The following is a 57671-nucleotide window of genomic DNA, read 5'->3' as shown; positions in this document are numbered from 1 at the left end:
GGCATGCTGGAAGCCGATCCGCAAACCGAAATCATTGCGCTTATCTCTAAACCACCTGCCCCAGCGGTGGCGCGCAAGGTGCTGGAACGTGCGCGCGCCTGCCAAAAGCCAGTCGTGGTGTGCTTCCTCGGACGCGAAGCCGCGCCTGCGGATGAAAAAGGTCTGCAGTTTGCACGCGGTACCAAAGAGGCGGCGCTGAAAGCGGTGCTGCTGACCGGCGTGAAAAAAGAGAGCCTGCATCTCCATCCGCTCAACTGGCCGCTGATTGAAGAGGTCCGCGCCCGCCTGACCCCGCAGCAAAAGTACATCCGTGGCTTATTCTGTGGCGGCACGTTGTGTGATGAGGCGATGTTTGCCGCCATGGAAAAACACGCGCAGGTTTACAGCAACATTCATCCGGATCCGGCGTTTCGCCTGAAAGATCTCAACCGCAGCGTGGCGCATACCTTCCTTGATTTCGGTGATGACGATTTTACCAACGGTAAACCACACCCGATGATCGATCCCACCAACCGTATCAGTCGTCTGTTGCAGGAGGCGCGCGATCCTGAAGTGGGCGTGATCGTGATGGACTTCGTGCTTGGATTTGGATCGCATGAAGATCCGGTCGGGGTGATGCTGGACGCGATCGTTGAAGCCAAAGCGATCGCCGCCGCAGAGGGGCGTCCACTGGAAATCCTCGGCTATGTGCTGGGAACCGATCTCGATACGCCATCGCTGGAAAAACAGTGCCAGATGCTGACCGACGCCGGGGTTATCTGGGCGAGCAGTAGTACCAACACCGGGTTGCTGGCGCGTGAATTTATCTGTAAAGGGGAGGAAGCCTGATGAGCCAGACACTGTTTAACCAGCCGCTGAACGTGATTAATGTCGGCATCGCGATGTTCAGCGATGACCTGAAAAAGCAAAACGTACCCGTGACTCAACTCGACTGGACGCCGCCGGGCCAGGGCAACATGCAGGTCGTGGCCGCGCTGGATGATATTGCTGATTCGCCGCTGGCGGACAAAATCGCGGCCGCTAACCAGCAGGCGTTGGAGCGCATCATCCAGTCGCATCCGGTGCTGATTGGCTATGACCAGGCGATCAACGTCGTACCGGGCATGACCCGTAACACCATCCTGCACGCCGGGCCGCCAATCCGCTGGGAAAAAATGTGCGGCGCAATGAAGGGCGCGGTAACCGGTGCGCTGGTGTTTGAAGGGCTGGCGAAAGATCTGGATGAAGCCGCCGAACTGGCCGCCTCGGGGGAAATCATCTTCTCTCCGTGCCACGAGCATGACTGTGTTGGCTCGATGGCGGGCGTGACGTCGGCGTCGATGTTTATGCACATCGTGGAGAACAAAACCTACGGCAACCGCGCATATACCAATATGAGCGAGCAGATGGCGAAGATCCTGCGTATGGGGGCGAACGATCAGAGCGTTATCGATCGCCTGAACTGGATGCGCGATGTGATGGGACCGATGCTGCGTGACGCCATGAAGCTGGCGGGTGAAATCGATCTGCGTCTGATGCTGGCGCAGGCGTTGCACATGGGCGATGAGTGCCATAACCGTAACAACGCCGGGACGGCGTTGCTGATTCAGGCGCTGACGCCGTGGATTATTCAGACCGGTTATCCGGTAGAGCAGCAGCGCGAGGTATTCGAGTTCGTCCTCAGCAGTGATTACTTCTCCGGGCCGACCTGGATGGCGATGTGTAAAGCCGCGATGGACGCCGCACACGGCATTGAATACAGCACCGTGGTCACGACGATGGCGCGTAACGGCGTCGAGTTCGGTCTGCGCGTCAGCGGGTTGCCGGGGCAATGGTTTACCGGTCCTGCGCAGCAGGTGATTGGCCCAATGTTCGCGGGCTATAAGCCGGAAGATTCCGGGCGTGATATCGGCGATAGCGCGATTACCGAAACCTATGGCATTGGCGGTTTTGCCATGGCGACGGCGCCTGCCATTGTGGCGCTGGTCGGCGGTACGGTCGAGGAGGCGGTCGATTTCTCTCGCCAGATGCGCGAAATCACCCTCGGTGAAAACCCCAACGTTACCATTCCGCTGCTCGGTTTTATGGGGGTACCGACCGCTATCGACATTACGCGCGTGGGCAGCACCGGCATTTTGCCAGTGATCAACACCGCCATTGCGCACAAAAATGCGGGGATCGGCATGATCGGCGCCGGAATCGTTCACCCGCCATTCGCCTGTTTTGAAAAGGCGATCCTCAACTGGCGTGACCGCTACTGCTAATAACAACAACCGGGGCTAACGGCGTTAGCCCCACAGTAGCAAAGCGTTAAACGTTGCTTACCTGCAGGGCTGGGCGATCTCCGCGATCGCAAACGATGCTTAACCTGTTAAGGATATTCCATGAACAGCATAAAACTAGAATGGAAACGTGGTGACTGGGCGGCTTACTTCGGGCTGATGACCAACAACCTGACGAACCTGCTGACAATGATGGGGCTGCTCATTTTTGTCGTCGGGATCCCTACCGAAATTGTCTATGGTCGCATTGCGCCTGCCTTTGGTCTGGCGGTGCTGGTGGCCAGCGTCTGCTACGCCTGGTTTGGCCTGCAAATGGCAAAACACACCGGACGTAATGACGTAACGGCGCTGCCGTCCGGTCCCAGCGCACCGTCGATCTTTACCGTGACCTTCCTGGTGCTGATGCCGGTTTATCAGCAAACCAAAGATGCCAACTTCGCCATCCAGATAGCGCTGGTGTGGTGCTTTGTGGAAGCATTAATCCTGGTGGGCGGCTCCTTCCTTGGCGAGACCATCCGCAAGATGATCCCACGAACGGTACTGCTCTCTTGTTTATCCGGCCTGGGCCTGCTGCTGTTGGCGATGAACCCAATGCTGCAGGCATTTGAAGCGCCAACCGTTTCTTTCATCGTCCTGCTGCTGATCTTTATTAACTGGTTCGGTAAGAAGCCGATTTTTGCCCGTATTCCTACCGGTTTGCTGCTGCTGATTGCCGGGACGGCCCTGGCGTGGATCTCGGGTTTGCAAAGCCCGGAAGCGATTAAAGCGTCGATGTCTTCTTTTGGCTTTAACCCACCGGAAATTCATGTCGACAGCTTCCTGCAAGGTTTGCCGCACGCGCTGCCGTATCTGGCTTCTGCGGTTCCTCTGGGTCTGGCGAACTACATTTTCGACCTCGAGAACATTGAAAGTGCGCATGCCGCGGGCGATGAGTACAACACCCGTAAGGTCATGATGGCGAACGGTTTTGCTTCCATGCTCGGCTGCATGCTGGGCAACCCGTTCCCGGTGACTGTGTATGTCGGCCATGCGGGCTGGAAAGCGATGGGCGCCAGCATCGGCTATACCCTCGCTTCGGGGATCACTATGTTCCTGGTGCCGCTGTTTGGTCTGGGGGCGTTTATGCTCGCCATTATTCCGATGACTGCGATAGTGCCAATTTTGGTGTTTATCGGCGTGGTGACCGCCAACCAGGTGGTGCGAGAAACGCCCAAAGTCGAGGTTCCCGTTATCTTCATCTGCCTGTTCCCGTGGATCGCTAACTGGGCGCTAACCATCGTTAATAGCGTGATGGGCGCGGCCGGTACGTCAGCCGGTAAGCTCGGTAGCGACCTGCTGCACAGCAAAGGCGTCTATTACGACGGGCTGGTGCATCTGGGAAGCGGCGCGCCGCTGGCCAGCATGTTGTGGGGCTGTGTCGCCATCTTCGCCATTATGAATAAGCCGTTGCGTGGGGCGATTGCCGCTGCCTTTGGCGCCCTGCTGTCGCTGTTTGGTGTGATCCACTCCCCGGCGGTCGGCTTTGCAGAGGGCAGTTCGATGATGTTTGTGCTGGCCTACCTGATGATGAGCGGCATGTTTGTCCTCAAGCACGTGCTCGACAGTCGTGAAGTGGTGACTGCGCCTGAGCAACAACCGACGAAATCCACCTGAATCGTCTGCAAGCGGAAGATAACACTATGAAAGAACTTGTGGTCGTTGCCATTGGAGGCAACAGCATTATCAAAGATAACGCCAGCCAGTCGATTGAGCACCAGGCTGAAGCGGTGAAAGCGGTTGCGGACACGGTGCTGGAAATGTTGGCATCGGACTACAACATTGTGCTGACGCACGGTAACGGACCGCAGGTGGGACTGGATCTGCGGCGGGCGGAAATCGCACACGAGCGTGAAGGGTTGCCACTCACCCCGCTGGCAAACTGCGTTGCCGATACGCAGGGCGGTATTGGTTATCTGATCCAACAGGCGCTGAATAACCGTCTGGCGCGGCGCGGTGAGCAGAAGGCAGTTACGGTGGTCACGCAGGTGGAGGTCGACAAAAACGATCCGGGCTTCGCGAATCCAACCAAACCTATCGGCGCGTTCTTTAGTGCAGCCCAGCGCGATGAACTGCTGCGGGTCAATCCGGGCTGGCGTTTTGTGGAGGATTCCGGGCGCGGCTACCGTCGGGTGGTCGCTTCGCCAGAGCCGAAGCGCATCGTCGAAGCGGAGGCGATTAAGGCGCTAACCCGGCAAGGCTTTGTGGTGATTGGCGCGGGCGGCGGCGGGATCCCGGTGGTGCGTGGTGAGCAAGGTGATTACCAGAGCGTGGACGCGGTGATTGACAAAGATCTTTCCACTGCGCTGCTGGCCCAGGAGATTCACGCCGACATTCTGGTGATCACCACCGGCGTTGAGAAAGTGTGTATTCACTTTGGCAAACCTGAGCAGCAGGCGCTGGATACGGTGGATGTCGCCACGATGACCCGCTACATGCAGGAAGGACATTTCCCGCCGGGCAGCATGCTGCCGAAGATCGTTGCCAGTCTGGCGTTCCTGGCGCGCGGAGGTAAGCGGGTAATCATCACCACGCCGGAATGTCTGCCCGCCGCAATCCGCGGTGAAACGGGTACCCACATTGTCCATTCCTGAGAGGAGATGCGAATGAAAGAAAGTAACAGCCGCCGCGAATTTTTAAGCCAGAGCGGAAAAATGGTGACCGCTGCCGCGCTGTTTGGCGCAGTGGCTCCGGTCGCGTATGCTGCTAATCCTGTCGGGAACATCTGTGACACGAAGAGCACGATGACAATTAACGATAAACACTATTACCTGGACAACGTTCTGCTGGAAGCAGGGTTTGATTACGAAAACGCGGTGGTGGTACATACCCGTACCGCACTGCAAACCGTTGAAATCCAGGACGGGAAAATTGTTGCGCTGCGTGAGAATAAGCTGCATCCGGATGCGACGCTGCCGCACTACGATGCGGGTGGCAAGCTGATGCTGCCCGCCATGCGCGATATGCACATCCATCTGGATAAAACCTTTTATGGCGGTCCGTGGCGCTCACTGAACCGTCCGGCTGGCACCACTATTCAGGATATGATCCGCCTGGAACAAAAGCTGCTGCCTGAACTCCAGCCTTACACCCAGGAGCGCGCGGAAAAGCTTATCGATTTGCTGCAATCTAAAGGTACCTCGATTGCCCGCAGCCACTGCAACATAGAACCGGTTTCCGGGCTGAAAAACCTGGAAAACCTGCAGGCGGTGTTGGCGCGTCGCCAGCCGGGTTTTGCCTGTGAAATTGTGGCGTTTCCACAGCATGGCCTGCTGTTATCAAAATCTGAACCGCTGATGCGTGAAGCTATGCAGGCGGGGGCGCATTACGTCGGTGGTCTGGACCCAACCAGCGTCGACGGGGCGATGGAAAAATCCCTCGACACCATGTTCCAGATCGCGCTGGATTACGATAAAGGCGTGGATATTCATCTGCACGAAACCAGCCCGGCGGGCGTGGCGGCGGTGAATTACATGGTGGAAACGGTAGAGAAAACGCCGCAGTTGAAGGGCAAACTGACCATCAGTCACGCTTTCGCGCTGGCAACGCTGAACGAGCAGCAGGTTGACGCGCTGGCGACCCGTATGGCGGCGCAGCAGATTACCATTGCCTCGACGGTGCCGATTGGCACATTGCATATGCCGCTCAAACAGCTGCGTGACAAAGGCGTGGAGGTGATTACCGGGACCGACAGCGTGATTGACCACTGGTCGCCGTACGGGCTGGGAGACATGCTGGAGAAGGCGAATCTGTACGCGCAGCTCTATATTCGCCCCAACGAGCTTAACCTGTCGCGCGCGCTGTTTCTTGCCACCGGCGATGTGCTGCCGCTAAACGATAAAGGTGAACGCGTGTGGCCGAAAGCGAAGGATGAAGCCAGCTTTGTGCTGGTGGATGCCTCCTGTTCGGCGGAAGCGGTTGCCCGCATCTCCCCTCGCACCGCGACCTTCCATAAAGGGCAACTGGTGTGGGGGAATGTCGCCAGCTAATCTGGATTTACGCGCAGCGGCAATCGCTGCTGCGCGCTCCGCTCGTTAACCGACGATCCCCATATAGCCGTGAATCCCCATATATAAGCCGACCATGGCGATGAGCGCGCTGGAAAAATAGGGCGCTTTGCGTGCCAGCGTATTAAATCCACTCCAGCGTTTGGCCGCCTGCTGTACGCTGATTGCTGCACCCACTCCCACCGTCACCAACGTCAACGCCAGTCCGAGGCTGAAGCACAGCACCATAGTCGCGCCCAGCGTGAAGGCTTTGAGCTGGATGCAAATCAGCAGCACCGTAATGGCGGCAGGGCAGGGGATTAACCCGCCGGTCAGACCAAACAGTAATATTTGGCCGTTAGTGACCTCTTTACCGGCAAAGCGGCGCTGAATGTCGGTGGCATGCGCCCGTTCGTGGGCATCCTGATACTCTTTTGAACCCTCGCTCAGCCCTGCCAGCGCGGCATGGTCATGATCGTGGTGATGGTGGTGGTGCTCGCCGTCGTGATCGTGATGATGATCGTGGTGGTGATGATCATGATGTTGGTGTTCGTGGCCATGATCGTGATGCGTCTGGGCCAGCCAGCTCTGCTCTCCCTGCCGGGTTCGCCAGAACATCCAGAATGCGGTGCCGAGAATGATAATCGCCGAGACAAACTGCAGCCAAGGCTCAACGGCCTGAGCGGTAAACGCTTTGCTGATATACATCCCGCCGAGCGCGATCAACCACACCACTGCGGTATGCGACAGCGTTGCCGCCAACCCCAGCATCACTGCCTGTTTGATGGTGCCTTTAATGGCAATAATAAAAGCCGCCATCATCGTTTTCGAATGCCCCGGTTCCAGACCATGTAACACACCCAATAAAATCGCGCTGGGAATGAAAAACCAGGCGTTGCCTTGCTGAAGAAGCGTAGAAAACTCACCCATGAGAATGATTCTTAGTTGTTTAATTTCGCCCAATTCTACTCCCCCCCAGTATTAAATACTACCCCCCAGTAGAATGTCGATGGTATTGTCGCTACAGCCAGACGTTAAATAGGTAAAGTTATGTCACATACGATCCGCGACAAACAAAAGCTGAAAGCCCGAACCAGCAAGATTCAGGGGCAGGTAGCGGCGTTGAAAACCATGCTGGATGAACCGCATGAATGCGCGGCGGTATTGCAGCAAATAGCGGCGATCCGCGGTGCGGTAAACGGGTTAATGCGTGAGGTGATTAAAGGTCATCTGACCGAGCACATCGTGCATCAGGGCGATGAAATAAAGCGCGAAGAAGATTTGGACGTGGTGTTGAAAGTACTGGATTCGTACATCAAATAAGTCAGTTTAACGGCTCATCCACATACAGGAATGAGCCGTTAACTACACGTTCTAGCCAAAAAACATCACAGATACACACAGCAACCCGACAATCAAAGTGATCAGATTACCCACTGAACGGTACGGCTTCAGCGCCGGGATCAGATAGGTAGATAATGTCGGCATGATAAACAAAATCATGGCAATCAATGGCCCGCTTATCGCGTAAATCATTGAAATCGCATTAGGATTAATGCAGCAGATGATAAACGTAATGGCCGACACTAACATGATGGACAGGGCGCGGTTAAAGGCCCGGCTTTTCTTCACGCCCACCTGATGCAGCGACGTTTTTACCACTTCCGTTGCCCCTTCAATCACGCCAAAGTAGGTGCCGAGGAACGATTTTGACATCGCCACGACGGCGACGATAATCCCGGAAATTGACAGCCATGCCGGTGCGTTTGGCATCATCGATAACGCTGACAGAATGGTCACGCCTTCATTTTTCGCGTCTTCGATATAGTTTGTCGGAATCGAAAGCAAACAGCTGAAGACGAAAAACAGTACGCTCAGGCAGATGATGATGTAGGCGACCTTCATGATTTTTTTGCATTTACCCATGGCCTGCTCGCCATATTTCTCACGTCGGTCAATAGCGAACGTAGAGATAATTGGCGTATGGCTAAAAGCGAAAACCATCACGGGAATAGAGATCCAAACCTGATGAAGCGTGTGCTGATCGAAAGACATCTGGCCGGTGAGTAGCGTTGGCTGCCAGCTTCCGGTCAGGTAAAGCGAAAGGAACAAAAAGTAAGCAATCAGTGGGAATACCAGAAAGCCCATAACCCGAATGGTGGCTTGTCGGCCCATCAGAAAAATCAGGTTCAGCACCAGCACCACACCGAGACTGACCAGCATACGAACACGCAAATCGATAGTGATATGTTTTGCCAACTGTTCAGTGAGTGAATTGGTTATCGCTACGGCGTAGATCAGCACGACGACAAAGAAGGCAATAAAATAGAGGGTGGTGATCAGGTTGCCAATCTTCTTGCCGTAGTAATGGGTGACTGCACCGGTGATGCCTTCGCCAGCAGACGTTTTTGACGACAGGATAAACTGGCACAGCGCCTTGTGTGGCCAGTAGGTTAAAGGCCAGGCCACGAGGGCGGTGATAAACAGCACTACCGCGCCTGCTGAACCCAGCTGTATGGGGAGGAAGAGGGTTCCTGCACCGACGGCAGTCCCATATAGTGCGAAGCTCCAGAGAGTCTCTTCTTTTGACCAAATTTTCGACATTATTTGAACGTATCAACTATAAAATAAACAAAAAGAAGCGCAATTTACCACAAATGAGAGGGGCTGGGGGAAGTGTGAACAAGTGGGCTGGTGAATGGATGAATAGTCGGAATCAAGATAATTCCGACTATTTATTGAATTATCAGGCAGTAACACGCTGCTGGCGGCGCTTCATGACGCGCTCGCGTAATGTGTCATACGCCCAGTTATAGAACATGGTATACGGCAGGAAGAACAGGAAGAAACCTATTTCCAACGTGAATGCCTGAAGCAGGCTGACGTTCAACACATAGGCCACGATGCTCACCCCGATCACAATAAAGCCGCTCTCGAAGCCTAAGGCGTGAAAGGCGCGAACTTTCGCCGTACGTTTTACCCGATGCGACGGCCATAAGCGGTCAAACAGGGCGTTATAAATGATATTCCAGATCATTGCCGTGGTAGCCAGAATAATTGTCAGCCCGCCCATTTCCAGCACCGAGCGCTGCATCAGCCACGCGGTGGTTGGCGCAAGGATTGCGGTGGCAATGCCTTCAAAACAAACGGCGTGAAAAATACGCTCCACTAGTGAGCGGCGCTGGACTGTATCGTGTTGCATAACCTAAAACCTTCTTTGATGCCCGGATAACGGAATGGTGGCAATTTTATCGTTTTATGTGATATCTAAAAGATAGTATCCATCGATAAAGTAGATAGTTCATGCGTTACTCTCCTGAAGCATTAACGGCATTTGTAGAGACCGTTTCCTGCGGCTCATTTTCTGCCGCGGCCCGACGACTGCGTAAAAGCCAGTCCACCATCAGTACGGCTATTGCGCATCTGGAAGCCGATCTTGGTTTTGCGCTGTTTGACCGATCGTCCCGTCAGCCAACGCTGACCGAAGAAGGTAAGCGGGTGCTGGGCTATGTGCAGGCAATTTTGACGGCCAGCGAACGTCTCGATGAGGCGGCTATCTCGCTGTCGGGTGAAACGGAAGCGCGCCTGACCTTCGTACTTTCGGACACGCTGCACCCGGATGTGCTGGAAGAATTAATGGTGCAGTTTGACCGCAAGTTTCCGCATACCGAGTTTGAATGTCTGATTGGTGAAGATGAAGACGTGATCGATCTGCTGCAAAAAGGGCGCGCGCAGGTCGGGTTGATTGAGGCAAGAGAGGATTATCCGACCGACATGGGCGTGACGCGGCTGCCGATGCAATCCTGGATGGGGTTGTACGTTGCGGACTCGCATCCGCTGGCGTGTCAGGAAAAACTACAATGGGAACAACTCCACACCTGGCGCGAACTGCGTCTGAATACCTACCTGGAAAGCAGTACCAACGTGGTGCGCGGTCCTGTCTGGTCGGCGCCTAACTATTTGCTGTTGTTGAGTATGGCGGTTCAGGGATTCGGCTGGTGCGCGCTCCCTTGTGCACTGGTGGAAGAGTTTGCAGCGGAAAAACCGCTGGTTCAACTACATGTGCCCGGCTGGCCAAAGGCTATCTCTATCGATCTGTTGTGGAATAAGAAATCACCGCCAGGCGTGGCGGGAAGTTGGCTGCGCGATCATTTACAGCAGAGTGGCGTTCAGATGACCAATAAATGATACGAAATTCCTTTGTGATAAAAATCACCATTTTTAAACAACTTTGATAACTACTTTTAACAATCATCTACTATTGCGGTGTTATTTTGCGCTGAGGTAGTGATGAAAGAGGTTGTGATAGTCGGGGCGTTAAGGACACCGATCGGCTGTTTCCAGGGAACGCTGGCTCGCCACTCTGCCGTTGAGTTAGGCAGCATGGTGGTCAAGGCGTTGCTGGAACGCACGGGCGTGGATGTTCACGCCGTGGATGAAGTGATCCTTGGGCAGGTGCTTACCGCAGGTGCCGGGCAGAACCCGGCCCGTCAGTCCGCCATCAATGGTGGGCTACCTAATACCGTTTCCGCCATCACCATTAACGATGTTTGTGGTTCGGGGCTGAAAGCGCTGCATCTGGCGACCCAGGCTATTCAATGCGGCGAAGCCGACATTGTGATTGCCGGTGGACAGGAGAATATGAGCCGTGCGCCGCATGTCCTTACCGATAGCCGCACTGGCGCACAACTGGGGAACAGTCAACTGGTCGACAGCCTGGTGCATGATGGTCTGTGGGATGCTTTCAACGATTATCATATGGGCGTCACTGCAGAAAACCTCGCGCGGGAATACGGCATTAGCCGTGAATTACAGGATGCCTACGCGCTGCACTCGCAGCACAAGGCACGAATGGCCATCGATGCCGGACGATTTAAAGATGAAATCGTGCCGGTGGTGACCCAGCGTAATGGCCAATCATTCGTAGTGGATACCGATGAGCAACCGCGTACCGATGCCAGTGCGGAAGGGTTGGCGCGTCTGGATCCTACCTTTGATCGGCTCGGTTCGGTCACCGCGGGGAACGCCTCATCCATTAACGATGGCGCCGCCGCGGTGATGATGATGAGCGAGGCCAAAGCGCAGGAGCTGAATTTGCCGGTGCTGGCCCGCATTCGCGCGTTCGCCAGCGTCGGGGTCGATCCCGCGCTGATGGGGATTGCGCCAGTGTATGCGACGCGCCGCTGCCTTGAGCGTGTGGGCTGGCAACTGGCTGATGTTGATCTGATCGAAGCCAACGAAGCCTTCGCCGCGCAGGCCTTGTCCGTTGGGAAAATGCTGGAGTGGGATGAACGGCGGGTAAATGTGAACGGCGGCGCTATCGCGCTTGGCCATCCGATTGGCGCATCGGGTTGTCGTATACTGGTTTCGCTGGTGCATGAAATGGTGAAGCGTCGGGCGCACAAAGGGCTGGCAACGCTGTGTATCGGTGGTGGTCAAGGGGTGGCGCTCGCTATCGAACGAGACTAACGATCTTAGATTTCCCTTCTTAAACGCCTTTTTTGTGTGTTACCCCGGCATCTATAAAAAAGCCCTCCAACAGGAGGGCAAGGCCAGTTACAGAAACATACACTCTAAACGCCGTCAATATATCAAAACATTGTTTCATTTCATGTGATTGACTGCGCACTTTGTCAGCAAAGGTGTGCGAACATCGTATGTGCCCGGCTGTATTTTCAATGTCTTATCCCTGCCACTAATGATTATCTCTTTTGTGTTTTAATCTATCTAATTGTTTTAAATCATTTTATTTGAAATATTCCCACGATTTATATGCCCGAGCGTGATCGCAACTACACTTTTGATAATAAGATGCGGAAAAAGTGAAACAACGTTTCAGTTGTAATTGAAAACCCTATCCGGGAGGGATATCATGAGCGCATTAGATAAAACGGAACAGCGTTTTGCTATTCGTTAAAGCATTCACGGTCAATTTATCACTGGAGGTAAATGTGGACGTAAGACAAAGCATCCATAGTGCGCATGCCAAAACCCTCGACACTCAGGGGCTGCGTAATGAGTTTTTGGTCGAAGAAGTATTTGTCGCAGATGAATACACCATGGTTTACAGCCACATCGACCGTATTATTGTTGGCGGCATTATGCCGGTGGCCAAAACTGTCTCTGTAGGTGGCGAAGTCGGTAAACAACTGGGCGTAACCTATTTTCTTGAACGCCGTGAGCTGGGTGTGATTAACATCGGTGGTCCGGGCACGATTACCGTTGACGGTCAGTGCTATGAAATTGGTCATCGTGATGCGCTGTACGTCGGCAAAGGGGCAAAAGAAGTTGTGTTTGCCAGCGTTGATACGGCGAAACCGGCGAAGTTTTACTACAACTGCGCACCGGCCCACACGACTTATCCAACCAAAAAAGTCACGCCTGCTGACGTTGCGCCAGTGACGCTGGGCGATAACCTCACCAGTAATCGTCGCACCATCAACAAATATTTTGTACCGGATGTGCTGGAAACCTGCCAGCTGAGCATGGGCCTGACTGAGCTGGCGCCGGGCAACCTGTGGAACACCATGCCGTGCCATACCCATGAACGTCGTATGGAAGTCTACTTCTACTTCAACATGGAAGAAGATACCTGCGTCTTCCACATGATGGGACAGCCTCAGGAAACGCGTCATATTGTGATGCACAACGAGCAGGCGGTGATTTCCCCGAGCTGGTCTATTCACTCAGGCGTTGGCACAAAAGCTTATACGTTCATTTGGGGCATGGTTGGTGAAAACCAGGTCTTTGATGATATGGACCATGTCGCCGTCAAAGATCTGCGCTAGTTGCGGGCGACAGCCGTGCCTGCCTGCGGCAGGCATTATAAAAAATTAAGGATTTACAATGATTTTGAATGCATTCTCTCTTGAAGGTAAAGTCGCCGTTGTGACCGGTTGCGACACTGGCCTGGGTCAGGGTATGGCGCTGGGTCTGGCGGAAGCGGGTTGCGATATTGTCGGTATCAACATTGTTGAACCGACGGAAACCATCGAACGCGTGACCGCACTGGGTCGCCGTTTTTTAAGTCTGACCGCCGACCTGCGCCAAATTGATGGTATTCCAGCGCTGCTGGAGCGCGCAGTGGCAGAATTCGGCCATATCGATATTCTGGTCAACAATGCGGGCCTTATCCGTCGTGACGATGCGATCGACTTCAGCGAAAAAGACTGGGATGACGTGATGAACCTGAACATTAAGAGCGTATTCTTTATGTCTCAGGCTGCGGCGAAGCACTTTATCGCTCAGGGTAACGGCGGCAAAATTATCAATATCGCCTCTATGCTCTCTTTCCAGGGCGGTATTCGCGTTCCGTCTTACACCGCGTCTAAAAGCGGCGTAATGGGCGTCACCCGTCTGATGGCGAACGAGTGGGCAAAACATAACATCAACGTCAACGCGATTGCGCCGGGTTATATGGCGACCAACAACACTCAGCAGCTGCGTGCTGATGAGCAGCGTAGCGCAGAAATCCTCGATCGTATTCCGGCAGGACGTTGGGGACTGCCGAGCGACCTGATGGGGCCTGTCGTGTTCCTGGCGTCCAGCGCGTCTGACTATATTAACGGCTATACCGTTGCGGTAGACGGCGGCTGGCTGGCACGTTAATACATTTTTTGAATAACAAACCCTGTCATCTGGCAGGGTTTTTTTTGGTTTTAAGTTATTTTAATCCATATTCTGTCTATAAATTAATCCATACATAATTATATATGTATGAATTTGTAATGTTTAATCCTCTTTAATATCAATAAATTAAATTTAATTGAGTGGTTGTTGATAAATTTTAAAATTGGAATATCCATCACATAACGAGGTGGTGTAGCTATTTAATCCATGTTTTTGCCGTTTCCCGCCTGACGCTTCATGTAAGGGATCCCTTACTTTCAGGGACATGGTTTACTCTGTATCTGGCAGGAAAAAATGGTCTCAATAAATAATGATGCTGCTTTAGCGCCGCGCCCTGTGCGCGATACGCGACGTATGAATATGTTTGTCTCTATCTCTGCGGCTGTCGCAGGATTGTTATTCGGCCTGGATATTGGCGTGATAGCGGGCGCGTTGCCTTTCATTACCGATCACTTTGTCCTGACCAGCCGCCTGCAGGAGTGGGTGGTGAGCAGCATGATGCTGGGTGCGGCAATTGGCGCACTGTTTAATGGTTGGCTGTCATTCCGCCTGGGACGTAAATACAGTCTGATGGCGGGCGCGATCCTTTTTGTCGTCGGTTCTCTGGGATCGGCGTTGGCATCCAGCGTTGAAATGCTCATTTTTGCCCGCGTGGTGCTGGGCGTTGCTGTGGGTATCGCGTCTTACACCGCGCCGCTGTATCTCTCAGAAATGGCCAGTGAGAATGTGCGCGGTAAGATGATCAGTATGTACCAGCTGATGGTTACGCTGGGCATTGTGCTGGCCTTCTTATCCGATACGGCATTCAGCTACAGCGGTAACTGGCGCGCGATGCTGGGGGTGCTGGCGCTCCCGGCGGTGTTACTGATTATCCTGGTGGTTTTCCTGCCGAACAGTCCGCGCTGGCTGGCGGAAAAAGGTCGCCATATCGAAGCTGAAGAAGTATTGCGTATGCTGCGCGATACGTCAGAAAAAGCCCGCGATGAGCTGAACGAAATCCGTGAAAGCCTGAAGCTGAAGCAGGGCGGCTGGGCGCTATTTAAAATTAACCGTAACGTGCGTCGCGCGGTTTTCCTCGGAATGTTGTTGCAGGCGATGCAGCAGTTCACCGGGATGAATATCATCATGTACTACGCGCCGCGCATTTTTAAAATGGCGGGCTTTACCACCACCGAACAGCAGATGATTGCCACGCTGGTGGTTGGCTTAACGTTCATGTTCGCCACCTTTATTGCCGTTTTCACGGTCGACAAAGCGGGGCGTAAACCGGCGCTTAAAATTGGTTTCAGCGTGATGGCCATTGGGACGCTGGTACTCGGCTATTGCCTGATGCAGTTTGATAACGGCACGGCTTCCAGTGGCCTTTCCTGGCTGTCAGTCGGTATGACCATGATGTGCATTGCAGGTTACGCGATGAGCGCCGCGCCAGTGGTGTGGATCCTGTGTTCGGAAATTCAGCCGCTGAAATGCCGTGATTTTGGTATTACCTGCTCGACCACCACCAACTGGGTGTCGAACATGATCATTGGCGCCACGTTCCTGACGCTGCTCGACAGCATTGGCGCGGCGGGTACGTTCTGGCTGTATACCGCGTTGAACGTCGCTTTTATCGGTATTACATTCTGGCTTATCCCAGAAACCAAAAACGTCACGCTGGAACACATCGAGCGCAAGCTGATGTCGGGTGAGAAGCTAAGAAATATTGGGGTGTAAGCCAGACATACGTGCCGGATGCGGCTCTGCCTTATCCGGCCTACGAATTAAGTCTCGTTCTGGCCGGGTAAGCGCAAGCGTTACTCGGCATTTTTTTTGAACACATTACCCGTGCAGAAAATCGTCGCGCATCGGGGTGAACGTATCGAGTAATGTTCCTGCTTTTAAGCAGACGCAGCCATGCATAATGTTAGGCTGTTTATACAGGGTGTCGCCTGCAGAAACGACATGCTTTTCTTCCCCAATCGTAAATTCAAACTCACCGGATAAAACGTAAGTCAGCTGTTCATGCGGATGGTTGTGCAGCGGACCAATCGCTCCCTGCTCGAAGTTCACCTCAACCGCCATCATTTTACCGTCGTGAGCCAGAATGCGACGGGTAACGCCATTGCCCAGATCTTCAAGCGTGGTCTCTTTATGAAAAATAAACATCCGGCATTCCTGTAAGTTAATGAAACACTGTTTCATTAAATTTATACCAGCAAAGTATAAAAACAAATGCACACCAACAAATGTGGAAAGTTGATCACATCTTTGGTTCACTGGAGAGATAACAACGAATGAGGGGAAGCGATGAAGACGATCGGTCTGTTAGGCGGTATGAGCTGGGAATCCACCATTCCTTATTATCGACTCATTAATGAAGGGGTAAAACAGCGTCTGGGTGGCCTGCATTCAGCACAGATTCTGTTGCACAGCGTAGATTTTCATGAGATTGAAGCCTGTCAGTCCAGCGGCGACTGGCTGCGGGCCGGGCAGATCCTCGCGCAGGCCGCCAGAGGGCTACAGGAGGCGGGTGCTGAGGGAATCGTGTTGTGTACCAACACGATGCACAAGGTTGCTGAGGCGATTGCAACCGCCTGTGATGTACCGTTCCTGCATATTGCTGATGCCACTGGCCGCGCCATACAAAAGCAGCAGATGAGCAACGTGGCGCTGCTGGGTACGCGCTACACCATGGAGCAGGATTTTTACCGTGGGCGCTTACAGGCTGAATTTGGCATTAGTACACTTATTCCTGACGTTAACGACCGGCAAAAAATAAACCAGATTATTTTCGATGAGCTGTGCCTCGGCGAATTCAATGAAACGTCCCGCGATTATTATCTCAGTGTGATTGCTCAACTGGCTAAGCAGGGCGCGCAAGGGGTAATTTTTGGCTGTACCGAGATTGGTCTGTTGGTGCCAGCCGAGCTAAGCCCACTACCGGTTTTCGACACTGCGGCTATCCATGCGCAAGATGCGGTGGAGTTTATGCTTTCGTCTGTGGATGCAAAATAGCGTTCAGCGGATCGATAAGCCTCGGGAGATGGGTTTGCAGATGCGCACTAAAAGCATCGACCAACGCCGAGGCGGGGCGATGAAGCGGGTGAATCAGGCTGACCGTAAACGGTACCGAAATACTGAAGCGGCGGATAACGATCCCGCTACTGGCGTAATCCAGCGCCGTTAAGGGATTGACCACCGAGATCCCTACGCCCGCCCGTATCATTGCACAAATTGAAGCGGCGCTATGGGTTTCTATTACCATGCGACGTTTCACCTGATGCTCATTAAACAGGGTATCCAGAAGCTGACGGTAACTGTCGGTCCGCGACAGGCTGATGTAGTTTTCGCCCTGAAAATCCTGGGGGGTGAGCACGGATTTCTCGGCCAGCGGATGTCCCTGTGGCAGCACGCATACTTCATCCAGCGCCAGCAATTCTGTACGTTTAGTGCCGGCGGGAGTATGCAGGGTTTCTGTGATCCCCAGATCGTGGCGCTGCGCCGACAGCCACTCTTCCAGCAACGGTGACTCTTGCGGCACTATCTGAATATTGACCTGCGGGTAGCGTGCGAGGAATGGCTGCAGCAACGGTGGTAAAAAAGACTGTGAGAACACCGGCAGGCAGACAATCGATAATTCGCCCTGACGAAATTCGCGCAGGCTTTCAGCGGCGCTCACAATCCTGTCCAGGCCATACCAGGAACGTTGCACTTCTTCAAACAGACGTAACCCTTGCACGGTCGGATGCAATCTGCCACGCGAACGTTCGAACAGCGTTAATCCCAGCACTTTCTCGAATCGGGCCAGTTCCCGACTGACGGTCGGCTGCGAGGTATGTAGCATCCGCGCGGCTTCCGTCAGATTACCTGCGGTCATGATGGCATGAAAAATTTCAATATGGCGCAGGTTAACGGCGGGCATGAGTAATCCTCGAATGATGTAAGCCATATCATTTTTGCATAGACTCACGATAAAACGATATTTTTTATTCTTTCTGGCCTGTGGCGTAATCATAAAAAAGCCAATACCGGAGCACATCATGCCACGCCCACTCAACAGCACTGATACCGATCTCACCGCCGCCAACCTGCTACGCCTGCCCGCTGAATTTGGCTGCCCGGTGTGGGTGTATGATGCACAGATTATCCGCGCGCAGATTGCCAAACTGAGCCAGTTTGACGTGGTGCGTTTTGCCCAGAAGGCATGCTCAAATATTCATATTCTGCGCCTGATGCGCGAGCAGGGCGTGAAGGTCGATTCCGTCTCGCTGGGCGAAATTGAACGCGCGCTGGCGGCGGGCTTTGAGCCGGGACAAGATGAGATAGTCTTTACCGCCGATATGATCGATGACGCGACGCTCGCCCGGGTGCATGAATTGAGCATTCCGGTAAATGCTGGATCGGTGGATATGCTGGAACAACTGGGTCAGCTTTCGCCGGGCCATCGCGTGTGGCTGCGCGTGAATCCTGGTTTTGGTCATGGACACAGTCAAAAAACCAACACCGGCGGCGAGAACAGCAAGCACGGTATCTGGTACAGCGATCTACCGGCGGCGCTGGAAGTGATCCAGCGCTATCAGTTGAAGTTGGTGGGTATTCATATGCATATTGGATCCGGCGTGGACTACGGCCATCTGGAACAGGTATGCGGCGCGATGGTGCGTCAGGTTGTCGAGTTTGGTCAGGATCTGGAGGCGATCTCCGCGGGCGGCGGGCTGTCGATCCCGTATCGTGAGGGCGAAGAGGCGATCGATACCGATCATTACTTTGGGTTATGGAACGCCGCGCGCGATCAAATTGCGCGTCATCTGGGTCACGCTGTCAAACTGGAGATCGAACCGGGCCGTTTTCTGGTCGCGGAAGCTGGCGTGCTGGTGGCGCAGGTGCGCAGCGTAAAAGCGATGGGCAGCCGTCACTTTGTGCTGATTGACGTAGGCTTCAACGATTTGATGCGCCCGGCGATGTACGGTAGCTATCACCATATTTCCGCGCTGGCGGGAGATGGTCGTTCGCTGGAGCAAGCCGTGCAAATAGAAACCGTAGTGGCCGGGCCGCTGTGTGAGTCCGGCGACGTCTTTACCCAGCAGGAAGGCGGAAATGTGGAAACCCGTCTGTTGCCAGCGGTAGTGCCGGGGGATTATCTGGTGCTGCACGACACCGGGGCGTACGGCGCGTCAATGTCGTCAAATTACAATAGCCGTCCGCTGCTGCCGGAGGTGTTGTTTGATAATGGTGTGGCGCGACTGATCCGTCGTCGCCAGACGATTGATGAGCTACTGGCGCTGGAGTTAATCTGAATATAGCGTTGTGAAACGGCGGATGGCGCTTGCGCCATCCGGCACTATTCGTAATACGGACCCGTTGTCACCGATTCCCGCAACACTAGTTTGCCGGTAAACGGTGGGATCGGCTCTACGCTCTCACCGTTGGCCAGACGGATAGCCTGGTCAATTGCCGTTGTTATCATGGCGTCAATCGGCAGATAAACGGTAGAAAGCCCCGGTTCCAGCCATTTGGCGCTGGGCGCATCATCAAAACCAAACAGCGAGACGTCCGTTGGGATCTTCAGGCCAGCCTGATGCAACGCTTTTGATGCACCTAATGCCATGTCATCGTTACAGGCGAACAGGGCGCTGAATGTCACCCCTTCCTCCAGCAGTTCACGGCAGGCTTCATAGCCTCGCGTCATTGTGGAGTCGCCGTATTTGACCTTGTCGGGATCCCAGGGAATACCGTTTTTTTCCAGCGCCTTACGATATCCCATCAAACGTGATTTACCGGTAGGGGTATGGCCCGGCACGGTGATGCAGGCAATATCGTTATGCCCCTGGGAGATCAGATAATTGACCGCCTGGAACGCGGCTTCTTCCTGTTCAAAGAAAATCGCGCGATCGCGGGCCTGACTGACATCACGGTTAATGACCAGCAACGGCATAGCAATGCTGTTCATTAGCGACATAATCGCCTGTTCACTCATATAACGGGTATAGAGAATAATGGCATCACACTGCCTGTCGGCCAGCATTTGCACGGCTTCCTGTTCACGCTCCGGCGTGTCGTGGCCGTCGGTGACGATCAACTGCTTACCGTGAGATTCCGTCTGGCGCGAAGCCTGTTGCAGCAGGCGTCCAAAGTAGAATCCATCAAACGTGGAAACCACCAGGCCAATGCTGTTGCTGGTACGGTTCGCCAAAGAGCGCGCTAAAAAATTGGGTCGATAATCAAGTGCCTGCATGGCCTTAAACACTTTCTGGCGCGTACTCTCTTTTACCTGACCCGTACCATTCAGCACGCGCGAAACGGTCGCTTTTGAGACGCCAGCGTGTCGTGAAACGTCCAACATCGTGGTCATGACGCTATCCTGGTTAATCGTTTGACGAAGAATTGCCCGGCTCTGTCAGCGTCGAAACGGAATGGCGGCGCACCAGAGTTGGGTTAAATACGTGGGTGATTTCAGGCGTGGGTCGCTTTTCCGCCAGCGCCAGCGCCAGTTCAGCGGCCTGGGTTGCCATCGTCACTATCGGATAGCGTACCGTGGTCAGACGTGGACGCACATAGCGGGAAACCAGCACATCATCGAAGCCGATCAGGGAAATTTCGCCTGGTACATCAATGCCGTTATCATTTAACACGCCCATCGCGCCAGCCGCCATGGAGTCGTTATAGCAGGCTACTGCCGTGAAGTTTTTGCCACGGCCAAGCAACTCGGTCATGGCCTGCTCACCGCCGCTCTCATCTGGTTCGCCAAAGGTCACCAGCCGATCGTTAATCGGTATATTGCTCTCCGTCAGCGCATCGTAATAGCCTTGCAGGCGATCCTCCGCATCTGAAATAGTGTGATTGGAGCACAGATAACCGATACGCGTATGGCCCTGCTGAATAAGGTGTCGGGTAGCCAACCACGCGCCGAAGCGGTCATCAAGGGCAACACAGCGTTGTTCGAATCCCGGCAGAATTCGGTTGATCAATACCATGCCGGGGATTTGCTTCATTAATGAAGCGAGGTCTGCATCCGGGATGATTTTGGCGTGGACAACAAGCGCAGCGCAGCGGTGGCGAATGAGCTGTTCAATCGCCTGACGTTCCTTCTGTTCATTATGGTAGCCGTTGCCGATCAGTAAAAAATTACCGGTGTTATAGGCCACCTGCTCGACAGCTTTAACCATTGCCCCAAAAAATGGATCTGACACATCACCAACCACCAGTCCGATGGTTTCGGTAGATTGTTGCGCCAGCGCACGCGCGTTGGCGTTGGGGTGGTAGCTGAGTGATTCCATTGCACTCGTTACGGCCAGACGCGATGCTTCGCTGGCTTTGGGGGAGTCATTAATCACTCGAGAAACGGTGGCGACTGATACACCAGCTAGTCGGGCTACATCCTTTATGGTCGCCATGATAGTACCTGTTGTGGGTAAACGCTTACATTGTGTCAGTGTTACGGAAAATGGCTGGCTGTTCAAGCAGATTGCCTGTCAGGACGTCGCAAATGTGAGCGCGCACGAGCGAAGTAAGACAAAAAATAGAAAACGCTAATTTTTACTTACACTTTGCGATGTGCTGTTGCGATTGTTCGCTGGTGAGGGCACTGAGCAGATTGCTAGAGTTGGGATCCCAGAGGTATTGATAGGTGAAATCAACTTTCGGGTTGATCACTAGAATTACACCAGCCTGCGCAGATGCGCAGGTTTTTTTTTGTCTTCGGCCTATCTGTAACAGTAACCGATAATTTACACAACTCGTTGCATTTGGGTTCATTCCTTTGCGTTTTCGCACTGGCGTATCTGGCTGCTGACGACCACAATCAAGATCCCAGAGGTATTGATTGGTGAGATTATTCGGTACGCACTTCGTACCTGTCTCTTGCACCGACCTGCGCGGATGCGCAGGTTTTTTTTCGGATTGTATTCACCAGTTACCTGTCGCGCCCACTCTCCAACTCGTATACTCTCCCAACATTAATGTTTATGTAATTAATGGCACAGGGAGTTGAGATGCTATTTGGCTTTTTTCGTAATCTGTTTCGCGTGCTTTTCCGCGTTCGCGTCACGGGCGATATCAGCGCGCTACAGGGAGAACGCGTTCTAATTACTCCCAACCATGTCTCATTTATCGACGGCATCCTGCTGGCGCTTTTTTTACCGATCCGCCCCGTTTTTGCTGTTTACACCTCTATTAGTCAGCAATGGTACATGCGCTGGCTGACTCCGCTGATTGATTTCGTGCCGTTAGACCCGACCAAACCGATGTCGATTAAACATCTGGTTCGCCTGGTCGAGCAGGGGCGTCCGGTGGTTATTTTCCCGGAAGGGCGTATTTCGACCACCGGTTCATTGATGAAAATCTATGACGGCGCCGGGTTTGTCGCGGCAAAGTCAGGGGCCACGGTGGTTCCTGTGCGCATCGAAGGCGCGGAGTTGTCACGCTTTAGTCGCCTGAAAGGTCTGGTTAAACAGCGATTCTTCCCGCGTATTCGCTTGCACATCCTTCCGCCGACCCACATGCCGATGCCGGAAGCACCGCGTGCTCGCGATCGCCGCAAAATCGCGGGTGAAATGCTGCATCAAATTATGATGGAAGCGCGCATGGCGGTACGTCCGCGTGAAACACTTTACGAATCTCTGCTGGCGGCGAAATATCGCTTTGGCGCAGGCAAAAACTGCATTGAAGATGTTAACTTTACGCCGGACAGCTACCGTAAACTGCTGACTAAGACGCTGTTTGTGGCCCGTATCCTGGAAAAATATACCGCCGAGGGTGAAAAAATAGGCCTGATGCTGCCAAACGCGGGGATCAGCGCGGCGGTCATTTTTGGCGCTATTGCGCGTCGACGTATTCCGGCGATGATGAACTATACAGCAGGTGTAAAAGGGCTAACCAGCGCCATTACTGCTTCAGAAGTCAAAACTATCTTCACTTCCCGACAGTTTCTCGATAAAGGCAAACTTTGGCATTTACCGGAACAGCTCACCCAGGTGCGCTGGGTTTACCTGGAAGATCTGAAAGCCGATGTGACGTTTAGCGATAAGCTGTGGATTTTCTCGCATCTGCTGGCACCGCATCTGGCGCAGGTGAAACAGCAGCCGGAAGAGGCTGCGGTGATCCTCTTTACCTCTGGCTCGGAAGGTCATCCTAAAGGTGTGGTACACAGCCACAAGAGCATTCTGGCGAACGTCGAGCAGATTAAAACCATCGCTGATTTCACCGCCGACGACCGCTTTATGTCTGCGTTGCCGCTATTCCACTCCTTTGGTCTGACGGTGGGATTATTCACGCCGCTGCTGACCGGCGCAGAAGTGTTTCTTTATCCCAGCCCGCTGCATTACCGCATTGTGCCGGAACTGGTCTACGACCGGAACTGCACCGTACTGTTTGGTACGTCAACGTTCCTTGGCAACTATGCTCGTTTCGCGCATCCCTATGATTTTCACCGTCTGCGCTATGTGGTGGCGGGAGCGGAAAAACTGCAAGACACCACAAAACAGCTGTGGCAGGAGAAATTTGGTCTGCGCGTCCTTGAAGGCTATGGCGTGACGGAATGTGCGCCGGTGGTGTCGATCAACGTACCGATGGCTGCGAAATCAGGAACGGTAGGGCGCATCTTACCCGGTATGGATGCCCGACTGTTAGCTGTTCCTGGCATTGAGGACGGAGGGCGTTTACAGCTGAAGGGCCCTAATATTATGAGCGGCTATTTGCGTGTCGAAAAACCCGGCGTGCTGGAAGTGCCGACGGCAGAAAATGCACAGGGTGAGATTGAGCACGGCTGGTATGACACCGGAGACATCGTGCGCTTTGATGAAAACGGCTTTGTGCAGATCCAGGGACGCGCCAAGCGTTTTGCTAAAATTGCCGGAGAGATGGTCTCGCTGGAAATGGTTGAGCAACTGGCGCTGGCGGTATCTGCAGACAAAATGCACGCCACGGCGATCAAAAGCGATGCCAGCAAAGGCGAGGCGCTGGTGCTGTTCACCACCGACAGTGAACTGACGCGCGAAAAACTGCAGCAGTATGCGCGAGCGCATGGCGTGCCTGAACTTGCCGTGCCGCGTGATATTCGCCATCTGAAACAACTCCCATTACTCGGCAGCGGTAAGCCGGATTTTGTTACGCTGAAAAGCTGGGTCGATGAGCCGGAAAAACAACATGAGTGAGTCAGTGTACACTAACACTTCTATCTGGTCCAAAGGGATGATGTCCGTTATCGCCGCGCAGTTCCTGTCGGCGTTTGGCGATAACGCCTTACTGTTCGCCACGCTGGCTTTGCTTAAGGAACAATTTTATCCGGACTGGAGTCAGCCGATCCTGCAAATGGTGTTTGTGGGCGCTTACATCCTGTTTGCGCCCTTTGTCGGGCAGGTGGCAGACAGCTTTGCCAAAGGCCGGGTGATGATGTTCGCTAATGGCATGAAGCTGCTGGGCGCGGCGAGTATTTGTTTCGGCGTGAATCCATTTCTCGGCTATACGCTGGTGGGGATCGGAGCGGCGGCATATTCACCAGCCAAGTATGGCATTCTCGGTGAACTGACCACTGGCGACAAACTGGTGAAAGCTAACGGCCTGATGGAAGCCTCCACCATTGCCGCGATTTTGCTCGGTTCTGTGGCAGGCGGCGTGCTGGCCGATTGGCACGTGATTGCTGCGCTTTCTGCCTGTGCGCTGGCCTATGCGGGCGCCGTGGTGGCTAACCTGTTTATCCCCTGGCTGGCCGCGGCTCGCCCTGGCCAGTCCTGGCATTTGGGGAAAATGACCCGCAGTTTTTTCTGTGCGGCCACTTCGCTGTGGCGTAACGGTGAAACGCGTTTCTCATTGGTAGGAACCAGCCTCTTTTGGGGCGCTGGCGTCACGCTGCGTTTTCTGTTGGTGCTGTGGGTGCCGGTGGCGCTGGGCATCACTGATAACGCCACACCTACTTACCTGAATGCCATGGTGGCAATCGGGATTGTGGTCGGCGCGGGTGCGGCGGCGAAGCTGGTGACGCTGGAAACCGTGTCGCGCTGTATGCCTGCGGGGATCCTGATTGGCGTCGTGGTGCTGATCTTCTCGCTGCAACATGCGCTGCTTCCGGCTTACGCGTTGTTAATGCTTATCGGCGTGTCAGGCGGGTTCTTTGTGGTGCCGCTGAATGCGTTGTTACAGGAGCGGGGCAAGAAAAGCGTCGGTGCGGGTAATGCGATTGCGGTGCAAAACCTGGGTGAAAACAGCGCGATGCTGCTGATGCTGGGTATTTACTCGCTGGCAGTGCTGGTAGGGATCCCGGCGGTAGCGATTGGTATTGGATTTGGCGCGCTGTTTGCGCTGGCGATTGCGGCGCTATGGATTTGGCAGCGCCGCCATTAGTCTGTGACGTGTAGTTGCCTTATCCGGCCTACAGGGAATGCTTTCTGTAGGCCTGATAAGCGTAGCGCCATCAGGCACTAACCGCTATGGTGCAGGATAGGTATACACCTGATGCACCGCTTCAATCTCGGCCAGAACTTCTTCGCTCAACTCCAGATGCAGGCTTTCAACGTTTGTTTTTAACTGCTCCATCGTCGTTGCTCCCAGCAGGGTGCTGGCGACAAACGGCTGACGACGCACGAATGCCAGCGCCATTTGCGCAGGATCCAGATTATGGCGTTTCGCGATATCCACATAGGCTGCAACGGCCTTTTGCGTTTGCTCACCGCTGTAGCGCGTGAAACGGCTAAACAACGTATTACGTGCGCCGGCAGGCTTCGCGCCGTTCAGATACTTACCGGTGAGCGTACCGAAGCCCAGGCAAGAATAGGCCAGTAGTTCAACCCCTTCGTACTGGCTGACTTCTGCCAGTCCAACTTCATAGCTACGGTTCAGCAGGCTGTAGGGATTCTGGATAGTGGCGATGCGCGGCAGATCGTGTTTGTCCGCCAGATGCAGATAACGCATCACTCCAAACGCGGTTTCATTGGAAACGCCGATGTAGCGAATTTTCCCCGCGCGTTGGAATTCAGCCAGCGCGTCCAGCGTATCCAGCAGGGAGACGACCGGCGCGGAGTCCGTCCAGCTGTAGCCTAACTTACCAAAGCAGTTAGTGGGGCGCTGCGGCCAGTGAACCTGATACAGATCCAGGTAATCGGTTTGCAGTCTTTTCAGACTGTCGTGCAGCGCTTCACGGATATTTTTACGGTCTAGCGCCTGATTCGGTCTAATGCCGCTGTCGTTGTTACGTGATGGTCCACTGACCTTCGACGCCACGATTAGCTTTTCGCGGCTACCGTGTTTGGCGAGCCAGTTGCCCACGTAAGTTTCGGTGAGCCCCTGGGTTTCAGGACGCGGCGGTACCGGATACATCTCGGCAACGTCGATCAAATTTATGCCTTGTGCCACGGCATAATCGAGCTGTGCATGGGCGTCGGCTTCGCTGTTTTGTTCACCAAACGTCATTGTGCCCAGCCCCAGTGTACTGACTTCCAGCGAGCTGTGGGGTATACGGTGATATTGCATAGCCGTTTCCTTTTTATAATCACAACATAAGGATTATAAAAATGGCTGAGGGAAGGGAAAAAGGGAAGTAAAATTGTTAAGGCCAGCCTGTTGCTGACCTCAACCATCAGCGTTCAATGATTTGAGATACATCGTCGCGGTTGATCTGCATCGCGTTGCCTTGCTGATCGTGGTAGCTCACCAGACCGGTATCGTCATCAATTTCTGGTTTTCCGTCGGTCAGGATCATTCGACCATCTTTTGTCGCCATTACATAATCGCTGCTGCACCCAGAAACTACAAAAGCCAGTCCTACGGCGGAAATTAAAACTGCCCATTTTTTCATCTGCTTATCCTCACATGGCCTGCGTCTGACAATAGTTTAGTAATAACGCGAAGTTATGCATGACGAAAGCAGTAAAATCTTAAACTGTGAGAAGAGGTAGGTACGGCGGGGTATTCGCTCCCCTTGCAGGGAGCGACAGATTTCATCAGAGCGGATTTTTTTTATTGCGCCACAGATTCAAAGTCTCTACCGCGATAGAGAAGAACATGGCGAAATAGATGTATCCTTTCGGAACGTGGACGTCGAAACTTTCCAGAATCAGCGTAAAACCGACCAGAATCAGGAAAGAGAGCGCCAGCATTTTCACTGAAGGGTGACGATCGACAAACTCACCAATTGGGCGAGCAGCAAACATCATCACGCCTACGGCAATCACCACCGCCGCCATCATGATAAACAGATGGTCAGACAAGCCTACCGCTGTAATCACGGAATCCAGACTGAAGATAATGTCTAACAACATGATCTGCACAATCGCGCCCAGGAACGAAGAGACGCGGGTTTTCAGTCCCTCTTCCTCACCTTCAATGGATTCGTGGATCTCTTTGCTGGCTTTCCAGATCAGGAACAACCCGCCGAGCAGAAGGATCAGATCACGCGCGGATATCGCCTCGCCAAACACCTCGAACAACGGGTTTGTCAGTCGCGTGACCCAGGCGATAGAGGCCAGCAGCGCCAGACGCATAATCATTGCTGCCGCCAGCCCAATACGTCGGGCATGATTGCGTTGCGCTGTCGGAAGTTTGGCTACAACCAGAGAGAGGAAAATAATATTGTCGATCCCAAGAACGATCTCCAGCAGCGTCAGCGTACCGAGCGCAAGCCAGGCGTTAGGATCGGTTATCCATGCAAATAACATCGAGCAAAGTCCTGCCAAAAAAAAGAAGCGGTAATTATAGGCCCGTAACGCGGCGGGTGAAAGGCCGGGCAGTGCCTATTGCGGCTGGAATAAGAAATGCCGCTCAAGCAATGCGCGCGTGAAGTTCTTTTTCAGATAAAATCCGCGTGGCAGGGTCAGGATGGGTTCGCCATTGGCGCCAATCGCTTCGGTCAGCGCCCGGGCATTGGCGGCTTTGGGACGCAGCTGTAACACTTCCCCATGGCGAGCGGTGATGCGTTCGACGTGGCCTAGTACAATCATGTCCATTAGTTCTTCCCAGTCCAGCCGTAATTGCTGCTCTTCTTCGTCGTTCGGGCTCCAGAGCAAGGGCGAGCCGACGCGACGTTCGGCCAGTGGAATGCTGCGTTCACCCTCTACCGGGATCCACAGTACGCGTTTAAGTTTGTGCCGCACATGGCTGGTTTCCCAGGTGACGCCAGTATTGCCAGTTAACGGCGCCACGCACACGAAGGTGGTTTCCAGCGGTCTGCCAAGACTATCCACAGGGATCGTTTTCAGCTCTACGCCCAGCGCCGCAAAATCCTGCTCCGGCTTGCTGCCTGCGCTGGCGCCCAGCCAAATCTCCAGCAGGACGCCAATCCAGCCTTTATCACGCTTGAGATCCTTGGGTGTGACGAGTCCCGCCATGGTCGCCAATTCTCCCAACGAGTAGCCCGCAAGCTGCCGCGCCTGGGTCAGCAATTGGACTTCAGAATCAGGCGGAGAAAGTAACGGATGGAGTTCTGGCATCGGGTTAACCCTTAGGTGAAAAAATGAGCAATGATTTTATACCGTGTGGACAGAGTTTATCTTTTTCCACATGCTTTATTCAATTATTTGATTTATATTGGTTTTTATATTCACGCGCGCGTTGTTGCGCAACAGCAATGTAGGTTTTCCAATTCTGGTCACTGACAATGAACAGGATCTTACACCATGTTATCCACAGAAAGATGGGATAACTGTGAAAAACCCCCACTACTGTTTCAATTTACAGCCTTGACGTGCGACGAAAATCGAATTTTTACACAAATTGTGCCTAACTTATTGGCATAATCTGTGGATAAAACCAACGCTGGTCGATCTTTCATCAGCCTGAAGATCGTGCGCGTGATACACATCACATTTATGTGTGTCTGTTGGTGGAGATCGTTTTTAACTTAATGAATAAAGAAGACTATTTTTTATATGTGACGAATGTCTTATTCGGTCTGTTCTGGGTTTTTCCATAGTAATTCCGTACTTCTTCACAACTATATCCACAGAAAAGGTGAATAAAATCGCCCTGAATGCTCTTCTTCTGTTTATAACTCGGGCCTTCGCTGTGAGTTATTCAATTGTTATTAGAATATCGCACCCTTAACAGAGTGGTTTACCGCCTCTCAGTAGTGTGAAACAATCATTTGTATATAAGGTTTATATTGAGGTAGTCCGGTGATTGATGACGATGGCTACCGCCCGAATGTAGGGATAGTAATTTGTAACCGCCAGGGGCAGGTCATGTGGGCCCGGCGATTTGGTCAGCACTCCTGGCAATTCCCTCAAGGTGGGATAAACGCAGGAGAGACAGCAGAGCAGGCGATGTACCGGGAACTCTTTGAAGAAGTGGGTCTCAGCCGTAAAGATGTACGGATCCTTGCTTCTACTCGTAACTGGTTGCGTTACAAGTTACCGAAACGTTTGGTGCGTTGGGACACAAAGCCGGTTTGTATCGGCCAGAAACAAAAATGGTTTCTTCTGCAATTGGTCAGCAGCGATGCTGAAATCAATATGCAAACCAGCAGTACACCTGAGTTCGACGGCTGGCGCTGGGTGAGTTACTGGTATCCGGTTCGACAGGTGGTGTCATTTAAACGCGATGTCTATCGCAGGGTGATGAAAGAATTCGCAAGTGTTGTTATGGCGCTTCAGGAGGCCACTCCTAAACCGCAAAGCGCACCTGCGTACAGACGTAAAAGAGGTTAAGCTACGCAAATTATGCTCACCCGCCTGCGCGAAATAGTCGAAAAGGTGGCCAGTGCTCCGCGTCTTAATGAGGCGCTTAATATACTGGTTACCGACATCTGTCTTGCGATGGATACAGAGGTCTGCTCGGTCTATCTGGCCGATCACGACCGACGTTGTTATTACCTCATGGCGACACGGGGTCTGAAAAAACCCCGTGGTCGCACTGTCGCACTCGCGTTTGATGAAGGTATCGTTGGCCTGGTTGGCAGGCTGGCGGAACCTATCAACCTCGCCGATGCGCAAAAACATCCCAGCTTTAAATACATCCCTTCGGTAAAAGAAGAGCGCTTTCGTGCGTTCTTAGGCGTACCGATTATTCAGCGTCGTCAGCTCTTGGGTGTGCTGGTGGTGCAGCAGCGTGAATTACGTCAGTACGACGAAAGCGAAGAGTCTTTCCTGGTAACGCTCGCCACGCAAATGGCGGCCATACTTTCCCAGTCGCAACTGAATGCGTTGTTCGGCCAATATCGGCAAACGCGTATCCGTGCATTGCCTGCTGCTCCCGGTGTAGCCATTGCCGAAGGCTGGCAGGATGCGACGCTACCGCTGATGGAGCAGGTTTATCAGGCTTCAACGCTGGATCCCGTGCTCGAACGTGAGCGGCTGACCGGCGCGCTGGAAGAAGCGGCGAACGAATTCCGCCGTTACAGCAAGCGTTTTACCGCCGGGGCGCAGAAAGAAACGGCGGCGATCTTTGATCTCTACTCGCACCTGCTTTCCGATACCCGTCTGCGCCGCGAACTGTTTGCGGAAGTGGATAACGGCTCGGTGGCTGAGTGGGCCGTTAAAACGATCATCGAAAAATTTGCCGAACAGTTTGCCGCGCTGAGCGATAACTACCTCAAAGAGCGGGCCGGAGATTTACGCGCGCTGGGCCAGCGTCTGCTATTTCATCTTGACGACTCGATCCAGGGACCGAATGCCTGGCCGGAACGTTTTGTGCTGGTGGCGGATGAGCTTTCCGCGACCACGCTGGCGGAACTTCCCCAGGACCGGTTAGTCGGCGTGGTTGTCCGGGACGGCGCAGCCAACTCTCATGCGGCAATTATGGTGCGTGCGCTGGGTATTCCTACCGTCATGGGGGCAGATATCCAGCCGTCAGTGCTACACCGGCGAACGCTGGTGGTGGATGGTTATCGAGGCGAAGTTCTGGTCGATCCGGAACCGGTATTGGTCCAGGAATACCAGCGTCTTATCAGCGAAGAGATTGAGCTGAGCCGCCTGGCGGAAGATGACGTCAATCAGCCGGCGCAGTTAAAAAGCGGCGAGCGCGTGAAGGTGATGCTCAATGCGGGTCTCAGCCCGGAACATGAAGAGAAGCTGGGCAGCCGGATCGATGGCATTGGTCTGTATCGCACAGAAATACCTTTCATGCTGCAAAGCGGTTTTCCTTCGGAAGAAGAACAGGTTGCGCAGTATCAAGGGATGCTGCAAATGTTTAACGACAAGCCAGTGACTCTGCGGACGCTGGATGTCGGGGCCGATAAACAGCTGCCCTATATGCCGATCAGTGAAGAAAACCCATGCCTTGGCTGGCGAGGGATCCGCATTACGCTCGATCAACCGGAGATCTTTTTGATCCAGGTCCGGGCCATGCTGCGTGCGAACGCGGCAACCGGTAACCTGAGCATTTTGCTGCCGATGGTGACCAGTATTGATGAAGTGGACGAAGCGCGACGCCTGATTGAACGCGCCGGACGTGAAGTGGAAGAGATGATCGGTTACGCAATCCCGAAACCGCGCATCGGCATCATGCTGGAAGTTCCGTCGATGGTGTTTATGCTGCCGCATCTGGCTAACCGGATAGACTTTATCTCGGTCGGAACCAACGATCTTACCCAATACATTCTGGCCGTCGATCGTAACAATACGCGGGTGGCCAGCATTTATGACAGCCTGCATCCGGGGATGCTACGTGCGCTGGCGATGATTGCGCAGGAAGCTGAAAGAAGCGGTATCGACTTGCGCTTATGCGGTGAAATGGCGGGTGACCCGATGTGCGTGGCCATTCTGGTCGGCCTGGGTTTCCGTCATTTGTCAATGAACGGTCGATCCGTGGCCCGCGTGAAATATCTGCTGCGCCATATTGATTTTGGCGAGGCGCAAACGCTGGCCCAGCGCAGCCTGGAAGCGCAGATGGCGGCAGAAGTACGCCATCAGGTGGCGGCCTTTATGGAGCGCCGTGGCATGGGGGGATTGATTCGCGGGGGATTGTAGGCCTGATAAGCGTAACGCTATCAGGCATTATGGGGGTAAAGATTACCTATACAGATCTTTTACATCTTCCCGGCATCCGCTGCGATCCCCTTGTGCTATCATTCGCACCTTTGGAGCGCCTGCATTATGCAGGCGCGCTTATCAATTGCTGTCTGACTTCAGCGAAATAACAAGAACTTGTGGTGACAGATGACCAGTAGCTATCTGCATTTTCCGGATTTCGATCCGGTCATTTTCTCAATCGGACCCGTCGCGCTTCACTGGTACGGCTTGATGTATTTGGTGGGTTTTATTTTCGCGATGTGGCTGGCGACGCGCCGTGCTAATCGGCCGGGTAGTGGCTGGACTAAAAATGAAGTAGAAAACTTACTGTATGCAGGCTTCCTCGGGGTTTTCCTCGGTGGGCGTATTGGTTACGTACTGTTCTATAACTTCCCATTGTTCCTCGATAATCCGCTGTATCTGTTCCGCGTTTGGGATGGCGGCATGTCCTTCCACGGCGGGCTTATCGGTGTGATTCTGGTGATGATTATCTTCGCCAGACGCACCAAGCGTTCGTTCTTCCAGGTTTCTGATTTCATCGCTCCGCTGATCCCGTTTGGTCTGGGAGCAGGGCGTCTGGGCAACTTTATCAACGGTGAACTGTGGGGACGCGTCGACCCGAATTTCAAGTATGCCATGCTATTCCCGGGTTCCCGTACCGAAGATATTTTACTGCTGCAAAGCAACCCGCAGTGGCAGTCTATTTTTGATACCTACGGCTCGCTGCCGCGTCACGCATCTCAGCTTTATGAGATGGCGCTGGAAGGGGTTGTACTGTTTATCATTCTGAACCTGTACATTCGCAAGCCTCGTCCTATGGGGGCTGTGTCCGGTCTTTTCCTGATTGGTTATGGCGCGTTTCGTATTATCGTTGAATTCTTCCGCCAGCCGGATGCACAGTTTACCGGCACCTGGGTGCAGTACATCAGCATGGGACAGATCCTCTCTATCCCGATGATTGTCGCAGGCATTATTATGATGGTTTGGGCGTACCGCCGTAGCCCACAGCAACACGTTTCCTGAGGAACCATGAAACAGTATTTAGAACTGATGCAAAAAGTGCTGGATGAAGGCACACAGAAAAACGACCGTACCGGAACCGGAACGCTTTCCATTTTTGGCCATCAGATGCGTTTTAACCTGCAGGAAGGGTTCCCGCTGGTTACGACCAAACGCTGCCATTTACGCTCGATCATTCATGAGCTGCTGTGGTTCTTGCAGGGTGACACTAACGTTGCCTACCTGCATGAGAACAATGTCTCAATCTGGGATGAATGGGCGGATGAAAACGGTAATTTAGGCCCGGTTTATGGCAAACAGTGGCGCGCGTGGCCAACGCCGGACGGTCGCCATATTGACCAGATCACCACGGTGCTAAACCAGCTGAAAAATGACCCGGATTCTCGCCGCATCATCGTTTCGGCATGGAACGTTGGTGAGCTGGATAAGATGGCGCTGGCGCCGTGCCATGCTTTCTTCCAGTTCTATGTGGCGGATGGCAAGCTCTCTTGCCAGCTGTATCAACGTTCATGTGATGTGTTCCTCGGTCTGCCGTTCAACATTGCCAGCTACGCCTTACTGGTACACATGATGGCGCAGCAGTGCGACCTTGAAGTGGGCGATTTTGTCTGGACCGGCGGCGACACGCACCTGTACAGCAATCATATGGATCAAACGCATCTGCAGCTTAGCCGCGAACCGCGCGCGTTGCCGAAGCTGGTCATCAAACGTAAGCCTGAATCTATCTTTGATTATCGTTTCGAAGATTTCGAAATTGAAGGCTACGATCCGCATCCAGGTATTAAAGCGCCAGTAGCTATCTAACCGAGCTTCATGTTGTCATAACCGACGCCTTCGCGCGTCGGTTTTTTTTGTCTGTCATTTCATTCTTCGGCGCCGGTTCCTGAAATATTGCAACGCTCTGCAACGCGTCAAATATTCCTCGTAGCTCGCCGTAGAAACCGAATTTCCCGCTCGTTATTCATTTTCCTCGCGCCATACTGGCGGCATGAAAAAACAACAAGGCTACACGCTTCTCGAAACCCTGATTGCGATGCTGATTGTCGCGGCGCTTGGCGCGTCCGGGTTGTATGGTTGGCAGTACTGGCAACAACAACAGCGCCTGTGGCAGACCGCCTGTCAGGTGCGGGATTACCTGCTGCAACTACGTGAAGATGCTAACTGGCGTAACCGCGATCACGTCATCAGCGTGATGCGGGATGGTTCATCCTGGTGTCTGGTCAGTTCTGCTGCTTTACAAGACGGGTGTAAACCAACTTCACCCCTGGTGTTTGCACCGCTATGGGACGATGTCGAAATGGCAGAGATAACACCTTCACTGGCCTTTTTTGGGCTGCGCAATACGGCATGGGCTGGACATATTCGCCTGAAAAATGCGACAGGGGAATGGCGCGTGATGGTGTCAGGCTGGGGGCGAATCAGACTTTGCGAACGCGATGAGGCCAGGTCATGTCAGTAAACGAGCGGGGTTTTTCACTGCTGGAGGTGCTCATTGCTATGGCGATCACCAGCATTTTACTGCTTAGCGCTGCGCGATTTTTACCTGCTCTGCAGCGAGATATTCTGTGCAACACGCGCCAGTTAGCGCTGGAAGATGAAATATGGCAGCGGCTCTATACCGTGGCAAAACATCTTCAGCGGGCAGGGTATTGCCGGGGAACCTGTGTCGGAGAGGGACTGGTGATGTCGGCTAAGGGCGACTGTGTCATTGCCCGTTGGGATGCCAACGGTAACGGCGTTTGGGAGAATAGTCCCGCGAAAGAGGCTGATGTCATCGGATTTCGTTTACAGGACAAAGTACTGGAGACCCTGCGGGGAGCAACTGGTTGTAATGGAAAAGGGTGGGAGAAAATGACCGATCCGGCCACCATTCAGATTGAGGCATTTCAGGTTGAGCGCGTGAATATTCGCGGATTTCAACCACTCCTTACGTTGCGTTTGCGTGGAGTGAGCAACGTCGAACCACAAAAAGTCATTGAAGCCTTTTACAGTGTGACAGGTTTCAACCTGTGAATCGTGAGCGAGGTGTTTCATCTCTGGCGATGGTTCTGCTATTGCTGGTGCTCGGCAGCCTGTTACTGCAGGGTGTTAGCCGACAAGAAGCGAGCTTCGCATCGCGTGTTACATCGGAAAGTCGGTCTTTGCAGCGGCAGGCGGTAGTGCAATCGGCCATCGAATGGGGACGCATGCAGTCCTGGGGCTTACAACCGACGGTACAGTGTCGGCGTTATACCGGGCAGGATGCCGCGGTTTGCCTGCGACGACTTACTGAGACTTCCGTGCTGCTTATCGCTCATTATGAAGAGGTATCGCTATGGCGTCAGGGAGAGGTTATCGATGGCAATATCAAATTTTCGCCGCATGGCTGGAGCGATTTTTGTCCGTTAAAGGCGGTAGCGTTATGCCAGATCCCCTGAACAGACAACGTGGTTTTAGCCTGCCGGAAGTGATGTTGGCAATGGTGCTGATGATCATGGTTGTGACCGCACTATCGGGATACCAGCGGGCGTTGATGAACAGTTTTATCGTCAGAAACCAGTATCAGCAACTCTGGCGTCACGCCTGGCAACAAACCCAGCTGTATCCGTTTTCACCACCTGTGAACTGGCAGGTTAACCGAATGCAGACAACGGGAGCAGGATGTGTCAGCATCAGCGTTAAAATTTCTTCACCCCTGGGCAGGCAAGGTCAAATGACACGTCTGCATTGCCCGAACCGTCAGTAGTCAGGAGCCGCTATGTTAAGGGTCTATCACTCCAATCGTCTGGATGTGCTGGAAGCGTTAATGGAGTTTATCGTTGAGCGCGAGCGGTTGGACGACCCCTTTGAACCGGAAATGATCCTGGTGCAAAGTACCGGTATGGCGCAGTGGCTACAGATGACCCTTGCACAGAAATTTGGTATCGCCGCCAACATCGATTTCCCGCTGCCCGCGAGTTTTATCTGGGATATGTTTGTGCGCGTGTTGCCGGATATCCCGAAAGAGAGCGCGTTCAGCAAACAGAGCATGAGTTGGAAGTTAATGACTCTGCTGCCGCAGTTGCTGGATAACGATGACTTCGCACTGCTGCGACACTATCTGACGGACGACACCGATAAACGTAAGCTGTTTCAACTCTCCGCACGCGCGGCGGACCTTTTCGATCAGTATTTAGTTTATCGCCCTGACTGGTTAACTCAGTGGGAAGCGGAGCGCCAGATTGAAGGACTCGGCGAGGCTCAGGCATGGCAGGCACCGTTGTGGAAAGCACTGGTGGAATACACCGCTGAACTGGGCCAACCGCGCTGGCATCGTGCCAATTTATATCAGCGATTTATTCACACCCTGGAAAATGCGTCTGAATGTCCGCAGGGGCTGCCTTCTCGCGTCTTTATTTGCGGAATTTCGGCGCTACCGCCGGTTTACCTGCAGGCATTGCAGGCGTTGGGTAAGCATATTGATATTCATCTGCTATTTACCAACCCTTGTCGCTACTATTGGGGTGACATTAAAGATCCCGCCTGGCTGGCAAAGCTGCTGGCGCGTCAGCGTCGGCACAGTTTTGAAGAACGTCACCTGCCGCTGTTTCGTGATACTCAGAATGCGGCAGGATTGTTTAACAGTGATGGTGAGCAGGACGTAGGCAACCCGATGTTAGCCTCGTGGGGCAAGTTGGGACGTGATTATATTTATCTGCTTTCAGAACTGGAAAACAGCCAGGAGCTGGATGCGTTTGTCGATATAACCCCAGACAATCTTTTGCATAACATTCAGTCGGATATTCTCGAGTTACAAAGCCGGGCCGTGGCGGGCGTTACGCTGGACGAGTATTCCCGGAGCGACAACAAACGGCTGCTTGATGCGAACGACACCAGCGTGACTTTCCATGTCTGCCATAGCCCTCAGCGTGAAGTGGAAATTCTTCATGACCGACTGCTGGCAATGCTGGAAGCAGATCCCACGCTGACGCCGCGCGACATTATCGTGATGGTGGCGGATATCGACAGCTATAGCCCGTTCATTCAGGCGGTTTTTGGCAGCGCGCCAGCCGACCGTTACTTACCCTATGCGATTTCCGACCGTCGGGCACGCCAGTCCCATCCCGTCTTACAGGCCTTTATCAGTCTGCTTTCGCTGCCGGATAGCCGTTTTGTCTCTGAGGATGTGCTGGCATTACTGGATGTACCCGTGCTGGCGGCACGTTTCAATATTGATGAAGAAGGTCTGCGCTATCTTCGTTTGTGGGTCAATGAATCAGGTATTCGCTGGGGAATTGACGACGATAACGTGCGCGAGCTGGAACTGCCGCCAACGGGTCAGCATACCTGGCAATTTGGTTTAACGCGCATGCTGCTCGGCTATGCGATGGAAAGCGCCCAGGGCGAGTGGCAATCGGTATTGCCCTACGATGAGTCGAGCGGTTTGATTGCCGAGCTGGTAGGGCATCTGGCCTCGTTGCTGATGCAGCTTAATCTCTGGCGTCGTGGACTGGCGCAGGAGCGCCCGCTGGAAGAGTGGCTACCCGTTTGTCGGGACATGCTTAATGATTTCTTCCTGCCGGATGCGGATACCGAAGCGGCGATGACGCTGATTGAACAGCAGTGGCAGGCAATTATTAGTGAAGGACTGGGGGCTGAGTATGGTGATGCCGTACCGCTTTCCTTGCTACGTGATGAGCTGGCGCAGCGTCTCGACCAGGAACGCATTAGCCAGCGCTTCCTGGCGGGGCCTGTTAACATTTGTACGCTGATGCCGATGCGCTCCATTCCTTTTAAGGTTGTGTGTCTGCTGGGTATGAACGATGGCGTTTATCCGCGTCAGCTTGCGCCGCTGGGCTTTGATCTGATGAGCCAAAAACCGATGCGGGGCGATCGCAGCCGTCGCGATGATGACCGTTATCTGTTCCTCGAAGCGTTAATTTCGGCGCAGCAAACGCTCTACATCAGCTACATTGGCCGCTCAATTCAGGACAACAGCGAACGCTTTCCGTCGGTATTAGTGCAGGAACTGATGGATTACATCGGGCAAAGCCATTATCTGCCGGGCGATGAATCGTTGACCTGCGATCAAAGCGAGGCCAGGGTAAAAGCGCACATTACCCGTCTGCATACCCGCATGCCTTTTGACGCACAAAACTATCAGCCCGGCGAACAGCAAAGCTACGTCCGGGAGTGGCTGCCTGCGGCGAGCTTGTCAGGAAAAGCGCACACGGATTTTGTGCAGCCTCTCCCCTTTGAAATGCCAGCCACGTTAACGCTGGAAACGCTACAGCGTTTTTGGGCTCATCCGGTACGGGCCTTTTTCCAGATGCGTTTACAGGTCAATTTTCGCTCTGAAGAAAGTGAAATTCCGGAAACGGAACCTTTTGTTCTGGAAGGATTAACTCGCTATCAGCTTAATCAGCAATTGCTTAATACGCTGGTTGAAGAGAACGATGCTGAACAACTGTTTCGCCGTTTTCGTGCGGCAGGTGTGCTGCCCTATGGGCCGTTTGGTGAAATTCTGTGGGATACGCAGCGTCAGGAGATGCAGTCGCTGGCTGAACGCATTATCGCCTGTCGTCAGCCCTGTCAGAGTATGGAGATCGATCTTAACTGTAACGGCGTGCAAATCACCGGTTGGCTGCCGCAGGTGCAAGAGGACGGTTTGTTGCGCTGGCGTCCATCTTTGATAAGCATTGCGCAGGGAGTGCAACTTTGGCTGGAACATCTTGTCTATTGTGCCAGTGGCGGTACGGGAGAGAGCCGGCTGTTCCTGCGTAAAGACGGAGAATGGCGTTTTCCGCCACTGGAGGCAGAACAGGCGCTGTTGTATTTGTCGCAACTCATTGAGGGATATCGGGAAGGCATGTCATCGCCATTGTTGGTATTACCGGAAAGCGGCGGCGCATGGATAAAAACCTGTTATGACGCTGCAAATGATGCCATGTTAGATGACGACGATACGCTGCAAAAAGCGCGCAGTAAGTTTTTGCAGGCTTATGAAGGCAACATGATGGTTCGTGGCGAAGGCGATGATATCTGGTATCAGCGCCTGTGGCGTCAACTGGATGCCGAGACGCTGGAACGCATTGTTTTACAGTCACAGCGCTATCTGTTACCGATTTTTCGCTTTAACCAGTCCTGATGGTTGTATAAAAATTGCGCAATTCGATAGCTTCCACTATGATGCGCATTCTGTCACGGACTGATTCTTACAAAGAGAAGATGCTGACTTGTTCAGCACAAAGTCTTGCCCTGTTCAGGTCACGTATTGATACGTGGTTTGCAGTGAACAGGTGAATACGTTAATGATGAGGTTTGTGAATGCCCCGCAGCACCTGGTTCAGCGCATTATTGTTGTTCGTCGCCCTTTGGGTTCCCGTAAGTCAGGCAGATACCGGTTGGCAGCCTTTAGCTGAAACCATCCGTAAAAGCGATAAAGATACCCGCCAGTATCAGGCCGTGCGCCTTGATAACGGCATGGTCGTGTTACTGGTATCCGATCCGCAGGCCGTGAAATCCCTTTCAGCACTGGTGGTGCCTGTTGGCTCGCTGGAAGATCCGGACGATCATCAGGGGCTGGCGCATTATCTCGAACACATGTGTCTGATGGGCTCGAAAAAATACCCGCAGCCCGACAGCCTGGCTGAATTCCTGAAAATGCATGGCGGCAGCCACAACGCCAGCACAGCACCTTACCGTACGGCTTTTTATCTTGAAGTCGAAAACGACGCGTTGGTGGGGGCGGTGGATCGACTGGCGGACGCGATCGCCGATCCGTTGCTGGATAAAAAATATGCCGATCGCGAGCGTAACGCGGTGAACTCCGAGCTGACGCTGGCGCGTACCCGGGATGGGATGCGTATGGCGCAGGTCAGCGCTGAGACGATCAACCCGGCGCACCCTGGCTCGCGTTTCTCCGGCGGAAATCTGGAGACATTAAGCGATAAACCGGGTAACCCGGTGGTGCTGGCCTTACAAAAATTTCATGAAAAATACTACTCCGCGAACCTAATGAAGGCGGTGATTTATAGCAATAAACCATTGCCAGAGCTGGCGCGGATAGCCGCTGATACTTTCGGCCGCGTACCGAACAGAAATATCGAAAAACCGGAAATCACCGTACCGGTTGTCACCGACGCGCAGAAAGGCATCATCATCCACTATGTGCCGGCGATGCCGCGTAAAGTCCTGCGCGTCGAGTTTCGTATCGATAACAACAGCGCGCAGTTCCGCAGTAAAACGGATGAACTGATAACCTACCTGATTGGCAATCGTAGTCCTGGTACGCTGTCCGACTGGCTGCAAAAACAGGGGCTGGTGGAGGGCATTCGCGCCGATTCCGATCCGGTGGTGAATGGCAACAGCGGGGTGTTAGCCATTTCTGCGACGTTAACCGACAAAGGGTTGGCGAACCGCGATGAAGTTGTTGCGGCCATCTTTAGCTATCTCAATCTGTTACGTGAGAAAGGCGTCGATAAACGCTACTTTAACGAACTGGCGCACGTGCTGGATCTCGATTTCCGTTATCCTTCAATCACTCGTGATATGGACTACGTGGAATGGCTGGCTGATACCATGATCCGCGTTCCCGTCGAGCATACGTTGGATGCGGTGAATATTGCCGACCAATATGATGCGCAAGCCATTGCGCAACGTCTGGCAATGATGACGCCGCAGAATGCGCGTATCTGGTATATCAGCGCGAAAGAACCGCATAATAAAACCGCTTATTTTGTCGATGCGCCTTATCAGGTGGACAAAATCAGCGACAAAACCTTTGCTGACTGGCAGCAAAAAGCACAGGGCATTGCGCTGTCTTTGCCAGAGCTGAACCCCTACATTCCGGATGATTTCACGCTGATCAAAGCGGATAAAAAATACGCTCACCCGGAACTGATCGTCGATGAGCCGGATTTGCGCGTGGTGTATGCGCCGAGCCAGTATTTTGCCAGCGAGCCGAAGGCTGATGTCAGCGTGATCCTGCGTAACCCGAAAGCGATGGACAGCGCGCGCAACCAGGTATTATTCGCCCTGAACGATTACCTGGCGGGAATCGCGCTCGATCAGTTAAGCAACCAGGCATCGGTGGGTGGAATAGGTTTTTCGACCAACGCTAACAATGGTCTGATGCTTAACGCTAATGGCTACACTCAACGTCTGCCGCAGCTTTTTCAGGCTTTATTGAGCGGTTATTTCAGCTACACCTCAACGGATGAACAACTGGCACAGGCGAAATCCTGGTACGCTCAGATGATGGACTCTGCGGAAAAAGGTAAAGCCTACGATCAGGCGATTATGCCGGTGCAAATGCTGTCTCAGGTGCCCTATTTCCCACGCGATGAACGTCGCGCGTTATTGCCATCCATTACGTTGAAAGAGGTGATGTCCTACCGCGATGCTTTAAAAGCGGGGGCGCGGCCTGAATTCCTGGTGGTAGGTAATATGAGCAAAGCTCAGGCTACAACCATGGCGCAGGATATTCAGAAACAGCTTGGCGCGAATGGTTCGCAGTGGTGCCGGAACAAAGAAGTGGTCGTGGACAAGAAGCAGTCCGTCATCTTTGAGAAAGCGGGCAGCAGCACGGATTCTGCGCTGGCGGCGGTATTTGTGCCAACTGGCTATGACGAATACAGCAGTTCAGCCTACAGCGCCATGTTAGGGCAAATTGTTCAGCCGTGGTTTTACAATCAATTGCGTACTGAAGAGCAGTTAGGCTACGCCGTATTTGCTTTCCCGATGAGCGTTGGTCGTCAGTGGGGGATGGGGTTCCTGTTACAAAGCAGTGATAAGCAACCGTCTTACCTCTGGGAGCGTTATAAAGCATTTTTCCCGACGGCGGAAGCGAAGCTGCGGGCAATGAAACCGGAAGAGTTTGCGCAAATTCAGCAGGCGATCATTGCGCAAATGCTACAGGCGCCGCAAACGCTGGGGGAAGAAGCCTCACAGTTAAGCAAAGATTTTGATCGCGGCAATATGCGCTTTGATTCACGTGATAAAATAGTGGCTCAGATTAAACTGCTGACGCCGCAAAAACTTGCCGACTTCTTCCATCAGGCGGTGGTTGAGCCGCAAGGCATGGCGATACTGTCACAGGTTTCCGGCAGTCAGAACGGGAAAGCAGAATACGTGCGCCCGGAAGGCTGGAAAGTGTGGCAGACCGTCAGCGCGTTGCAGCAAACCTTACCCCTGATGAGTGACAAGAATGAATGATGCCGCTGAGTCCCTTGATCCACTGCGCTTGCCCCTGACGGGCGAGCGCCTGATTGAAGCCTCTGCGGGCACCGGTAAAACCTTTACCATCGCCGCCCTGTATTTACGTTTACTGCTTGGACTGGGCGGCTCTGCCGCCTTTCCACGTCCTCTGACCGTCGAAGAACTGCTCGTGGTCACCTTCACCGAGGCGGCCACCGAAGAGCTGCGTGGCCGAATTCGTAGCAACATTCATGAGCTGCGCATTGCCTGTCTGCGCGAAACCACCGACAACCCGCTATATGCTCGTTTGTTAGACGAAATAGCCGATAAAAAACAGGCCGCCCAGTGGCTGCTATTGGCTGAAAGACAGATGGATGAAGCGGCGGTGTTTACCATTCACGGTTTTTGTCAGCGCATGCTCAGCCTCAACGCCTTTGAGTCAGGCATGCTGTTTGAACAGCAACTGATTGAAGACGAATCACTGCTGCGTTATCAGGCGTGCGCGGACTTCTGGCGGCGGCATTGCTATCCGTTGTCCCGCGACATTGCGCAGGTTATTTTTGAAACGTGGAAAGGTCCTCAGGCGCTATTGAGTGATATCAATCGCTATCTGCAGGGTGAAGCGCCGGTAATCAAGGCTCCGCCGCCAGATGACGAAACGCTGGCCTCCCGGCACGAACAAATTCTCGTCCGCATTAACCTGATTAAGCAGCAATGGCGTGATTCCGTTGATGAGCTTGACGGTCTGCTGGAAGCCTCCGGGATCGACCGGCGTAAATTTAATCGCGGTAACCAGGGTAAGTGGATCGAAAAGATCAGCGCATGGGCGCAGGAAGAAACCCAGAGTTACCAGCTTCCTGACGCGCTGGAGAAATTTTCACAGCGTTTTCTGCAAGAGCGCACCAAAGCGGGTGGCGTAACGCCTCGGCACCCGCTTTTCGTCGCCATTGATGAACTGCTTAGCGAACCGTTAACTCTCCGCGATCTGGTGATTACCCGGGCGCTGGCGGAAATCCGCACCGCGGTTGCCGAAGAGAAGCGCCGACGCGGAGAGCTTGGCTTTGACGATATGCTCAGCCGTCTGGATGCGGCGTTGCGCAGTGAAAGCGGCGATGCGCTGGCGGCGGCTATCCGTACCCGTTTCCCGGTCGCGATGATCGATGAATTTCAGGATACCGATCCGCAGCAGTACCGCATATTCCGCCGGATCTGGCAGCATCAGCCAGAGACCGCGCTGCTGCTGATTGGCGATCCCAAACAGGCTATTTATGCGTTTCGCGGCGCGGATATCTTCACCTATATGAAGGCGCGCAGCGAAGTCAGCGCGCATTATACGCTCGACACCAACTGGCGTTCTGCCCCCGGCATGGTCAATAGCGTGAATACGCTTTTCAGCCAGATGGACGACGCCTTTATGTTCCGCGAAATCCCCTTTAGCCCGGTAAAATTTGCAGAGAAAAACCAGTCGCTACGGTTTGTTTTACATGGTGAAACGCAGCCCGCAATGAGTATGTGGCTGATGGAAGGGGAAAGTTGTGGCGTAGGCGACTACCAGAACTACATGGCGCAGGTGTGCGCAACGCAAATTCGCGACTGGCTTAAGGCCGGACACTCTGGTGATGCGCAACTGGTGAGCGGTAAAGCATCCAGGCCGGTACGCGCCTCAGACATTAGCGTACTGGTTCGTAGCCGCCAGGAGGCGGCGCTGGTCCGCGATGCCCTGACGCAACTGGCGATTCCCTCCGTCTACCTTTCCAACCGTGACAGCGTATTTGAAACGCTGGAAGCGCAGGAATTGCTGTGGATGCTGCAAGGGGTGATGACGCCAGAACGGGAAAACACGCTGCGCAGCGCGCTGGCGACCTCAATGATGGGGCTGAATGCGCAGGATATTGAAGCATTAAATAACGACGAGAATGCCTGGGATGCGGTAGTTGAAGAATTCGATGGCTATCGTCAAATCTGGCATAAACGCGGCGTCATGCCGATGCTGCGTGCGCTGATGACAAACCGCCAGATTGCGGAAAATTTACTGGCTACGGCAGGGGGCGAACGCCGCCTGACTGATATTTTACATATCAGCGAACTGCTCCAGGAAGCGGGATCGCAACTGGAAAGCGAGCATGCGCTGGTGCGCTGGTTGTCCCAGCATATTCTTGAACCGGACAGCAATGCGTCCAGCCAGCAGCTCAGACTGGAAAGCGACAAGCATCTGGTACAAATCGTGACTATTCATAAATCGAAAGGGCTGGAATATCCGCTGGTCTGGCTGCCGTTTATCACGAATTTCCGCGTCCAGGATCAAGCGTTCTACCACGATCGCAGCTCCTTTGAAGCGGTACTGGATCTCAGTGACGCCAGGGAGAGCGTTGAGCTGGCAGAGGCTGAACGCCTGGCGGAAGACCTGCGCTTGCTCTACGTTGCGCTAACCCGTTCGGTATGGCACTGCAGCCTTGGCGTTGCGCCGTTGGTACGTCGTCGGGGCGATAAAAAAGGGGATACCGATGTGCATCAGAGCGCCCTTGGCCGTCTGTTGCAAAAAGGTGAGCCAATGGATTCCGTGGGTCTGCGTGGCGCGATTGAAGCGCTGGGTTGCGACGATATTGCCTGCCTGACGCCAGGTCAACCTGACGGTGAGCGCTGGCAGGTTGCACAGCCGGTCAGCGCCACATTGAGTGTGAGAACACTGCAACGTACCCCCGGCGACGGCTGGCGCGTGACCAGTTATTCCGGCCTGCAACAGCGCGGACATGGAATCGCGCAGGATCTGATCCCGCGCCTGGATGTTGATGCCGCAGGCGTTGGCGAGGTCATTGCGGAGTCAGGACTCACCCCGCATCAATTTCCGCGCGGCGCCTCGCCGGGCACGTTTTTGCATAGCCTGTTTGAGGACCTTGATTTTACCCAACCGGTAGATCCATGTTGGGTCGAAGAAAAACTGGCGTTGGGTGGTTATGACGCGCATTGGACGCCGGTTTTGACCGCATGGCTGGACACCATTTTGCAGGCGCCTCTTAACGAAACGGGCGTCAGTTTGAGCCAACTTTCCGCGCGTGAAAAACAGGTGGAGATGGAGTTTTATCTGCCGATTTCGCAGCCGCTGATGGCCAGCCGACTTGATGCGTTAATCCGTAAATACGATCCGCTCTCAGCGGGCTGCCCTGCGTTGGATTTTATGCAGGTACGCGGCATGCTAAAAGGGTTTATTGACCTGGTGTTTCGTCATCAGGGGCGTTATTACCTGCTTGATTACAAATCTAACTGGCTGGGTGAAGACAGCGCAGCCTACACGCAGCAGGCGATGGCCTCAGCTATGCAGGCGCATCGCTACGACCTGCAATATCAACTTTATACCCTGGCGCTGCATCGCTACTTACGCCACCGCATCAGTGATTACGATTATGAACGCCATTTTGGCGGCGTCATCTATCTTTTCCTGCGGGGCGTTGATGGTGAGGATCCGCAGCAGGGTATTTACGCCACCCGACCAGACGGAGAATTGATCGCTTTGATGGATGAGATGTTTGCCGGTGCGGAGCTGGAGGAGATGTCATGACAATCCAGAAACGATTACTGCAAGCCGTTGAGCAAAAACAGCTCCGGCCTCTGGATGCCCAGTTTGCGCTGGCAGTTGCCGGAAATGACAATCCTGCGGTTGCGCTGGCTGCGGCATTGCTCAGCCGCGAAGCGGGAGAAGGGCACGTCTGCTTACCGCTTTCGCGATTATCCTTACGCGAAGATGCTCATCCTCTGTTAAGCGCCTGGCTTGCTGAGATGGGCGAGCCTGAAGACTGGGCTGAATGTTTGCTGGCCTCCGGGGCAGTAAGCCGTGGCGAGCAACCGACCCCGCTGGTGCTGTACGGCGATCGTTTATATCTGAACCGCATGTGGCATAACGAACGCGCGGTGGCACGTTTTTTCAGTGAAGTTAACCACGCTATTGAGGTGGATGAACAACGGCTGACCGACACGCTGGAGGCACTGTTTCCATCATCGGAAGGCGTTAACTGGCAAAAGGTGGCCGCTGCTGTGGCGCTGACCCGCCGTATATCAGTGATCTCCGGCGGACCGGGTACTGGAAAAACGACAACGGTCGCGAGGCTTCTGGCGGCGTTGATCCAGATGGCGGACGGTGAACGCTGCCGTATTCGTCTGGCGGCGCCAACGGGAAAAGCGGCTGCGCGTCTGACCGCCTCGCTGGGGGCGGCGCTGCGAGAACTGCCGCTTACCGATGAGCAAAAGAAACGCATTCCCGATGATGCCAGTACGCTGCATCGGTTATTAGGCGCTCAGCCTGGCAGCCAGCGTCTGCGTCATCACGCGGGGAATCCGCTGCATGTGGATGTGCTGGTGGTGGATGAAGCCTCGATGATTGATTTGCCGATGATGTCGCGCCTTATCGATGCCCTGCCATCGCACGGGCGGGTGATTTTTCTCGGCGATCGTGACCAGCTTGCCTCCGTCGAGGCGGGGGCGGTGCTCGGGGATATTTGTGCTTTTGTCAGCGAAGGATTCACCCCGGAACGTGCCCGGCAGCTTAGTCGCCTGACCGGTAGCGCTATTCCGGCGGGAACGGGTACCCAGGCGGCGGCGTTGCGTGACAGCTTGTGTCTGCTGCAAAAAAGCTACCGTTTTGGCAGTGACTCTGGGATCGGTCAATTGGCTGCTGCGATTAATCGCGGTGACAAAGCTGCGGTAAAAACGGTTTTCCAGCAGGGATTCAGCGATATCGAAAAACGCACGTTACACAGCAGTGAAGATTACGCCGCGATGCTGGATGAGGCGCTGGCCGGTTATGGGCACTACCTGGATTTACTGCACGAGGGCGCCGCGCCGGATGCCATCATTCAGGCCTTCAATGAGTATCAGCTGTTATGCGCTTTGCGGGAAGGCCCGTTTGGCGTTGGCGGTTTGAATGAACGCATTGAGCAGGTGATGACGCAAAAACGTAAAATTCGCCGTTCGACGCACAGTCGTTGGTATGAGGGAAGGCCGGTGATGATTTCGCGCAATGACAGTTCGCTGGGGTTATTTAACGGTGATATTGGCATTGCCCTCGAGCGTGGACAAGGGTTGAGGGTGTGGTTTGCGCTGCCGGACGGTTCGATTAAGTCGGTGCAACCCAGCCGCTTGCCTGAGCATGAAACCACCTGGGCGATGACGGTACATAAATCGCAGGGATCTGAGTTTGACCATGCGGCGTTGATTTTACCCAGCCAGCATTCCCCTGTGGTTACCCGCGAGCTGGTCTATACTGCCGTAACCCGCGCGCGCCGCCGTTTGTCGCTGTATGCCGATGAACGAATATTGGGCGGGGCAATTGTCATGCGTACCGAACGCCGCAGCGGGCTATCAGCATTATTTAATGACGGCCTGATGTAGCTGTAGGCCGGATGAGGCTGTTATGCCGCATCCGGCAACCACGCTTACCCCAAATCCGCCATCAGCACTTTTGAGCGCCGCTGATAGTTGTACATCTCTTTCTTGCTTTCCGGCAGCAGGTCGATATCCACCGGCGTGAAGCCGCGCTCCTGGAACCAGTGGATGCTGCGGGTGGTCAGTACGAACAGCTTACTCAGCCCCATTTGCCGGGCCTGCGCGGCGATCCGCTCCAGCAATACTTCCCCGCGTGACGAACTACGGTAGTCCGGATGTACCGCCACACACGCCATTTCGCCAATCCTCTCTTCCGGGAAAGGGTACAGAGCGGCGCAGGCGATAGTCAGGTTATCGCGCTGAATAATGGTGAATTTGTCGATCTCCATTTCCAGTTGTTCGCGGGAGCGGCGGACCAGAATGCCTTGTTGTTCCAACGGACGGATGAGCTCCAGAATGCCGCCGATATCGTTAATGGTGGCGCGGCGAATTTGCTCGGCGCTTTCCATCACGATTTGCGTACCGATGCCATCGCGGGAGAACAGTTCCTGCAGCAAAGCGCCATCTTCCTGATAGCTGATCAGGTGGCAGCGGCGTACGCCACTGCGACAAGCTTTCACCGCACCGCGCAGGAAGCGCACCGTGCCTGAGCTGTAGTCACCTTTCTCTTCCTGTGACTCGACGCGCGCCTGGGCTTCGTTAGGGAACAATTCGGAAATGATATCGCCATCATCGTTGGTGACCCCCTGGGAGGAGCAAAAACCAATCATTTTCTCCGCTTTCAGTTTGATAGCCAACTGCGTGGCGACCTCTTCTGACGTCAGATTGAAGCTCTCACCGGTAACGGAAACGGCGACTGGTCCCATCAGGACTATCGCGCCACTGTCCAGTTGACGGTGAATGGCCTCTTCATCAATACGACGAATACGCCCGCTATGGCAGTAGTCCACGCCGTCATCAACGCCCAGCGGCTGGGAGATAATAAAATTCCCGCTGACCACATTGATATGCGCACCCTGCAATGGCGTATTATTCAGGCTCATCGACAGGCGAGCTGTAATATCAAGCTGAAGTAATCCCGCAGCCTGTTTGACCAGCTCCAGCGTTTTAGCGTCGGTGACGCGCGTATTTTTGTGGTACACCGGTTCATGATGATGCGCCGCAAGATTGGCATCAATCTGCGGTCGTGCGCCATAGACCACGACAAGGCGGATGCCGAGGCTATGAAGAAGCCCAATGTCATTGACGATACTGGAAAAGTTTTCATGCTCGATGGCTTCGCCGCCCAGCATAATGACAAACGTTTTTCCCCGATGGGTATTGATATAGGGAACAGAATGGCGGAATCCCTGTACCAGTTCGGTTCTACGCTCCTTCACCACGGCACACCCTCATTGCATGATTATTCGTAATTTGTGTATTTTTATTCTGTTTTGGCGCCGTGCGCAAGCGTAATTTTTACTCATGCCGCAGATTTTTTTCAGTAATGCCGTGAATATAAAAAGAATGTTTACCCTTTTATAGATGACAGATTATGCGTCATTCGCTAAAGTTTCCGGTCAATTCGGACGTTTTACGTATTACTTCAATAAAGATTTCTTTTGCTCGGGAGAAGCATGTCGGGATCCAATTCAGCAATCAGTCGCCGTCGTTTACTGCAAGGTGCGGGTGCTATGTGGCTTTTAAGCGTCAGTCAGGTCGGTCTGGCTGCCGTGAGTCAGGTCGTTGCCGTACGTATCTGGCCCGCGTCCAGTTATACCCGCGTCACGGTGGAATCTAACCGTTTGCTGAAATACAAACAGTTTGCCCTGAGTAATCCTGAGCGTGTGGTTGTCGATATTGAAGGCGTTAATTTGAACTCGGTGCTTAAGGGCATCGGCGCGCAGATTCGTCCTGACGATCCCTATATTAAGTCGGCGAGAGTCGGGCAATTTGACCCGCAGACCGTGCGGATGGTGTTCGAGCTGAAACAGAATGTGAAGCCGCAACTCTTTGCCCTGGCTCCCGTAGCCGGTTTTAAAGAGCGTCTGGTCATGGATCTTTATCCTGCCAATGCGCAGGATGTTCAGGATCCGCTGCTGGCGTTGCTGGAAGATTACAACAAGGGCGATCTGGATAAACAGGTGCCGCCTGCGCAAAGTGGTCCGCAGCCGGGTAAAGCGGGGCGCGATCGTCCGATTGTCATTATGCTGGATCCCGGGCACGGTGGAGAAGACTCCGGTGCGGTGGGGAAATACAAGACGCGTGAAAAAGATGTGGTACTGCAAATTGCCCGTCGCCTGCGAGCCCTTATTGAGAAAGAGGGCAACATGAAGGTCTTTATGACGCGTAATGAAGATATATTCATTCCGCTAAAAGTGCGTGTGGCGAAAGCGCAGAAACAGCGTGCGGACCTGTTTGTCTCTATTCACGCCGATGCCTTTACCAGCCGGCAACCCAGCGGATCGTCGGTGTTTGCGCTCTCCACGAAAGGGGCGACCAGTACCGCGGCAAAATATCTGGCCCAAACCCAGAACGCCTCGGATCTCATCGGTGGCGTTAGCAAAAGCGGTGACCGTTATGTCGACCACACCATGTTCGATATGGTGCAATCGCTGACCATCGCCGACAGCCTGAAGTTTGGCAAAGCGGTGCTGAATAAGCTCGGTAAAATTAACAACCTGCATAAGAATCAGGTTGAGCAAGCCGGGTTCGCGGTGCTGAAAGCGCCGGATATTCCCTCTATCCTCGTGGAGACGGCATTTATCAGTAACGTCGAAGAAGAGCGTAAGCTGAAGACGGCAACCTTCCAGCAGGAAGTGGCGGAGTCGATTCTGGCAGGGATTAAAGCCTACTTTGCCGATGGCGCGACGCTGGCGAGAAGGGGATAACAAAAAAGCGCTGAAAAGCGCTTTTTTTTACGAACGACAGATACAAAAAAACACCCGTTAAGGTGTTTAATATGTTGGTTGCGGGGGCCGGATTTGAACCGACGACCTTCGGGTTATGAGCCCGACGAGCTACCAGGCTGCTCCACCCCGCGTCCGTCTTTTTGCTTCGTATTTCAAACCACATCTGCGTTGGCTTTCCTCGTTCACCTCAGTCACTTACTGGAGTAAGCTCCTAAGGATTCACTGCGTCGCCGCCTTGCTGTGATTCGAACTACTTTGCAAAAATATTGCAGCAAATATGATTGGTTGCGGGGGCCGGATTTGAACCGACGACCTTCGGGTTATGAGCCCGACGAGCTACCAGGCTGCTCCACCCCGCGTCCGTCATTACTCTTCCATCGAGTAACGTTACTGCTTCTGATTTTAATTGGTTGCGGGGGCCAGATTTGAACTGACGACCTTCGGGTTATGAGCCCGACGAGCTACCAGGCTGCTCCACCCCGCGTCCGTCATTACTCTTCCATCGAGTAACGTTACTGCTTCTGATTTTAATTGGTTGCGGGGGCCAGATTTGAACTGACGACCTTCGGGTTATGAGCCCGACGAGCTACCAGGCTGCTCCACCCCGCGTCCGTGGATGCGCACTATACTCTGCTCGCATTTTCATGCAACCCTTTTTTCACCTTGATCACGTTTTAAGGGTGAAAATGAACAAAAACAACGTATTCTGGATTATTTTTTGCGCAAAATTTGCGTTCGGGTATGCATACGCATTTCATTAGGTACGGGGGTTTGTTATCTTCGTCTCACATTCAGGCAACATAAGACGAGAATAATGAAAGGACGTTGGGCAAAATATCTTCTGGCGGGAGCTGTCGTTGCGATGCTCGCCGCGTGTTCCTCAAAACCCACCGATCGTGGGCAGCAGTATAAAGACGGGAAATTTACCCAGCCTTTCTCTTTGGTGAACCAACCTGATGCGGTTGGCGCGCCAATCAATGCCGGTGATTTCGCCGAGCAGGTTAATCAAATCCGCAGCGCTTCGCCGCGTTTGTACGGTAACCAGAGCAACGTCTACAACGCTATCCAGCAATGGTTACGTGCGGGCGGTGATACGCGCAGCATGCGTCAGTTTGGTATTGACGCGTGGCAAATGGAAGGGGCGGACAACTACGGTAACGTCCAGTTTACGGGTTATTACACTCCGGTTATTCAGGCGCGCCACACGCGTCAGGGTGAGTTCCAGTATCCTATCTACCGCATGCCGCCAAAACGCGGGCGTTTACCGTCTCGTGCCGAGATCTACGCAGGCGCGCTAAGCGATAGTTACATTCTGGCGTACAGCAACTCCCTGATGGACAACTTTATTATGGATGTTCAGGGCAGTGGATATATCGATTTTGGCGACGGAAGCCCGCTTAACTTCTTTAGCTATGCCGGGAAAAACGGCCATGCCTATCGCAGTATCGGGAAGGTGTTGATCGACCGTGGCGAAGTGAAAAAAGAAGATATGTCGATGCAGGCCATTCGCCACTGGGGAGAAACGCACAGCGAGGCCGAAGTGCGTGAGCTGCTGGAGCAGAACCCATCGTTTGTCTTCTTTAAGCCGCAATCTTTTGCGCCGGTGAAAGGGGCCAGCGCGGTACCGCTGATTGGCCGTGCATCCGTGGCTTCTGATCGCAGTATCATTCCTGCGGGTACCACGTTACTGGCGGAAGTTCCCTTGCTGGATAATAACGGTAAGTTCACCGGTCAGTACGAACTGCGCCTGATGGTGGCGCTGGACGTGGGCGGTGCGATTAAAGGCCAGCACTTTGATATCTATCAGGGCATTGGCGCTGACGCCGGACATCGTGCCGGGTGGTATAATCACTACGGCCGCGTGTGGGTGCTGAAAACAGCAGCCAACGCGGGTAACGTGTTCAGCGGTTAATTGCTTGATGGCGGCAGCGCCATCCGGCAGTCATACTGCTCGGTATTAATGAATTTGAGGTTCTATGTCTGTGGTTATCAGTGACGCCTGGCGTCAGCGTTTTGGCGGCACGGCGCGGCTGTATGGCGAAAACGCGCTGCAGTTATTTGCCGGAGCGCATGTTTGCGTGGTCGGGATTGGCGGTGTGGGATCGTGGGCGGCGGAAGCGCTGGCGCGTACCGGCATTGGCGCGATTACGCTCATTGATATGGATGATGTTTGCGTCACCAATACTAACCGTCAGATCCATGCGCTGCGCGATAACGTTGGTTTAGCGAAAGCTGAGGTGATGGCGGAACGTATCCGCCAGATTAACCCGGAGTGCCGGGTGAACGTGGTCGATGATTTTGTTACGCCAGATAACGTTGCTGAATATATGAATGCGGGATTTTCGTATGTCATCGATGCGATTGACAGCGTGCGCCCGAAAGCGGCGCTCATTGCGTACTGTCGGCGCAATAAGATTCCGCTGGTAACCACCGGCGGTGCGGGCGGGCAGATCGATCCGACGCAGATTCATGTGGTTGATCTGGCAAAAACCATTCAGGATCCGCTGGCGGCCAAGCTGCGTGAGCGACTGAAGAGTGATTTTGGCGTGGTGAAAAACAGTAAAGGCAAGCTGGGCGTGGACTGCGTGTTCTCGACCGAGGCGCTGGTTTACCCGCAGGCAGATGGCTCGGTGTGTGCCATGAAGGCGACGGCGGAAGGGCCGAAACGTATGGATTGCGCCTCAGGGTTCGGCGCCGCCACCATGGTGACGGCTACCTTTGGCTTTGTTGCTGTTTCCCATGCGCTGAAGAAGATGATGGCGAAAGCGGCGCGCCAGAGTTGATTGTGTCGGATGGCGCTATGCTTATCCGACCTACGGTTCGTGCGGTGTTGTAGGCCGGATAATACGCATCAGCCGTTGTTATCCGGCTTGCCGGGCAGCATCAAGAATCGCCTCGTTCAGCGCATGCAGGCCCTGGCTCCGCGAGGCGCTGAGCTGCGCGCTTAACCCTAACTCGTCAAATAACGCCATGGGTGAATGCACCAGCAACTCCGTTGCGGTTTTACCTTCTGTGGCGGTGAGCAATACCGCCAACAGCCCGCGAACAATACGGCCTTCGCTGTCGCCGAAGAAATGCAGAGTGCCATTCTGGTGCAGGGTATATCCCAGCCAGACGCGGTTTTCGCATCCCGCAATCTCTTTTGCCTGCGCCCTTAGCGCCTCCGGCAGCGCCGGAAGCTGCTTGCCCAGCAGAATTAGCTGACGATATTTATCCTCCCACTGGGTGAGCGGGGCAAACGTAGTACGCAACGTATCTTCAGTTACGGTTGTGCCAAACGGGTGTCCGGCGAATAAAGGGCTTGTCATTAATCCACCAATATTTCCAGCGCGCGGTCAACGGCTGCGACCAACGCATCCACATCACTTTGCGTATTATAGGGCGCAAAAGAGGCGCGTAGGGTCCCGGATACGCCCAGCTCCGCCAGCAGTGGTTGTGCGCAGTGTTGCCCTGCGCGCAGCGCAATGCCATATTCGGCCAGCAGCGTCACCATATCACTGTGATGAACGCCAGCGAAATCAAAGGCTAACAGACTAGAGTCCTGACAACGGAAGGAACGAAAACCGGGACGTTTCGCCAGGGCGTCTTCTGCCAGCGTCGCCAGACCCCGGCTCCAGTTTTCGGCCTGCGCAACATCGACATCCGCCAGCCATTCGAGCGCCGCGCTTAACCCGATGACGCCAGCTACGTTAGGCGTACCGGCCTCCAGCTTCCAGGGGGCCGCCTGGGTAGTGAAACCGTCAAAGCTGACTTCGCTAATCATCTTGCCGCCGCCGAGCCACGGTGACATGGCTTCCAGTAATTCTGGCTTACCATACAGTACGCCAATACCGGTAGGGCCATACAACTTGTGGCCCGAGAAGGCATAGAAATCAATATCTAACTGCTGCACGTCGGCGGGGAAATGCACAATTCCCTGCGCGCCATCAACCATTACCACCATGCCAGCCGCATGGGCGAGCGTAATGGCGCGGGCTAAATCCGGACAACCACCGGTAACGTTCGACATCTGCCCCAGCGCCAGAATGCGACTGCGCGGAGTGATGAGTTCAACCAGACGCTCGACGTCCGGTAGCAAATGGGCGTTGAGCGGGAGTTTGACTACTCTGGCTCCCGTTTGCTCAGCCACCATCAGCCACGGAACGAGATTGGCATGATGTTCCGCCACGCTGACGATAATCTCATCGCCCGGCCGTAAGCGCGGACGCGCATAGCTTTGGGCAACCATATTGATAGCTTCCGTCGTGCCACGGGTCCAGACTATCGTTTTCTCATCCGGGGTGTTGATCAGGCGTGCGGCCTTTCCCCGTGCGGCCTCATAGCGCGCGGTCAGGCGTTGCGCTTCGGCAAACTGACTGCGATGCACGTTTCCGGCGCTCAGGCTATAGAATTGCTGGGTCGCCTCAATCACGGCTTGCGGCTTCAGTGCAGTAGCAGCGCTGTCGAGATAGACGCCGGCATCGTTGAGTGCGGGAAATTGCGCACGAAACTGCGCGGGATTAAATGCGTTCATGATCATCCTCAGTTCAATAAACCGATCGTCGCGCAAAACAGGCGCTGACACAAGAGTTGTGCTAACCATCGGAATACTCTGGATATCCTGGCAAAGTCCTCACAGTGTCTTATGCTAAATAGCGTTAGGCGAGCAATTTTGCCTGTTACGGAGTGTGTTTTTAATAGCATAAATCGCTTTAAGGAGAAGAAGATGAAAAAGACTGCCGCAATTATCTCTGCCTGTATGCTGACTTTTGCCCTGAGCGCCTGTTCTGGATCGAATTACGTGATGCACACCAACGATGGTCGATCAATCGTATCTGATGGCAAGCCACAGACTGACAATGAAACGGGAATGATTTCGTATAAAGACGCTAACGGCAACAAACAGCAGATCAACCGTACCGATGTGAAAGAGATGGTAGAACTGGATAACTAACCGGTCGCCATCGACATAAAGTCGGACAAAAAAAAGCACCGCAATTTGGCGGTGCTACATTAATCACTATGGACAGACAGGGTAAATGTACAGGAAGTGAAAAAGGGTAGCTTTGCTACCATGGTCTGAATCGCAGACCAATTGCAAACACAACAACACAACATCACAACCGTAAGCCAAAAGCCCACCAGAACACGCATTCCGATAAAACTTTTCGTTCCGGCTTCAGGAAGTGCCGCCACTATAGGTATTTGCTGGTAGAACCTCAACGGACAATTTATAATGGCTCAGATAAAAAAAACTAATAGGTTACAGCCTGTTAGATAATTGTTAAATTCATTTAACATCAAAGCCTAAAAGTCATGTCAAAACGATTACCACCCCTAAATGCATTGCGTGTTTTTGATGCTGCAGCGCGTCATTTGAGCTTTACCCGCGCAGCGGAAGAGCTTTTTGTGACGCAGGCCGCAGTAAGTCACCAAATCAAGTCACTCGAGGATTTCCTGGGGCTGAAGCTGTTTCGTCGACGCAATCGATCTCTGTTGTTAACAGAAGAAGGTCAAAGCTATTTCCTCGACATCAAAGAGATTTTTTCGCAATTAACTGACGCGACGCGTAAACTTCAGGCACGTAGTGCAAAAGGTGCGCTTACCGTTAGTTTATTGCCCAGTTTCGCGATCCAATGGCTGGTGCCCAGACTCTCTAGCTTTAACTCAGCTTATCCGGGAATCGATGTCAGGATCCAGGCGGTGGACCGTCAGGAAGACAAACTGGCTGATGATGTTGATGTGGCGATTTTCTACGGACGCGGCAACTGGCCGGGTCTGCGCGTTGAAAAATTGTACGCAGAATATTTATTGCCGGTCTGCTCGCCGCTGTTACTCACCGGTGATAAACCACTGAAGACGCCGGATGACCTGGCAAAACACACATTATTGCACGATGCATCGCGGCGTGACTGGCAAGCCTATACGCGCCAGCTTGGCCTGAATCATATCAACGTACAGCAGGGACCTATCTTCAGCCATAGCGCCATGGTGCTACAGGCTGCTATCCATGGACAGGGGATTGCGCTGGCGAATAACGTCATGGCGCAGTCCGAAATTGAAGCCGGACGTCTGGTCTGTCCGTTTAACGATGTTCTGGTCAGCAAAAACGCGTTTTATCTGGTTTGTCATGACAGTCAGGCAGAACTGGGTAAAATAGCCGCCTTCCGTCAGTGGATACTGGCGAAAGCGGCCTCGGAACAAGAAAAATTCCGCTTTCGTTATGAACAATAAATTACGTAGGGTATTAACATGACCAGCCGTTTTATGCTGATTTTTGCCGCCGTAAGTGGTTTTATCTTTGTGGCGTTGGGCGCCTTTGGGGCACATGTTCTGAGTAAAACTCTTGGTGTTGTAGAAATGGGTTGGATCCAGACTGGCCTTGAGTATCAGGCGTTTCATACGCTGGCTATCTTCGGGCTGGCCGTCGCCATGCAGCGACGCATTAGCATTTGGTTTTACTGGAGTAGCGTGTTCCTGGCATTAGGGACTGTGCTGTTTAGCGGCAGCCTGTATTGCCTCGCGCTCTCTCATTTACGCCTGTGGGCGTTTGTTACCCCCGTCGGCGGTTTCAGCTTCCTTGTGGGCTGGGCGCTGATGTTAGTGGGCGCTATTCGATTGAAACGTAAGGGCGTTAGCCATGAATAAGGTTGTATTGTTGTGTCGCCCGGGTTTTGAAAAAGAGTGCGCCGCAGAAATTACGGATAAAGCAGGACGTCGGGAAATCTTCGGTTTCGCCCGCGTTAAAGACAATGCGGGCTATGTGATCTTCGAATGCTATCAGCAGGACGATGCCGAAAAGTTAGTGAAAGAACTGCCGTTTAGCTCGCTGATTTTTGCCCGTCAGATGTTTGTTGTGGGCGAACTGCTGCAATATTTACCGCCGGAAGATCGTATTACGCCAATTGTCGGCATGTTGCAGGGCGTGGTGGAAAAAGGCGGCGATCTGCGGGTCGAAGTCGCCGACACCAATGAAAGCAAAGAGCTGGTTAAGTTCTGCCGTAAATTTACCGTACCGCTGCGCGCGGCGCTGCGTGAAGCGGGCGTACTGGCAAAATATGAAACACCGAAACGTCCGGTGGTTCATGTTTTCTTTATCGCCCCTGGCTGTTGTTATACCGGTTATTCCTGGCCTGACAATAACTCCCCGTTCTACATGGGGATTCCGCGCCTGAAGTTCCCGGCCGATGCGCCGAGCCGCTCAACGCTGAAGCTGGAAGAGGCGCTGCATGTGTTCATTCCAGAAGATGAGTGGGACGAGCGTCTGGCCAACGGCATGTATGCCGTGGATTTAGGCGCATGTCCGGGCGGTTGGACCTATCAACTGGTTAAACGCAACATGTGGGTTTATTCCGTGGATAACGGTCCGATGGCGCAAAGCCTGATGGATACAGGGCAGGTCACCTGGCTGCGCGAAGACGGATT

The 57671-nt window shown here is 53.7% G+C and carries 48 protein-coding genes and 4 tRNA genes (2 of these 52 only partly in view); 34 read left to right on the top strand and 18 right to left on the bottom strand.

What is annotated here, in order from left to right:
• The 5 genes from fdrA to FDX11_RS08220 all read left to right on the top strand — a co-directional run.
• Window positions 1-828: the 3' portion of an acyl-CoA synthetase FdrA gene (fdrA, locus tag FDX11_RS08240; RefSeq protein WP_137397744.1), read on the top strand. The gene continues 720 nt to the left of window position 1, outside the view; the window shows 828 of its 1548 coding nt (coding positions 721-1548); its start codon lies beyond the left edge, outside the window; its stop codon occupies window positions 826-828.
• The gene (locus tag FDX11_RS08235) at window positions 828-2243 is read left to right on the top strand and encodes a DUF1116 domain-containing protein (RefSeq protein ID WP_137397743.1); all 1416 of its coding nucleotides are present in this window, start codon (window positions 828-830) and stop codon (window positions 2241-2243) included. Before fdrA ends, FDX11_RS08235 begins: the two co-directional genes overlap by 1 nt.
• 120 nt (window positions 2244-2363) lie before the next feature.
• Window positions 2364-3914 carry a xanthine permease gene (locus FDX11_RS08230; RefSeq protein ID WP_137397742.1) on the top strand — a complete coding sequence of 517 codons (1551 nt, stop codon included), beginning with the start codon at window positions 2364-2366 and terminating at the stop codon, window positions 3912-3914.
• A 26-nt stretch (window positions 3915-3940) separates the two neighbouring features.
• Complete coding sequence (locus tag FDX11_RS08225) at window positions 3941-4891, top strand: carbamate kinase family protein (RefSeq protein ID WP_137397741.1); 951 nt, start codon at window positions 3941-3943, stop codon at window positions 4889-4891.
• A 12-nt stretch (window positions 4892-4903) separates the two neighbouring features.
• The gene (locus FDX11_RS08220) at window positions 4904-6286 is read left to right on the top strand and encodes an amidohydrolase family protein (protein ID WP_137397740.1); all 1383 of its coding nucleotides are present in this window, start codon (window positions 4904-4906) and stop codon (window positions 6284-6286) included.
• Window positions 6287-6331: 45 nt separating this feature from the next.
• On the opposite strand, the gene FDX11_RS08215 is transcribed toward FDX11_RS08220, so the two are convergent.
• The gene (locus FDX11_RS08215) at window positions 6332-7213 is read right to left on the bottom strand and encodes a nickel/cobalt efflux protein RcnA (protein ID WP_137361281.1); all 882 of its coding nucleotides are present in this window, start codon (window positions 7211-7213) and stop codon (window positions 6332-6334) included.
• 120 nt (window positions 7214-7333) lie between these two features.
• Between FDX11_RS08215 and rcnR the strand changes: the two genes are divergently transcribed.
• Entirely contained in the window at window positions 7334-7606 is a 273-nt protein-coding gene (gene rcnR, locus FDX11_RS08210; RefSeq protein ID WP_003825567.1) for a Ni(II)/Co(II)-binding transcriptional repressor RcnR, read from the top strand.
• 51 nt (window positions 7607-7657) lie between these two features.
• Here rcnR and FDX11_RS08205 read toward each other — a convergent pair whose 3' ends face one another.
• Together FDX11_RS08205 and FDX11_RS08200 are read right to left on the bottom strand one after the other, a co-directional pair.
• Window positions 7658-8887, bottom strand: a complete 1230-nt coding sequence (locus tag FDX11_RS08205) for an amino acid permease (protein ID WP_061382393.1) — start codon at window positions 8885-8887, stop codon at window positions 7658-7660.
• A gap of 142 nt (window positions 8888-9029) precedes the next feature.
• Window positions 9030-9485 carry a multidrug/biocide efflux PACE transporter gene (locus FDX11_RS08200; protein ID WP_006686934.1) on the bottom strand — a complete coding sequence of 152 codons (456 nt, stop codon included), beginning with the start codon at window positions 9483-9485 and terminating at the stop codon, window positions 9030-9032.
• Between the two features lie 101 nt (window positions 9486-9586).
• Here FDX11_RS08200 and FDX11_RS08195 point away from each other — a divergent pair, with 101 nt between their 5' ends.
• The 5 genes from FDX11_RS08195 (at window position 9587) to araE (ending at window position 15625) form a co-directional block, all read left to right on the top strand.
• Window positions 9587-10471, top strand: coding sequence for a LysR family transcriptional regulator (locus FDX11_RS08195; RefSeq protein ID WP_079226043.1), 885 nt, complete (start codon window positions 9587-9589; stop codon window positions 10469-10471).
• Between the two features lie 102 nt (window positions 10472-10573).
• Entirely contained in the window at window positions 10574-11752 is a 1179-nt protein-coding gene (locus FDX11_RS08190) for an acetyl-CoA C-acetyltransferase (protein ID WP_032944867.1), read from the top strand.
• 482 nt (window positions 11753-12234) lie between these two features.
• Complete coding sequence (gene kduI, locus FDX11_RS08185; protein WP_042310807.1) at window positions 12235-13071, top strand: 5-dehydro-4-deoxy-D-glucuronate isomerase; 837 nt, start codon at window positions 12235-12237, stop codon at window positions 13069-13071.
• Between the two features lie 58 nt (window positions 13072-13129).
• The gene (gene kduD, locus FDX11_RS08180; protein WP_003033923.1) at window positions 13130-13891 is read left to right on the top strand and encodes a 2-dehydro-3-deoxy-D-gluconate 5-dehydrogenase KduD; all 762 of its coding nucleotides are present in this window, start codon (window positions 13130-13132) and stop codon (window positions 13889-13891) included.
• A 315-nt stretch (window positions 13892-14206) separates the two neighbouring features.
• Complete coding sequence (gene araE, locus FDX11_RS08175) at window positions 14207-15625, top strand: arabinose-proton symporter AraE (RefSeq protein ID WP_042310805.1); 1419 nt, start codon at window positions 14207-14209, stop codon at window positions 15623-15625.
• Window positions 15626-15730: 105 nt separating this feature from the next.
• Here araE and FDX11_RS08170 read toward each other — a convergent pair whose 3' ends face one another.
• Window positions 15731-16057, bottom strand: a complete 327-nt coding sequence (locus FDX11_RS08170; RefSeq protein WP_038633354.1) for a cupin domain-containing protein — start codon at window positions 16055-16057, stop codon at window positions 15731-15733.
• A 141-nt stretch (window positions 16058-16198) separates the two neighbouring features.
• Between FDX11_RS08170 and FDX11_RS08165 the strand changes: the two genes are divergently transcribed.
• Entirely contained in the window at window positions 16199-16906 is a 708-nt protein-coding gene (locus FDX11_RS08165; RefSeq protein WP_042310799.1) for an aspartate/glutamate racemase, read from the top strand.
• On the opposite strand, the gene FDX11_RS08160 is transcribed toward FDX11_RS08165, so the two are convergent.
• On the bottom strand, window positions 16878-17813 hold the full coding sequence (locus FDX11_RS08160; RefSeq protein WP_137397739.1) for a LysR family transcriptional regulator: 936 nt from the start codon (window positions 17811-17813) through the stop codon (window positions 16878-16880). The genes FDX11_RS08165 and FDX11_RS08160 overlap by 29 nt on opposite strands.
• Before the next feature lie 118 nt (window positions 17814-17931).
• Here FDX11_RS08160 and lysA point away from each other — a divergent pair, with 118 nt between their 5' ends.
• Window positions 17932-19188, top strand: coding sequence for a diaminopimelate decarboxylase (gene lysA, locus FDX11_RS08155; protein ID WP_137397738.1), 1257 nt, complete (start codon window positions 17932-17934; stop codon window positions 19186-19188).
• 44 nt (window positions 19189-19232) lie between these two features.
• On the opposite strand, the gene FDX11_RS08150 is transcribed toward lysA, so the two are convergent.
• Window positions 19233-20243 carry a LacI family DNA-binding transcriptional regulator gene (locus FDX11_RS08150; protein WP_042310796.1) on the bottom strand — a complete coding sequence of 337 codons (1011 nt, stop codon included), beginning with the start codon at window positions 20241-20243 and terminating at the stop codon, window positions 19233-19235.
• Between the two features lie 13 nt (window positions 20244-20256).
• Entirely contained in the window at window positions 20257-21285 is a 1029-nt protein-coding gene (galR, locus tag FDX11_RS08145) for an HTH-type transcriptional regulator GalR (protein WP_042310793.1), read from the bottom strand.
• A gap of 597 nt (window positions 21286-21882) precedes the next feature.
• Between galR and aas the strand changes: the two genes are divergently transcribed.
• Window positions 21883-24042, top strand: a complete 2160-nt coding sequence (gene aas / locus FDX11_RS08135) for a bifunctional acyl-ACP--phospholipid O-acyltransferase/long-chain-fatty-acid--ACP ligase (RefSeq protein ID WP_137397737.1) — start codon at window positions 21883-21885, stop codon at window positions 24040-24042.
• Window positions 24035-25228 carry a lysophospholipid transporter LplT gene (lplT, locus tag FDX11_RS08130; protein ID WP_137397736.1) on the top strand — a complete coding sequence of 398 codons (1194 nt, stop codon included), beginning with the start codon at window positions 24035-24037 and terminating at the stop codon, window positions 25226-25228. The genes aas and lplT overlap by 8 nt, the downstream gene beginning before the upstream one ends.
• An 84-nt stretch (window positions 25229-25312) precedes the next feature.
• On the opposite strand, the gene FDX11_RS08125 is transcribed toward lplT, so the two are convergent.
• From FDX11_RS08125 to mutH, 4 genes are all read right to left on the bottom strand, one after another.
• A complete protein-coding gene (locus FDX11_RS08125) occupies window positions 25313-26353 on the bottom strand; it encodes an NADP(H)-dependent aldo-keto reductase (RefSeq protein WP_042310789.1) in 1041 nt (346 codons plus the stop codon).
• A 106-nt stretch (window positions 26354-26459) separates the two neighbouring features.
• Entirely contained in the window at window positions 26460-26678 is a 219-nt protein-coding gene (gene ygdR / locus FDX11_RS08120; RefSeq protein ID WP_038633333.1) for a lipoprotein YgdR, read from the bottom strand.
• 145 nt (window positions 26679-26823) lie between these two features.
• On the bottom strand, window positions 26824-27537 hold the full coding sequence (locus FDX11_RS08115) for a TerC family protein (RefSeq protein ID WP_038633330.1): 714 nt from the start codon (window positions 27535-27537) through the stop codon (window positions 26824-26826).
• Window positions 27538-27612: 75 nt separating this feature from the next.
• Entirely contained in the window at window positions 27613-28308 is a 696-nt protein-coding gene (mutH, locus tag FDX11_RS08110; protein WP_042310787.1) for a DNA mismatch repair endonuclease MutH, read from the bottom strand.
• A gap of 684 nt (window positions 28309-28992) precedes the next feature.
• Here mutH and rppH point away from each other — a divergent pair.
• The 12 genes from rppH (at window position 28993) to recD (ending at window position 47382) form a co-directional block, all read left to right on the top strand.
• Complete coding sequence (gene rppH, locus FDX11_RS08105) at window positions 28993-29523, top strand: RNA pyrophosphohydrolase (protein WP_042310785.1); 531 nt, start codon at window positions 28993-28995, stop codon at window positions 29521-29523.
• A 12-nt stretch (window positions 29524-29535) separates the two neighbouring features.
• Window positions 29536-31782, top strand: a complete 2247-nt coding sequence (gene ptsP / locus FDX11_RS08100) for a phosphoenolpyruvate--protein phosphotransferase (protein WP_042310784.1) — start codon at window positions 29536-29538, stop codon at window positions 31780-31782.
• Between the two features lie 189 nt (window positions 31783-31971).
• Window positions 31972-32847, top strand: a complete 876-nt coding sequence (lgt, locus tag FDX11_RS08095; protein ID WP_042310782.1) for a prolipoprotein diacylglyceryl transferase — start codon at window positions 31972-31974, stop codon at window positions 32845-32847.
• A 6-nt stretch (window positions 32848-32853) separates the two neighbouring features.
• On the top strand, window positions 32854-33648 hold the full coding sequence (gene thyA / locus FDX11_RS08090) for a thymidylate synthase (protein ID WP_003033990.1): 795 nt from the start codon (window positions 32854-32856) through the stop codon (window positions 33646-33648).
• 184 nt (window positions 33649-33832) lie between these two features.
• On the top strand, window positions 33833-34303 hold the full coding sequence (locus tag FDX11_RS08085) for a prepilin peptidase-dependent protein (RefSeq protein WP_137349449.1): 471 nt from the start codon (window positions 33833-33835) through the stop codon (window positions 34301-34303).
• A complete protein-coding gene (locus FDX11_RS08080; protein WP_137397735.1) occupies window positions 34294-34857 on the top strand; it encodes a prepilin peptidase-dependent protein in 564 nt (187 codons plus the stop codon). The genes FDX11_RS08085 and FDX11_RS08080 overlap by 10 nt, the downstream gene beginning before the upstream one ends.
• Entirely contained in the window at window positions 34854-35261 is a 408-nt protein-coding gene (locus tag FDX11_RS08075; RefSeq protein WP_137397734.1) for a DUF2509 family protein, read from the top strand. Before FDX11_RS08080 ends, FDX11_RS08075 begins: the two co-directional genes overlap by 4 nt.
• On the top strand, window positions 35246-35569 hold the full coding sequence (locus FDX11_RS08070; RefSeq protein ID WP_042310774.1) for a prepilin-type N-terminal cleavage/methylation domain-containing protein: 324 nt from the start codon (window positions 35246-35248) through the stop codon (window positions 35567-35569). The genes FDX11_RS08075 and FDX11_RS08070 overlap by 16 nt, the downstream gene beginning before the upstream one ends.
• 12 nt (window positions 35570-35581) lie before the next feature.
• Window positions 35582-38950 (top strand): exodeoxyribonuclease V subunit gamma, encoded by a 3369-nt coding sequence (gene recC, locus FDX11_RS08065; RefSeq protein WP_137397733.1) that lies wholly within the window; start codon window positions 35582-35584, stop codon window positions 38948-38950.
• Between the two features lie 179 nt (window positions 38951-39129).
• Window positions 39130-42018 carry a pitrilysin gene (ptrA, locus tag FDX11_RS08060; RefSeq protein WP_137397732.1) on the top strand — a complete coding sequence of 963 codons (2889 nt, stop codon included), beginning with the start codon at window positions 39130-39132 and terminating at the stop codon, window positions 42016-42018.
• On the top strand, window positions 42011-45556 hold the full coding sequence (recB, locus tag FDX11_RS08055; RefSeq protein WP_137397731.1) for an exodeoxyribonuclease V subunit beta: 3546 nt from the start codon (window positions 42011-42013) through the stop codon (window positions 45554-45556). Before ptrA ends, recB begins: the two co-directional genes overlap by 8 nt.
• On the top strand, window positions 45553-47382 hold the full coding sequence (gene recD / locus FDX11_RS08050) for an exodeoxyribonuclease V subunit alpha (RefSeq protein WP_137397730.1): 1830 nt from the start codon (window positions 45553-45555) through the stop codon (window positions 47380-47382). Before recB ends, recD begins: the two co-directional genes overlap by 4 nt.
• A 44-nt stretch (window positions 47383-47426) precedes the next feature.
• Here recD and argA read toward each other — a convergent pair whose 3' ends face one another.
• Window positions 47427-48758 carry an amino-acid N-acetyltransferase gene (gene argA, locus FDX11_RS08045; protein WP_061382378.1) on the bottom strand — a complete coding sequence of 444 codons (1332 nt, stop codon included), beginning with the start codon at window positions 48756-48758 and terminating at the stop codon, window positions 47427-47429.
• Between the two features lie 234 nt (window positions 48759-48992).
• Here argA and amiC point away from each other — a divergent pair, with 234 nt between their 5' ends.
• Window positions 48993-50246 carry an N-acetylmuramoyl-L-alanine amidase AmiC gene (gene amiC, locus FDX11_RS08040; RefSeq protein WP_042310761.1) on the top strand — a complete coding sequence of 418 codons (1254 nt, stop codon included), beginning with the start codon at window positions 48993-48995 and terminating at the stop codon, window positions 50244-50246.
• 75 nt (window positions 50247-50321) lie between these two features.
• Here the strand turns inward: amiC and FDX11_RS08035 are convergent.
• The 4 genes from FDX11_RS08035 to FDX11_RS08020 form a co-directional block, all read right to left on the bottom strand.
• Window positions 50322-50398, bottom strand: a tRNA-Met gene (locus FDX11_RS08035).
• Between the two features lie 151 nt (window positions 50399-50549).
• Window positions 50550-50626: transfer RNA gene (locus FDX11_RS08030), tRNA-Met, on the bottom strand.
• 48 nt (window positions 50627-50674) lie between these two features.
• Window positions 50675-50751 (bottom strand) — tRNA-Met (locus FDX11_RS08025).
• A gap of 48 nt (window positions 50752-50799) precedes the next feature.
• Window positions 50800-50876: transfer RNA gene (locus tag FDX11_RS08020), tRNA-Met, on the bottom strand.
• Between the two features lie 205 nt (window positions 50877-51081).
• Here FDX11_RS08020 and mltA point away from each other — a divergent pair.
• Both mltA and tcdA read left to right on the top strand, forming a co-directional pair.
• Window positions 51082-52179, top strand: coding sequence for a murein transglycosylase A (gene mltA, locus FDX11_RS08015; RefSeq protein WP_137397729.1), 1098 nt, complete (start codon window positions 51082-51084; stop codon window positions 52177-52179).
• Between the two features lie 64 nt (window positions 52180-52243).
• Complete coding sequence (tcdA, locus tag FDX11_RS08010; protein WP_137397728.1) at window positions 52244-53050, top strand: tRNA cyclic N6-threonylcarbamoyladenosine(37) synthase TcdA; 807 nt, start codon at window positions 52244-52246, stop codon at window positions 53048-53050.
• Window positions 53051-53128: 78 nt separating this feature from the next.
• Here tcdA and csdE read toward each other — a convergent pair whose 3' ends face one another.
• Entirely contained in the window at window positions 53129-53575 is a 447-nt protein-coding gene (gene csdE / locus FDX11_RS08005; protein ID WP_061382377.1) for a cysteine desulfurase sulfur acceptor subunit CsdE, read from the bottom strand.
• Window positions 53575-54780: a cysteine desulfurase CsdA gene (csdA, locus tag FDX11_RS08000; protein WP_137349456.1), complete on the bottom strand. Its 1206-nt coding sequence runs from the start codon at window positions 54778-54780 to the stop codon at window positions 53575-53577. Before csdA ends, csdE begins: the two co-directional genes overlap by 1 nt.
• Window positions 54781-54972: 192 nt before the next feature.
• On the opposite strand from csdA, the gene FDX11_RS07995 reads away from it, so the two are divergent.
• The 4 genes from FDX11_RS07995 to rlmM form a co-directional block, all read left to right on the top strand.
• Window positions 54973-55200 (top strand): YgdI/YgdR family lipoprotein, encoded by a 228-nt coding sequence (locus tag FDX11_RS07995; protein ID WP_016154261.1) that lies wholly within the window; start codon window positions 54973-54975, stop codon window positions 55198-55200.
• Window positions 55201-55562: 362 nt separating this feature from the next.
• On the top strand, window positions 55563-56480 hold the full coding sequence (gcvA, locus tag FDX11_RS07990) for a glycine cleavage system transcriptional regulator GcvA (RefSeq protein ID WP_038633269.1): 918 nt from the start codon (window positions 55563-55565) through the stop codon (window positions 56478-56480).
• Between the two features lie 18 nt (window positions 56481-56498).
• Complete coding sequence (locus FDX11_RS07985; protein ID WP_003034037.1) at window positions 56499-56894, top strand: DUF423 domain-containing protein; 396 nt, start codon at window positions 56499-56501, stop codon at window positions 56892-56894.
• Window positions 56887-57671, top strand: the 5' portion of a protein-coding gene (gene rlmM, locus FDX11_RS07980) for a 23S rRNA (cytidine(2498)-2'-O)-methyltransferase RlmM (protein ID WP_038633266.1). 316 nt of this gene lie beyond the right edge of the window; 785 of the gene's 1101 nt are visible here — the first part of the coding sequence; the start codon lies at window positions 56887-56889; its stop codon lies beyond the right edge, outside the window. The genes FDX11_RS07985 and rlmM overlap by 8 nt, the downstream gene beginning before the upstream one ends.

This window comes from Citrobacter sp. wls714, from assembly GCF_005281025.1.
Lineage (GTDB): Bacteria > Pseudomonadota > Gammaproteobacteria > Enterobacterales > Enterobacteriaceae > Citrobacter > Citrobacter werkmanii.
The sequence above is the reverse complement of the archived record's forward strand: the minus strand, read 5'-3'. Positions and strand labels throughout refer to the sequence as shown.

Bases quoted from the DNA above. Each gene is read 5' to 3' on its own strand.
- FDX11_RS08235 (WP_137397743.1), top strand. From the start codon at position 828: ATGAGCCAGACACTGTTTAACCAGCCGCTGAACGTGATTAATGTCGGC.
- FDX11_RS08230 (WP_137397742.1), top strand. From the start codon at position 2,364: ATGAACAGCATAAAACTAGAATGGAAACGTGGTGACTGGGCGGCTTAC.
- FDX11_RS08225 (WP_137397741.1), top strand. From the start codon at position 3,941: ATGAAAGAACTTGTGGTCGTTGCCATTGGAGGCAACAGCATTATCAAA.
- FDX11_RS08220 (WP_137397740.1), top strand. From the start codon at position 4,904: ATGAAAGAAAGTAACAGCCGCCGCGAATTTTTAAGCCAGAGCGGAAAA.
- FDX11_RS08215 (WP_137361281.1), bottom strand. From the start codon at position 7,213: ATGGGTGAGTTTTCTACGCTTCTTCAGCAAGGCAACGCCTGGTTTTTC.
- rcnR (WP_003825567.1), top strand. From the start codon at position 7,334: ATGTCACATACGATCCGCGACAAACAAAAGCTGAAAGCCCGAACCAGC.
- FDX11_RS08205 (WP_061382393.1), bottom strand. From the start codon at position 8,887: ATGTCGAAAATTTGGTCAAAAGAAGAGACTCTCTGGAGCTTCGCACTA.
- FDX11_RS08200 (WP_006686934.1), bottom strand. From the start codon at position 9,485: ATGCAACACGATACAGTCCAGCGCCGCTCACTAGTGGAGCGTATTTTT.
- FDX11_RS08195 (WP_079226043.1), top strand. From the start codon at position 9,587: ATGCGTTACTCTCCTGAAGCATTAACGGCATTTGTAGAGACCGTTTCC.
- FDX11_RS08190 (WP_032944867.1), top strand. From the start codon at position 10,574: ATGAAAGAGGTTGTGATAGTCGGGGCGTTAAGGACACCGATCGGCTGT.
- kduD (WP_003033923.1), top strand. From the start codon at position 13,130: ATGATTTTGAATGCATTCTCTCTTGAAGGTAAAGTCGCCGTTGTGACC.
- araE (WP_042310805.1), top strand. From the start codon at position 14,207: ATGGTCTCAATAAATAATGATGCTGCTTTAGCGCCGCGCCCTGTGCGC.
- FDX11_RS08170 (WP_038633354.1), bottom strand. From the start codon at position 16,057: ATGTTTATTTTTCATAAAGAGACCACGCTTGAAGATCTGGGCAATGGC.
- FDX11_RS08165 (WP_042310799.1), top strand. From the start codon at position 16,199: ATGAAGACGATCGGTCTGTTAGGCGGTATGAGCTGGGAATCCACCATT.
- FDX11_RS08160 (WP_137397739.1), bottom strand. From the start codon at position 17,813: ATGCCCGCCGTTAACCTGCGCCATATTGAAATTTTTCATGCCATCATG.
- lysA (WP_137397738.1), top strand. From the start codon at position 17,932: ATGCCACGCCCACTCAACAGCACTGATACCGATCTCACCGCCGCCAAC.
- FDX11_RS08150 (WP_042310796.1), bottom strand. From the start codon at position 20,243: ATGACCACGATGTTGGACGTTTCACGACACGCTGGCGTCTCAAAAGCG.
- galR (WP_042310793.1), bottom strand. From the start codon at position 21,285: ATGGCGACCATAAAGGATGTAGCCCGACTAGCTGGTGTATCAGTCGCC.
- aas (WP_137397737.1), top strand. From the start codon at position 21,883: ATGCTATTTGGCTTTTTTCGTAATCTGTTTCGCGTGCTTTTCCGCGTT.
- lplT (WP_137397736.1), top strand. From the start codon at position 24,035: ATGAGTGAGTCAGTGTACACTAACACTTCTATCTGGTCCAAAGGGATG.
- FDX11_RS08125 (WP_042310789.1), bottom strand. From the start codon at position 26,353: ATGCAATATCACCGTATACCCCACAGCTCGCTGGAAGTCAGTACACTG.
- ygdR (WP_038633333.1), bottom strand. From the start codon at position 26,678: ATGAAAAAATGGGCAGTTTTAATTTCCGCCGTAGGACTGGCTTTTGTA.
- FDX11_RS08115 (WP_038633330.1), bottom strand. From the start codon at position 27,537: ATGTTATTTGCATGGATAACCGATCCTAACGCCTGGCTTGCGCTCGGT.
- mutH (WP_042310787.1), bottom strand. From the start codon at position 28,308: ATGCCAGAACTCCATCCGTTACTTTCTCCGCCTGATTCTGAAGTCCAA.
- ptsP (WP_042310784.1), top strand. From the start codon at position 29,536: ATGCTCACCCGCCTGCGCGAAATAGTCGAAAAGGTGGCCAGTGCTCCG.
- lgt (WP_042310782.1), top strand. From the start codon at position 31,972: ATGACCAGTAGCTATCTGCATTTTCCGGATTTCGATCCGGTCATTTTC.
- thyA (WP_003033990.1), top strand. From the start codon at position 32,854: ATGAAACAGTATTTAGAACTGATGCAAAAAGTGCTGGATGAAGGCACA.
- FDX11_RS08085 (WP_137349449.1), top strand. From the start codon at position 33,833: ATGAAAAAACAACAAGGCTACACGCTTCTCGAAACCCTGATTGCGATG.
- FDX11_RS08080 (WP_137397735.1), top strand. From the start codon at position 34,294: ATGTCAGTAAACGAGCGGGGTTTTTCACTGCTGGAGGTGCTCATTGCT.
- FDX11_RS08070 (WP_042310774.1), top strand. From the start codon at position 35,246: ATGCCAGATCCCCTGAACAGACAACGTGGTTTTAGCCTGCCGGAAGTG.
- recC (WP_137397733.1), top strand. From the start codon at position 35,582: ATGTTAAGGGTCTATCACTCCAATCGTCTGGATGTGCTGGAAGCGTTA.
- ptrA (WP_137397732.1), top strand. From the start codon at position 39,130: ATGCCCCGCAGCACCTGGTTCAGCGCATTATTGTTGTTCGTCGCCCTT.
- recB (WP_137397731.1), top strand. From the start codon at position 42,011: ATGAATGATGCCGCTGAGTCCCTTGATCCACTGCGCTTGCCCCTGACG.
- recD (WP_137397730.1), top strand. From the start codon at position 45,553: ATGACAATCCAGAAACGATTACTGCAAGCCGTTGAGCAAAAACAGCTC.
- amiC (WP_042310761.1), top strand. From the start codon at position 48,993: ATGTCGGGATCCAATTCAGCAATCAGTCGCCGTCGTTTACTGCAAGGT.
- mltA (WP_137397729.1), top strand. From the start codon at position 51,082: ATGAAAGGACGTTGGGCAAAATATCTTCTGGCGGGAGCTGTCGTTGCG.
- tcdA (WP_137397728.1), top strand. From the start codon at position 52,244: ATGTCTGTGGTTATCAGTGACGCCTGGCGTCAGCGTTTTGGCGGCACG.
- csdE (WP_061382377.1), bottom strand. From the start codon at position 53,575: ATGACAAGCCCTTTATTCGCCGGACACCCGTTTGGCACAACCGTAACT.
- csdA (WP_137349456.1), bottom strand. From the start codon at position 54,780: ATGAACGCATTTAATCCCGCGCAGTTTCGTGCGCAATTTCCCGCACTC.
- FDX11_RS07995 (WP_016154261.1), top strand. From the start codon at position 54,973: ATGAAAAAGACTGCCGCAATTATCTCTGCCTGTATGCTGACTTTTGCC.
- gcvA (WP_038633269.1), top strand. From the start codon at position 55,563: ATGTCAAAACGATTACCACCCCTAAATGCATTGCGTGTTTTTGATGCT.
- FDX11_RS07985 (WP_003034037.1), top strand. From the start codon at position 56,499: ATGACCAGCCGTTTTATGCTGATTTTTGCCGCCGTAAGTGGTTTTATC.